The organism is Aquimarina muelleri DSM 19832 (assembly GCF_000430665.1).
In the GTDB taxonomy this organism is placed as follows: domain Bacteria; phylum Bacteroidota; class Bacteroidia; order Flavobacteriales; family Flavobacteriaceae; genus Aquimarina; species Aquimarina muelleri.
The window spans coordinates 1-57,671 of the sequence record NZ_AUML01000030.1 but is presented as its reverse complement, the minus strand read 5'-3'; the positions used below and the strand labels follow the sequence as shown (position 1 = coordinate 57,671).

Annotated in this window: 34 protein-coding genes and 1 tRNA gene (1 of these 35 running past the window's edge); 24 read left to right on the top strand and 11 right to left on the bottom strand. The window is 33.1% G+C overall.

Features of this window, described 5'->3' with window-relative positions:
* The 8 genes from H527_RS0112915 to H527_RS0112880 all read left to right on the top strand — a co-directional run.
* Positions 1–742, top strand: partial view of a hypothetical protein gene (locus H527_RS0112915; RefSeq protein ID WP_027413101.1) — the 3' portion only. 29 nt of this gene lie to the left of the window's left edge; 742 of the gene's 771 nt are visible here — the last part of the coding sequence; its start codon lies beyond the left edge, outside the window; its stop codon occupies positions 740–742.
* Between the two features lie 107 nt (positions 743–849).
* Entirely contained in the window at positions 850–3,351 is a 2,502-nt protein-coding gene (topA, locus tag H527_RS0112910; protein ID WP_027413100.1) for a type I DNA topoisomerase, read from the top strand.
* Between the two features lie 2 nt (positions 3,352–3,353).
* Entirely contained in the window at positions 3,354–4,517 is a 1,164-nt protein-coding gene (locus H527_RS0112905; protein WP_027413099.1) for a formimidoylglutamase, read from the top strand.
* 110 nt (positions 4,518–4,627) lie between these two features.
* Positions 4,628–6,001, top strand: a complete 1,374-nt coding sequence (gene porK / locus H527_RS0112900; RefSeq protein ID WP_027413098.1) for a T9SS ring complex lipoprotein PorK/GldK — start codon at positions 4,628–4,630, stop codon at positions 5,999–6,001.
* A gap of 81 nt (positions 6,002–6,082) precedes the next feature.
* Positions 6,083–6,712: a type IX secretion system motor protein PorL/GldL gene (porL, locus tag H527_RS0112895; RefSeq protein ID WP_027413097.1), complete on the top strand. Its 630-nt coding sequence runs from the start codon at positions 6,083–6,085 to the stop codon at positions 6,710–6,712.
* Between the two features lie 52 nt (positions 6,713–6,764).
* Positions 6,765–8,312 (top strand): type IX secretion system motor protein PorM/GldM, encoded by a 1,548-nt coding sequence (gene porM / locus H527_RS0112890; protein WP_027413096.1) that lies wholly within the window; start codon positions 6,765–6,767, stop codon positions 8,310–8,312.
* An 18-nt stretch (positions 8,313–8,330) separates the two neighbouring features.
* A complete protein-coding gene (porN, locus tag H527_RS0112885) occupies positions 8,331–9,221 on the top strand; it encodes a type IX secretion system ring subunit PorN/GldN (RefSeq protein WP_027413095.1) in 891 nt (296 codons plus the stop codon).
* 90 nt (positions 9,222–9,311) lie between these two features.
* Complete coding sequence (locus H527_RS0112880) at positions 9,312–10,361, top strand: NAD(P)/FAD-dependent oxidoreductase (RefSeq protein ID WP_027413094.1); 1,050 nt, start codon at positions 9,312–9,314, stop codon at positions 10,359–10,361.
* Here H527_RS0112880 and H527_RS0112875 read toward each other — a convergent pair.
* Positions 10,353–10,739, bottom strand: coding sequence for a DUF983 domain-containing protein (locus tag H527_RS0112875; protein WP_027413093.1), 387 nt, complete (start codon positions 10,737–10,739; stop codon positions 10,353–10,355). The two genes, H527_RS0112880 and H527_RS0112875, sit on opposite strands and share 9 nt — an antisense overlap.
* A 57-nt stretch (positions 10,740–10,796) precedes the next feature.
* On the opposite strand from H527_RS0112875, the gene H527_RS0112870 reads away from it, so the two are divergent.
* The 6 genes from H527_RS0112870 (at position 10,797) to H527_RS0112840 (ending at position 19,602) form a co-directional block, all read left to right on the top strand.
* Positions 10,797–12,722: an ABC-F family ATP-binding cassette domain-containing protein gene (locus H527_RS0112870; RefSeq protein WP_027413092.1), complete on the top strand. Its 1,926-nt coding sequence runs from the start codon at positions 10,797–10,799 to the stop codon at positions 12,720–12,722.
* A 645-nt stretch (positions 12,723–13,367) separates the two neighbouring features.
* Positions 13,368–14,537 (top strand): efflux RND transporter periplasmic adaptor subunit, encoded by a 1,170-nt coding sequence (locus tag H527_RS0112860; protein WP_027413091.1) that lies wholly within the window; start codon positions 13,368–13,370, stop codon positions 14,535–14,537.
* A gap of 2 nt (positions 14,538–14,539) precedes the next feature.
* Entirely contained in the window at positions 14,540–17,767 is a 3,228-nt protein-coding gene (locus H527_RS22090) for an efflux RND transporter permease subunit (protein WP_035088128.1), read from the top strand.
* Positions 17,739–19,109, top strand: a complete 1,371-nt coding sequence (locus H527_RS0112850; RefSeq protein WP_229809281.1) for a TolC family protein — start codon at positions 17,739–17,741, stop codon at positions 19,107–19,109. The genes H527_RS22090 and H527_RS0112850 overlap by 29 nt, the downstream gene beginning before the upstream one ends.
* Before the next feature lie 52 nt (positions 19,110–19,161).
* The gene (locus H527_RS0112845; RefSeq protein WP_027413089.1) at positions 19,162–19,344 is read left to right on the top strand and encodes a CPXCG motif-containing cysteine-rich protein; all 183 of its coding nucleotides are present in this window, start codon (positions 19,162–19,164) and stop codon (positions 19,342–19,344) included.
* A gap of 185 nt (positions 19,345–19,529) precedes the next feature.
* Positions 19,530–19,602, top strand: a tRNA-Met gene (locus tag H527_RS0112840).
* Between the two features lie 140 nt (positions 19,603–19,742).
* On the opposite strand, the gene H527_RS24815 is transcribed toward H527_RS0112840, so the two are convergent.
* From H527_RS24815 to H527_RS0112785, 10 genes are all read right to left on the bottom strand, one after another.
* Entirely contained in the window at positions 19,743–20,189 is a 447-nt protein-coding gene (locus H527_RS24815) for a type II toxin-antitoxin system HipA family toxin (protein ID WP_323670655.1), read from the bottom strand.
* 187 nt (positions 20,190–20,376) lie between these two features.
* Positions 20,377–20,643, bottom strand: a complete 267-nt coding sequence (locus tag H527_RS24810) for a hypothetical protein (protein ID WP_308427908.1) — start codon at positions 20,641–20,643, stop codon at positions 20,377–20,379.
* A 394-nt stretch (positions 20,644–21,037) separates the two neighbouring features.
* The gene (locus tag H527_RS0112825; RefSeq protein ID WP_027413088.1) at positions 21,038–21,670 is read right to left on the bottom strand and encodes a class I SAM-dependent methyltransferase; all 633 of its coding nucleotides are present in this window, start codon (positions 21,668–21,670) and stop codon (positions 21,038–21,040) included.
* Positions 21,671–21,942: 272 nt separating this feature from the next.
* Complete coding sequence (locus H527_RS0112815) at positions 21,943–22,848, bottom strand: NAD(P)/FAD-dependent oxidoreductase (protein ID WP_027413086.1); 906 nt, start codon at positions 22,846–22,848, stop codon at positions 21,943–21,945.
* A 51-nt stretch (positions 22,849–22,899) separates the two neighbouring features.
* Complete coding sequence (locus tag H527_RS0112810; protein ID WP_027413085.1) at positions 22,900–23,454, bottom strand: TetR/AcrR family transcriptional regulator; 555 nt, start codon at positions 23,452–23,454, stop codon at positions 22,900–22,902.
* A 328-nt stretch (positions 23,455–23,782) separates the two neighbouring features.
* Positions 23,783–24,520, bottom strand: a complete 738-nt coding sequence (locus H527_RS24615) for a VOC family protein (RefSeq protein ID WP_229809282.1) — start codon at positions 24,518–24,520, stop codon at positions 23,783–23,785.
* 7 nt (positions 24,521–24,527) lie between these two features.
* Complete coding sequence (locus tag H527_RS0112800) at positions 24,528–25,163, bottom strand: DUF998 domain-containing protein (protein ID WP_027413083.1); 636 nt, start codon at positions 25,161–25,163, stop codon at positions 24,528–24,530.
* Positions 25,164–25,202: 39 nt separating this feature from the next.
* Entirely contained in the window at positions 25,203–25,787 is a 585-nt protein-coding gene (locus tag H527_RS24610; protein WP_081414607.1) for a DUF4287 domain-containing protein, read from the bottom strand.
* A 5-nt stretch (positions 25,788–25,792) separates the two neighbouring features.
* Positions 25,793–26,758: an SRPBCC domain-containing protein gene (locus H527_RS24775; protein ID WP_027413082.1), complete on the bottom strand. Its 966-nt coding sequence runs from the start codon at positions 26,756–26,758 to the stop codon at positions 25,793–25,795.
* The gene (locus tag H527_RS0112785) at positions 26,755–27,081 is read right to left on the bottom strand and encodes a metalloregulator ArsR/SmtB family transcription factor (RefSeq protein ID WP_027413081.1); all 327 of its coding nucleotides are present in this window, start codon (positions 27,079–27,081) and stop codon (positions 26,755–26,757) included. The genes H527_RS24775 and H527_RS0112785 overlap by 4 nt, the downstream gene beginning before the upstream one ends.
* Positions 27,082–28,307: 1,226 nt before the next feature.
* On the opposite strand from H527_RS0112785, the gene H527_RS22070 reads away from it, so the two are divergent.
* The 10 genes from H527_RS22070 to H527_RS23170 all read left to right on the top strand — a co-directional run.
* Positions 28,308–28,883 (top strand): UpxY family transcription antiterminator, encoded by a 576-nt coding sequence (locus H527_RS22070; protein ID WP_081414606.1) that lies wholly within the window; start codon positions 28,308–28,310, stop codon positions 28,881–28,883.
* A 257-nt stretch (positions 28,884–29,140) separates the two neighbouring features.
* Positions 29,141–39,649, top strand: coding sequence for an SDR family NAD(P)-dependent oxidoreductase (locus tag H527_RS0112775; protein ID WP_162143820.1), 10,509 nt, complete (start codon positions 29,141–29,143; stop codon positions 39,647–39,649).
* Between the two features lie 9 nt (positions 39,650–39,658).
* Positions 39,659–41,422, top strand: a complete 1,764-nt coding sequence (locus tag H527_RS22065) for an aminotransferase class III-fold pyridoxal phosphate-dependent enzyme (RefSeq protein WP_051316753.1) — start codon at positions 39,659–39,661, stop codon at positions 41,420–41,422.
* Positions 41,419–45,213: a beta-ketoacyl synthase N-terminal-like domain-containing protein gene (locus H527_RS0112765; RefSeq protein WP_027413079.1), complete on the top strand. Its 3,795-nt coding sequence runs from the start codon at positions 41,419–41,421 to the stop codon at positions 45,211–45,213. Before H527_RS22065 ends, H527_RS0112765 begins: the two co-directional genes overlap by 4 nt.
* A gap of 83 nt (positions 45,214–45,296) precedes the next feature.
* The gene (locus H527_RS0112760) at positions 45,297–47,858 is read left to right on the top strand and encodes an efflux RND transporter permease subunit (protein WP_027413078.1); all 2,562 of its coding nucleotides are present in this window, start codon (positions 45,297–45,299) and stop codon (positions 47,856–47,858) included.
* A 126-nt stretch (positions 47,859–47,984) separates the two neighbouring features.
* Positions 47,985–48,713: a DUF4386 domain-containing protein gene (locus H527_RS0112755; RefSeq protein ID WP_027413077.1), complete on the top strand. Its 729-nt coding sequence runs from the start codon at positions 47,985–47,987 to the stop codon at positions 48,711–48,713.
* An 89-nt stretch (positions 48,714–48,802) separates the two neighbouring features.
* Complete coding sequence (locus H527_RS22060; protein ID WP_035088126.1) at positions 48,803–49,690, top strand: outer membrane lipoprotein-sorting protein; 888 nt, start codon at positions 48,803–48,805, stop codon at positions 49,688–49,690.
* A 56-nt stretch (positions 49,691–49,746) separates the two neighbouring features.
* Complete coding sequence (locus H527_RS0112745) at positions 49,747–51,015, top strand: GMC family oxidoreductase N-terminal domain-containing protein (RefSeq protein WP_027413076.1); 1,269 nt, start codon at positions 49,747–49,749, stop codon at positions 51,013–51,015.
* Between the two features lie 87 nt (positions 51,016–51,102).
* On the top strand, positions 51,103–51,933 hold the full coding sequence (locus H527_RS0112740) for an SRPBCC family protein (RefSeq protein ID WP_027413075.1): 831 nt from the start codon (positions 51,103–51,105) through the stop codon (positions 51,931–51,933).
* Between the two features lie 121 nt (positions 51,934–52,054).
* Positions 52,055–57,671 (top strand): beta-ketoacyl synthase N-terminal-like domain-containing protein (locus H527_RS23170; RefSeq protein ID WP_211235734.1); only part of this gene is annotated, 5,617 nt, incomplete at its 3' end.

Below are 57,671 nucleotides of genomic sequence, written 5' to 3'. Positions count from 1 at the left end.
AGAGAATTGTAATTCTTTGGATTTTGGAGGTATTTTTAATAAAAGTATAGAGCTTTTTAAAAAAGTATGGCTTCAAGGATTTGTGCATTTATTGATTTCTTTTTTGGTGATGCTTCCATTAATTTTTGTAATGTATATACCCATTATTGCTTTAGCAGGGGTTTCTTCAGGATATGGGCATGGGTATCCTAGTGAAGAGGTGTCTATAGGTCTTATGATTTTATTTGTGATATTGGTTTTTATAGTATCTATTGTAGCATCAGCATTTCAATTTGGGATAACAGCACATTTCTATAAGGTTTGTAAAGAGGTGGATTTAGGTCTTCCAGAAACGTCCTCGTATTTTGTTTTTCTTAAAGGTAGAAATTTAAGAAAAGTTCTTCTTCTTTCTTTAGTAACTTTTGGGATAGCACTTTTGGCTATAGCATTATGTTATTTCCCTCTTTTTTATGTAATTGTACCATTGCAGCTTCTAGGAGTTTTATTTGCTTTTAATCCAGAGATAGAAGTCTCAGATTTAATAAAAGCAAGTTTTAAACTAGGAAATAAAAAGTGGCTACTTGTTTTTGGATTAGTTTGGGTATCTTCTATGTTAGCGACGATGGTTGGTTTTATTATGTGCTTTGTTGGAGTGTTTTTTACCTCCTCTTTTGCATTGCTACCAGTCTATTTTGTGTATAAGGATGCAATAGGTTTTGAAGAAGAGGAATTGGAAAATGAAAACACATTTTTAATAAAATAAAAAGTAAAAAACCTGCTGATTGGCAGGTTTTTTTTAAACTAATTTTTTGATAAAGAATCTTGATATCAAAAAATTCATATACTTTTGTCGTCAGAAATTAAAGGATTATGGCTAAGAATTTAGTGATTGTGGAGTCGCCTGCTAAGGCAAAAACTATAGAGAAATTTCTTGGGAAAGAATTTACGGTAGCATCCAGTTTTGGACATATTGCTGATTTGCCTTCCAAAGAATTAGGAGTAGATGTTGAAGGTGATTTTGAGCCTAAATATATTGTTTCTAAAGACAAGAAAGATGTTGTTAAAAAACTAAAAGACCTTTCTAAGAAGGCAGATATGGTTTGGTTAGCAAGTGATGAGGATCGAGAGGGGGAGGCAATTGCATGGCATCTTGCAGAAACCTTAAAATTAGATAAGAACAAAACGAAACGTATTGTTTTTCATGAGATTACAAAAAATGCAATTTTAAAAGCAATAGAAAACCCTCGTAGTATAGATTATAATCTGGTAAATGCGCAGCAAGCCAGAAGAGTTTTAGATCGTTTAGTGGGGTATGAGCTATCCCCGATTTTATGGCGAAAAGTTAAAGGAGGATTATCGGCTGGTAGAGTGCAATCTGTATCTGTGCGATTAATAGTAGAAAGAGAGCGGGAGATACTGGGTTTTAGTGCAGAAGCCTCATATCGAATTGATGCAGAGTTTACTAATAAAGAAGGTAGGTCTGTTAAAGCCAAGTTGCCTAAGAATTTTAAAACAAAACAAGAGGCTCAAGCTTTTTTGCAGAAAAATCTTGGGGCGTCCTTTAAGGTAGCAGATCTTTCTACAAAACCAGCAAAGAAATCACCAGCACCTCCATTTACAACATCTACTTTACAGCAGGAAGCTTCAAGAAAATTGTATTTTTCTGTTAGTAAAACAATGACTATGGCACAACGGTTGTACGAAGCAGGGTTAATTACTTATATGAGAACAGATAGTGTGAATCTGTCTGTAGAGGCTCAGAATGGTGCAAAAGCAGAAATTGACTCAGCGTATGGAGAAGAGTATAGTAAGCCAAGGCAATACAAAGGTAAATCAAAAGGAGCTCAAGAAGCTCACGAAGCAATACGACCTACAGATTTTTCCATGCATAGTGTAAATGTTGATTATGACCAACAACGATTATACGAATTGATTTGGAAACGTGCTATTGCCTCACAAATGAGCGATGCTAGATTAGAAAGAACTAATGTAAAAATAGAAGCCAACACTCATAAAGAACATTTTACAGCCAATGGAGAGGTAATAAAATTTGAAGGATTTTTAAAAGTATATCTGGAAGGAAACGATGACGAGGATGAAGAGCAAGAAGGTATCCTTCCTGCAATGAAAGTGCAAGAAGACTTGTTTAATAGTTATGTTTCTGCTACAGAAAGATTCACTAGGCCTCCAAGCAGGTATACAGAAGCTGCATTAGTCAAAAAGTTAGAAGAATTAGGGATTGGAAGACCATCAACGTATGCGCCTACAATTTCTACAATTCAAAACAGAAATTATGTAGAAAAAGGTTCTAAAGAAGGAGAAGAGCGTAATTATATACAGATGATTCTTTCAGGAGATTCTGTAAAAGAGAAAAAATTATCCGAAAAAGTTGGCAGTGATAAAGGGAAATTGATTCCAACAGATGTAGGAATGGTAGTAAATGATTTTTTGGTAAATCATTTTGCTGGAATTTTAGATTACAATTTTACAGCAAAAGTAGAGCAGGATTTTGATGAAATAGCAGAAGGGCAAGAAGATTGGACTCAGGTAATGAGAGCGTTTTATCAAGAATTTCATCCACGGGTTGAAGATGTTTCTCAAAATGCAGAAAGAGAAGTTGGGGAGAGAATTTTAGGCGAAGATCCGTCTACTGGAAAAGTAGTAAGTGTGCGATTAGGTAAATTTGGACCTATGGTTCAAATCGGTAGTGTAGAGGATGAGGATAAGCCAAGGTTTGCAAGTTTATCTCCTGGTCAGACATTAAGTGGAATTACTTTTGAAGAAGCAATGGATCTTTTTCAGTTGCCAAAAGAACTTGGAGAATATAAAGGAGAAACCATTGTGGTTAATAATGGGAGATTTGGGCCTTACGTGAAATTCGGAGAGAAATTTGTTTCGCTAGAAAAAGGAGAAGATCCCTTAAATACTAATTTGGATAGAGCTATCGAGTTAATAGATGCTAAAGAAAAAGCAGATGCTCCTATATATACCTACGAAAATCTACCGGTTCAAAAAGGTACAGGGCGATTTGGTCCTTTTATTAAATGGAATAGTATGTTTATTAACGTGAACAAAAAGTATGATTTTGATAACCTTTCTGATCAAGACATAATTAACCTTATTGAAGATAAGAAACAGAAGGAAATAGATAAAGTTATACATAATTGGGAAGATGAAGGGATTCGAGTGGAAAAAGCAAGATGGGGTCGTAGTAATGTTATAAAAGGTAAGATTAAAATCGAGTTGCCAAAAACTGTAGATGCAACAAAATTGACTTTGGATAAAGTAAAAGATCTTATAGAGAAAAATGCTCCAAAGAAAAAAACTACAGCAAAAAAGAAAACAACAACAAAGACTGCTAAAAAGAAATAAATATGTCTTTTGAATTTCTTGTACCCGTTAGTGAATTAGTAGTAGCGCATACCGAAACACTTTCAGAACATACATTAGGAAAACAAATTAAAATTCATACAATAGAGAATGGATTTCCGGATCTGGAAAAAATTGATATTGCTGTTCTAGGGGTTTGTGAAAACAGAAATGGTGTTGATTTTCTAGGAGAAGAATTAAATTTTGATAATATTCGTAAATCTTTGTACGAACTTTATCCAGGTAACTGGAGTACAAGTATTGTCGATCTGGGGGATATTGTTCCTGGTAACGAAGTTAGTGATACTTATTATTTAGTTCAGGAGGTACTGTCTGATTTATTGAAGAAAGATATTGTTCCTATTATTTTAGGAGGAAGTCAGGATTTAGTATATGCTCAATATAGATCATTTGATGTTTTAGAGCGTATGGTTAATTTGGTAAATGTGGATAGTAAGTTTGATTTAGGTAATTCTTCTCAATCCATAACAAATACATCTTTTGTGAGTAAAATTATAATAGAGCAGCCGTATAACTTATTTAATTACAGCAATATAGGTTATCAGACATATTTTAATGCACAAGAAGAGATTGATCTTATAGAAAAATTGTATTTTGATGCATATCGATTAGGAGAAGTTGTTTCGGATGTGACTATAGTGGAGCCTATAATGAGAGATGCAGATCTTGTTTCTATAGATTTAGGGGTTATAAACTCTTTAAGTTTAAACGGGCTTACATCTTCTCCTAATGGCTTTGATGGTCGAGAAATATGTGCTATTTCAAGGTATGCAGGTATTAGCGATAAAATTAAAAGTCTTGGTATTTATGAGTTTAAAAATTTCAAAAATGAGGAAACAACAGCACTTTTGATAGCGCAAATCATTTGGTATTTTGTAGAAGGAGTTAACTATAGGTCTAATGAATTTAATATAAGAGGATCAAAAAATACGCTGCATTATAATGTTCCAGTTGAAGATGAAATATTGTCTTTTTATAAAAGTGCGATGACTGGAAGATGGTGGATAGAAATACCATTTATTTCATCTGGTAATAATAAATTACAAAGACATACGTTATTACCATGCACATACAATGATTATGAGCGTGCTTGTAATCAAGAAATACCTGAAAGATGGTATAAAGCAAAACGAAAAAACGAAGTTTAACATTTTTATTAGGCAGATTTAAGGTTTTTTTTGGAAAAAAATTGTTTTTCTGGAAATAAATAAATAGGTTTACGTCCTTAAATCTAGAAGATCTTAACCTAAAACACGTTATGAAGAAATTTGTATCACTATTTGCTATTTTAGCTATGCTCTACAGTTGTGGCGGAGGAAACCGAGGAGAACTGGTTGGAGCACAAGGAAAAAAATGGCACCCCGAAAAACCATATGGTATGGCTCTCATCCCCGGAGGATCGTTCATTATGGGTAAGTCGGATGATGACAAAGCGGCTATCGCAAACGCTCCCACGAGGATGGTTACTGTTCGTTCGTTTTATATGGATGAAACCGAAATCACAAACAGTGAGTATCGACAATTTGTAAGTTGGGTTCGCGATTCTGTAGTTAGAATGAGACTTGCGATAATGGCAGATGATCTAGGTAAAACCCCAGGTGATGACGGTATCGGAGAATTTGCATTTTTAGATGCAGATACTGAGAACATGTCTGTCTATGAAAAATACATGTACGATAACTATAGTGGTACAGGAGAGACTGGCTATGAAGGTAGAAGACTTAATAAGGATATAGATATCGAATGGGATATTGAAGATTATCCAGATGAGTTTTATGCAGAGGTTATGGATACTATGTATATTCCATTGGAAGAATCGTATAATGGAAGAAGAACTCTAGACGTAAGTAAATTTCAATTTAGATTTACTTGGATGGATATTCAGGCAGCAGCCAGAGCTAAAAAAGGTGGAAGAAAAGATTTTGTCAAAGAAGAAGTTATTGAAGTATATCCTGATACAACGGTATGGATTAAGGATTTTAATTACTCCTATAATGAGCCTATGCATAATGACTATTTTTGGCATAGTGCATATGATGATTATCCAGTAGTAGGGGTTTCTTGGGAGCAAGCTAAAGCCTTCTGTCGTTGGAGAACTATAGAGAAAAATACCTATCAAAAACAGAGAGGGAAAGAATTTGTAAATTATTTCAGACTGCCTACAGAAGCAGAATGGGAATATGCCGCTAGAGGAGGCCTCGAGTCAGCAACGTATCCTTGGGGTGGTCCATATGCGTTAAATGATAGAGGATGCTTTTTAGCAAACTTTAAGCCTCTTAGAGGAAACTACGCAGCAGATAATTTTTTATATACTGTAGAAGCCAAGACATTTGACCCAAATGATTATAACTTATATAACATGGCGGGTAATGTTTCTGAGTGGGTACAGTCATCTTATGATCCAGCAGCATACGAATATGTGTCATCAATGAACCCAAATGTCAATGATGATGAAAACAAACGTAAAGTTGTACGTGGTGGATCTTGGAAAGATGTAGCTTATTTCCTACAAGTAAGCACCAGAGATTATGAATACGCTGATTCTGCGAGGAGTTATATCGGATTTAGAACCGTTCAGGACTATATGGGTACTGACGTGACTGGAGAAGCTAATACTCAGAATCAAAAATAAGTCCCAAAATTTTCTATCAAACTTAATTACTAACCTTTTTTAAAACTAAATTAGATTTAAAAAAAACAAAACAAATTTATTATGGCAAATTCAAAAGCAAGCAAAAAATTAATGAATATGGTATACGGTCTGGGAGCAGCCGTTGTAATATTAGGTGCACTTTTTAAAATCATGCACTGGCCATTTGGTAATGAAATGCTTATCCTTGGTCTGGTTACAGAAGCATTAGTATTTACAGTATCTGCATTTGAACCAGTAGATAACGAATTAGATTGGTCTCTTGTTTATCCTGAATTAGCAGGAGGAAATAGAAAAGACAAAAAAGAAAAAGAAACTACTCCAGAGGGATTGTTGTCTAAAAAATTAGATGATATGCTAAAAGAAGCTAGAGTAGATTCAAGCCTTATGAGTAGTCTTGGTGAAAGCATCCGTAATTTTGAAGGTGCAGCAAAAGGTATTTCTCCAACAGTAGACTCTATTCAAGGGCAGAAAAAATATAGTGAAGAAATCACACAAGCAGCTGCTCAAATGGAGTCTCTGAATAGCCTATATAAAGTGCAATTAGAGTCTTCTGCACGTCAGGCTGAAGCTAATCAAGCAATAGCAGATAATGCAGCTAAGCTTAAAGATCAAATGGAAAGTCTTGCTAGTAACCTTTCTTCTCTTAATGGAGTATATGGTGGTATGTTAACTGCAATGAACAGAAGTTAACATTTTTATTAATTAATTATTTTATAATAACTACCAAAAATCTAAGAAGAATATGGCAGGAGGAAAATTATCCCCAAGGCAGAAGATGATTAACCTGATGTATCTGGTTTTCATCGCAATGATGGCACTAAACATGTCAAAAGAAGTATTGTCAGCTTTCGGTTTGATGAACGAAAAATTAACCGAGTCTAATACCCTATCTACACAACGTAATAGTGCGTTTATGGCAGGTTTAGCTGAAAAAGTTTCCGAACAACCAGAAAAATACACCCCGTTAAAAGAAAAAGCGGATCAAATTAGTGCTTTATCAAATGAGTTTAACGATTATTTAGATAAAATTAAAGCTGAATTATTAGAAGGAAGAGACGATCCAACTGATTATGAAGCAATGGATAAAGGAGATGAGTTAGATGCTAAATTTTTTGAAGGTGGAGTTATTACTGCATCTGCACAAGAATTTTTAGATAATGTAACTAAGTATAGAGATGGTGTATCCTCGGCTATACGTTCTGTTAAAGAAGTAGAGCCTACAGTGGCAGATGATGTAGATAAAACTTTTAAAACAGATGACGTTAAAGATGGTGACGGAGTTACTAAAAATTGGTTGAAATATAATTTTGAAGGATTTCCATTAGTTGCTTCATTAACTAAGCTTACACAGATGCAAGCAGATGTTAAAACTACAGAGAGTAAAGTTCTTTCTGCATTATTAGCAGGTCAACAAGCTTCTGAACTTTCTTTTAGCAATTACGAAGCAATAGTAGTTCCAGATAAAACTGCTTTTTTTAGTGGAGAAAGCTTTAAAGGAAGAATCGTTTTAGGACGTTTTGATGCTACGCTTAAGCCAACCAAAGTTATGGTAAATGGTAAAGAGCAAACAGAGGTTACGAATGGGCAAATTATGTTAGATTTTCCTGCAGGTAATGTGGGAGAAAGAGAAGTAGCTGGTGAACTTCAATTTAAAGAAGGAGATTCTATTGTAACTATTCCTATTAAGAGTTCTTATGCAGTTATTCCTAAACCAAATTCGGCAGTTATCTCAGCAGATAAGATGAATGTGGTATATCGAGGAGTAAATAATCCAATGACTATTTCTATTCCTGGTGTACCTTCAGTTAATGCATCTGCTCCTGGGTTGAAAAAACTTGGTGGAGCTGGTAAGTACATGATGAATGTAACTACAGTAAGAGCTAGAGAGGTAAGTATCAAAGTTAGTGGTAAATTGCCAAACGGTGCAACAGTAAGCGATAGTAAGAAATTTAGAATTAAAGATATTCCAAGACCAGTGGGTACAGTGCGTGGTGAGGATGGATCTATTAAAATGGCTAGAAATGCAGTTGAAATTTCTTCTATAGGTGCTATTTTACCTGATTTTGATTTTGATATCAAGTTAAAAGTAACTGGATTTAAATTTAAAGTTGAAGGACAACCAACAGTAAGTGTTAATGGAGGAAGACTTAATGCTAAGGCCAAATCTGCATTACGAAAAGCTAAAAGAGGCTCTTCTGTTCAGATTATTGACATAAAAGCACAGTTAACTACTAATGCTGGATATAAATTAAAGAAAATATCTCCAGTCATTGTAGAGTTAACAAATTAAAAAAATAAACTACGAGTTATGAATTTGAGAAATTTTATATTAACCGTTTTTGGATTATTAGTTTCTTATACTTCTTTTGGACAAGCAAACGTTTTGAACGCTAGTAACCCAGATGAGATAGGTAAGAAAACACAAGAACAGATCTTATACGATAATGACCGTCCTTTAGAATATGGTTATGTCGATAAGCGTGATGTATTGTGGGCAAAGACCACATGGGAGACTATAGATTTAGATGAGAGAATAAATTTCCCTTTGTATTACCCTATAGATACATTTAATATTGGAGCTAATCGTCGTTCTCTCTATGATGTCTTAATAAGTAATATCAAAAATGGTAAAATAAAGAATATATATTCAGATTCATACTTTACCGAAACCCGTACTTTTGAAGATCTTCAATCTACAATGTCTAAAATAGATACTACAGATTTAGGATATGAGCAGTATAATGCAGGAGAGGAAGTAGATCCTCAATATGTAAATAGAAGGGATATTACTTCGGCTGACATTGCAGAGTACAAGATAAGAGGATACTGGTATTTTGATAAACGTCAAGGAGAATTAAGATACAGATTGCTAGGACTAGCACCTGTTGCTCCAGATGTTAACTTTATCGATGATGATGAACCAGATATGGTTGCTTTATTTTGGATATGGTATCCTGATGCTAGAGAAATATTTCATAATGCTATGGCGTTTAATAGAAAAAATACTTCTATGCCTTTTACTTATGATCATATTCTTAATGCAAGAAGATTTAATTCTGTAATTTATAAAGAAGATAACATTCAGGGGGATAGAGAGATTAAAGATTATGTGATAGATAACTCTCTAATGCAACTTCTTGAAAGCGAAAGAATTAAAGAAAGTATTCGTAATTTCGAAATGGATATGTGGAGTTATTAAAAATTTCCGTATTTATTTAATGATACTATGTAAAACGCCTAACTTATAGTTAGGCGTTTTTATTATTTTTACTCAAATTCAAAAAATTAAATGAATGTAGATTATATTATTGTAGGATTTGGTTTATCTGGATTGTCTTTTGTAGAACAATTAGAGAAAAATGGGAAATCATTCATGGTATATGAAGATTCATCTCAAACATCATCAAGAGTAGCTGGCGGGATTTATAATCCAGTGGTTTTAAAGCGTTTTACTTTAGCTTGGCAAGCATCAGAACAGCTTAGAGTCGCAGTTTCTTTTTATAAAGATGTCGAGGATAAACTTTGTAAAAAATTAGTAGAAGACCTTCCTGTATTGCGCAGATTTAATAGTGTAGAAGAGCAAAATAACTGGTTTGAAAGCTGTGGTAATTTAGGGTTAAATGAATTTTTGTCATCAGAATTAGTTAGGAGTAAAAATACAGCAATAGATGCTCCGTTTCATTATGGAAAAGTAAAGCATACTGGAAAAATTGATATAAACAATATGCTGTTTTTTTATTCAGAATACCTTCATAAAAATAATAAAATTATAAAGGATTCCTTTGATTATGATAAGATAGAAGTCAAAGAAGGTTTGGTTTGTTATAAGAATATTGTTAGTAAACATATTGTATTTACTGAAGGGTTTGGTATGAAAAACAACCCTTTTTTTAATCACCTTCCTTTACAAGGTAATAAGGGGGAATATATTATTATTAAATCAGAAGCTTTACAGTTAAAAGAAGCTATAAAATCTTCCGTATTTATTATTCCATTAGGGCAAGATATGTACAAGGTAGGTGCAACATATAATAATGAAGATAAAACATCAGGAAAGACACTACACGCTAAAGAAGAATTGCAAAAAAAATTAGAACGGTTTTTAAAAGTGCCTTATAGTGTTGTAGATCAGGTTGCAGGAATAAGACCTACAGTTAAAGACCGTAAACCATTGATAGGCACCCATACAGATTATCAAAACATTCATATTCTAAATGGCTTAGGCAGTAGAGGGATATTAATAGGCCCTACAGTTGCAAAAAAATTATATGACCATATAGAAAATGGAGTTCTACTAGATAAAGATATTGATATTAAGCGATTTAATATATTAGGATGAATGTTTTTTCTTTTTATAACTCATAAAAAAGTTGATCCATATATTTCGGGATAACCTTAAAATTATGGGTAAAAAAACGATCATTGTTCCTGCTATAGCTAAAAAAGAAATAACTAAGTTTAGTTTAAAGACCCAATGACTAATTACAAAAGCTGCTACGGCAAAAGCAATACCTACAGGATAACTAACATACATAGCTCCATAAAAAAAAGATGGTTCTATTTTGTATTTAGTGTTGCAATGACTACAACGTTCATGCATTTCTAACGTATTGCTTAATTTATACGGATTAGATTCTTTATACATGCTCTCTTCATGACAAACAGGGCAACACCCCGTAAGCATGCTATAAATTTTAGTTCCTTTTAAGAAATTCATAAGTGTTTTTATTCTAGCGCAAAATTAGTCATCTTTGCACAAAATATTCAAAAGCTGATGTTAAACATACATAATTTATCAATTTCGTTTGGAGGAGAGTATCTTTTTGAAGAAATAAGTTTCAGATTGAGCGCAGGAGATCGAGTAGGATTGATTGGTAAGAATGGTGCAGGAAAATCTACCATGCTTAAAATTTTATCTAAAGAACAAGAACCAGACTCTGGTCAAATAGCAATGGATAAAGAGGTCAGGATTGGTTTTCTAAAGCAGGACATAGATTTTGTGTTTGGACGTACGGTATTAGAAGAGGCGTATGAAGCTTTTGTAGAAATTAAAAAAACAGAACGCGATATTGATAAAATTAATACGCAATTAGCAGAACGTACAGATTATGAAAGTGAAAATTATAATCAGCTTATCACAGATCTAAGTGATCTCACACATCATTACGAAATATTAGGAGGATATAATTATCAAGGAGAGACAGAACGAGTATTACAAGGACTTGGTTTTATGCGAGAGGATTTCGAGAAATTAACAGATACTTTTTCTGGAGGATGGCGAATGCGAATTGAATTAGCTAAGCTCTTGTTGCAAAACAATGATATTTTGCTGCTTGATGAGCCTACAAACCATCTGGATATCGAATCTATTATATGGTTAGAAAATTTCTTGAAAAACTATATTGGAGTTGTCGTTATAGTATCTCATGATAAAATGTTTTTAGATAATGTAACTAATAGAACTATAGAGATTTCTTTAGGGCGTATCTATGATTATAACAAGCCATATTCTAAATATTTAGTGCTTAGAGAAGAAATACGAGAACAACAACTAGCTACACAAAAAAATCAATCAAAACAGATAGAGCAAACAGAAAAGTTAATAGAAAAATTTAGAGCAAAAGCCTCTAAGGCTTCTATGGCGCAATCTTTAATCAAAAAATTAGATAAAATAGAGCGTATTGAAGTAGATGAAGATGATAATGCAGTAATGAATGTTAGTTTTCCTATTAGTAAACAACCCGGTAAGGTCGTAATCGAAGCAGATGGAATAGGGAAATCATATGGTGAAAAGCAAATACTAAGTGGTATTGAATTGTTGGTGGAAAGAGGAGCTAAAATAGCTTTTGTTGGGCAAAACGGACAAGGTAAAACAACATTTGCAAAAATTATTGTTGATGAAATCTCTTATGATGGAGAACTAAAATTAGGGCATAATGTAGAAATAGGATATTTTGCTCAAAATCAATCTGAGTATTTAGATGGGGAAATAACAGTTCATGAGACAATGATAAATGCTGCTAACGAAAAAAATCGAATTAAAGTTAGAGATATGTTAGGGTCTTTTTTGTTTAGAGGGGATGAGGTGGATAAAAAAGTAAAAGTATTATCTGGAGGTGAGCGTAACCGTTTAGCGTTATGTAAACTTCTTTTAGAGCCATTTAATGTCTTAGTAATGGATGAGCCAACAAACCATTTAGACATAAAGTCAAAAAATGTGCTAAAAGAAGCATTACAACGTTTTGAAGGTACTTTGATTCTGGTATCTCATGATAGAGATTTCTTGCAAGGAATGACCAATTCGGTATATGAATTTAAGAATAAGAAAATTAAAGAATATTTAGGAGATATCAACTTTTATTTAGAAGAGAGAAGAGTAGATGATCTTCGTGAGATCGAAAAAAAGGATAAGCAAACACAATCTGTTTCTGCTTCCAAAAAAGAAACATCTAAGCAGTCTTATCAGGATCAAAAAAAACTAAAATCGCTTAACAATAAACTAAGTAATATAGAATCTAAGATTAATAAACTCGAAAGAGAAATTAAAGAAATCGATGTAGAATTAGCGATTAATTACGATCAAACTATTGCACAACCCGATTTTTTTGATAAGTATCAGTCAAAAAAGAAATTTTTAGCATCTTTAATGAAAGATTGGGAGATTTTGCAAGAAGAAATGGATGCAATAGATAACAATTGAGATGTGCGAAAAATTAAATATTTAATCCACATTGTGGAGTTTAATTCTTCGAGGCTTGCCTCGAAAACAAAATATATTTTCGGAAGCATACATCGTGAGTTTGCTTTGAGGTTATTGATTATAAACAGAGTTAATAAATTATAATTTTTGAGAAGAAAATATAGCTTTCTTAGGATGTTATAAATATCTTTTATTACCTTAAAGTTATACTAAAAAGCATAGGTTGTGTAGGGGCAAAAGCTATTGGTTTAAATGCACTTGCATTACAATTTTGGGTTTCTAGCACAAAAAATATTTAGAGAAAATAAGTTGAATTTATCCAAAAGAGCAATAGCATTTTTTGATGGACAGTATCAATATTTAGTAGCTTGTAAAATGATTTAAAAAAGTAAAGTTTATTATGTTTGATCTTATCCCTAAAGAGGGAGAAAATATAAATAAAAAATGGAGATCTAATTACAATATTAAAGAAGATAATATCAAAAAAAAATAACAAAAGATAATCCCGCAAGCGCATACCTTCTTAAATTATAAAGACACTTTTATTGGTGTCTTTTTTTTTATGAATTCTTTAACTGCTTCGCATAGTTGTGGTTAATAGATTTGTGAGCTACCTTACATTAAGTGTAGTTACTAAAACATACTATGAGAAAAATTATACTTTTAATTATTGGAGTACTTTTAATTTTAGCGTCCATATTTGCAGCTAGAAAAATAATTGATAATAAAAAAAGATCCAGACCAAAACCAGAAAAAGTTGTAAAAACAGTTTTTGTAGATACAGTACAGAATAAAACGATTCCTATTCAAATTTCTGCTAATGGAAGTTTAAAAGCAAAAAAAAGGCTCGAGTTATATGCAGAGGTTCAAGGTATTTTTAAAGGGGGAGCTAAGTTATTTAAAACAGGAGAAAAATATCAAAAAGGGCAAACTTTGATTCGGATTGATGCATCAGAATATTATGCAAGTGTACAGTCAGCAAAAAGTAATTTATATAATTTAGTAACTTCTATCATGCCAGACTTAAGGTTGGATTATCCAGATATTTTTAATAAATGGCAAAGTTATCTTAATTCTTTTGATATTAATAAAACAACACCAAAATTACCAGAAACTACCTCAGAAAAAGAAAAATATTTTATAACGGGAAGAAATATATACACAACCTATTATAATGTAAAAAATCTGGAACAACGTCTAGCAAAATATACTATTTCTGCTCCTTTTAGCGGGGTGTTAACAGAAGCTTTAGTGACAGAAGGAACTTTAATAAGACAAGGGCAAAAATTAGGAGAATATATTGATACAAATATTTATGAAATGCAAGTTGCGATTGGTAAAGAATATGGAGATTTACTTCAAGTAGGCGAATCTGTAGAACTTTCTGATCTTAATAAAGCAAAAAAATATAAAGGCACAGTAGCTAGAATTAATAGCAGTATAGATCAGTCTACACAAACTATAACTGCTTTTATAGAGATAAAAGAAGCTTCTTTAAGAGAAGGAATGTATTTGGAAGCAAAGCTAGATGCTAAAAAAGAAGAAAATGCTATAGAAATTGATAGAGGACTTCTTCAGGAAGGAGATAAAGTATTTATTGTGAGGGATAGTGTTTTAGATGTAATAGATGTAACCCCTGTTTATTTTTCAGATAAAAAAGTAGTGCTAAAAGGAATTCCTGACAAAACCGTTATTTTATCTAAAAGTGTCCCTGGGGCATATGCTGGAATGCTGATTAAGGTGTTTCAGGAAAAAAAAATAGAAAGTAATAATGTTCCTAGTAATATATCTACTAGTGCGACTAAAAAACAATAGTCATGCGTAAAATTATTACTTTCTTTATAAAATATCATGTAGCTGTAAATGTGATATTATTAGCTATTCTTGTATTTGGTGTAATAGGAGTTTTTTCTTTAAAATCTTCATTTTTTCCATTAATTGATTCTAAAAACATCAATATAACTATAACGTATCCAGGAGCATCTCCACAAGAGATAGAAGAAGGGATTGTACTTAAAATTGAAGACAACTTAAAAGGGTTGGATGGAGTAGACCGTGTTACTTCTACTTCAAGAGAAAATAGTGGTGTTATAAATGTAGAAATCGAGAAAGGAAAAAATATCGATTTTATGTTACTCGAGATAAAAAATGCTGTAGACCGAGTACCATCTTTTCCTACAGGAATGGAGCCTTTAATAGTAGCAAAGCAAGAAGCAATTCGACCTACTATTAATTTTGCTATAAGTGGCAATGGTATACCTCTTGCAACACTTAAACAAATAGCCCGACAGGTAGAAAATGATCTGCGAGGTATAGACGGTATTTCTCAAATAACAATAAGTGGTTTTCCTGCTGAAGAAATAGAGATTGCAGTAGACGAAAATAATTTATTAGCATTTGATCTTAGCTTTAATGAGGTTGCACAAGCAGTAAGTCGCGCTAATATTTTAACTACAGGGGGAACTATTAAAACCAATACCGAAGAGTATCTTATACGTGCCAATAATCGTTCTTATTATGGTAAAGAGCTCTCTAATCTTATCGTGCGCGCAGATGCTACAGGTCGTATTATACGCCTAAAAGATATTGCAGTAATACGGGATCGTTTTTCAGAAACTCCTAATGCTACTTATTTTAATGGAAATTTAGCAGTAACTGTTGAAATAACCAGTACAAATACAGAAGATCTGATATCTTCAGCAGAAAAAACAAAAAAATATATAGAGGATTTCAATCAAAAATATAATAATGTACAATTAAATGTTATTAGTGATCGATCCATAACACTAGTACAACGTACTCAGCTTCTTACAGAAAATGCTGTAATAGGGATGTTGTTGGTTCTAGTTTTTTTATCCTTATTTTTGAATACCAGACTAGCATTTTGGGTTGCATTTGGACTACCTGTGGCATTTTTAGGGATGTTTATTTTTGCAGGATCTTTTGGAGTGACAATTAATGTACTTTCTCTTTTTGGGATGATTATAGTAATTGGTATTCTTGTAGATGATGGTATAGTAATTGCTGAAAATATCTACCAGCATTCAGAGTTAGGAAAATCTCCTGCTCAAGCAGCGATAGATGGTACTATGGAGGTAATACCTGCCATTATTTCGGCGATTATTACTACAATATTAGCTTTTGGAATCTTTTTATTTTTAGATGGTCGTATAGGAGAGTTTTTTGGAGAAGTCTCTGTAATTGTAATTCTTACTTTGGCGGTGTCTTTGGTAGAGGCTCTGATTATTTTACCAGCACATTTAGCGCATTCTAAAGCGTTACGACGGCAAGAGGATAAACCAAAGACAAGTATAGGGAAACTCTTTGCAAAATTACGGTACATCAATACTTTTGGAGATAATATCATGAGTTGGTTAAGGGATAAAGTGTATAGTCCCGTATTACATTTTTCATTACAAAATAAGTTGTTTACATTTTCAATTTTTGCAGTTTTACTTATTTTAACTATTGGTACAGTGGGAGGAGGTATTGTTAGAACAGCTTTTTTTCCGCAGGTGGCAAGTGATAGAATAGCTATAGATCTTTCTATGCCTAATGGTACAAATGAAAAAGTAACTGATAGTATTATTTCATTGATAGAAGAAAAAGCATGGGAGGTAAATAAGGAATTAACAAAACAATATTTACAAGACCCACTATACCAAGGAAAAAAACTATTTGAAAATGTAATTACAAATTTAGGTCCGGGATCAGCTTCAGCTTCTGTAGTCATTAATTTATTACCAGGAGAAGAGCGTCCGGATAACATATCTTCTGCCTTAGTAACAGATCTTATCAGTGATAAAATGGGAAGAGTTACAGGAGTAGAAAGTTTGGTTTATGGTAGCGGAGGAAACTTTGGAGGAAGACCAGTTTCTGTTTCTTTGTTAGGAAATAATATTGAAGAACTTAAAGCAGCAAAAGTAGAATTAAAAGAATCTTTGATTAATAATGCATTATTAAAAGATGTAACCGATAATGATCCTGCAGGAATTAAAGAAATCCGTATAGAGTTAAAGGAAAATGCATACTTACTTGGCTTAAACTTGCGAGATATAATGGTACAAGTAAGAGCAGGTTTTTTTGGAGTACAGGCACAACGTTTTCAGCGTGGGCAAGATGAAATTAGAGTTTGGGTACGTTATAATCGGGATAATCGTTCTTCTATTTCTAATTTAGATGATATGCGTATAACTACAGGTACAGGACAACGTATACCGCTTAACGAAATAGCAAATTATACTATCGAGAGAGGAGATGTAGCAGTTAATCACTTAGATGGTCGTCGTGAAATACAAATTTCGGCAGATTTAAAAAACGTAGAAACCACTAGTGCAACAGATATATTACAGGAGATTCGAACAGTAATTATGCCAGAGATTTTATCCAAATACCCTACAGTAAGACCTTCATACGAGGGGCAAAATCGCGAAGCCGGTAAGCTTTTAGGGTCTTTGGGACCTGTTGGCCTTACGGTGTTGGCATTGATATATATAACGATTGCATTTACTTTCAGAAGTTATAGTCAGCCACTGCTTTTACTTCTATTAATACCGCTAAGTTTGCCAGCAGTCGCTCTTGGACATTGGATACACGATTTCCCTATTAATATATTATCGATGCTAGGTATTATAGCACTCATAGGTATTATGGTTAATGATGGTTTAGTGTTAATAGGTAAATTTAATAGCAATCTTAGAGAAGGAATGACATTTGATAATGCTTTATATGAAGCAGGTCGTTCCCGTTTTAGAGCAATATTTTTAACTTCACTTACTACAATTGCAGGATTAGCACCATTAATTTTTGAAGAAAGTCGTCAAGCCCAATTTCTTATTCCAATGGCAATATCGATAGCATATGGTATTGGTTTTGCAACTGTGTTAACTTTATTGATGCTACCATTATTCTTGTCATTTAGTAATACAGTAAAAGTACATTCTAAATGGCTAATTACCGGAAACAAAATTACTAAAGAAGAAGTAGAACGTGCTATTAAAGAACAAAAAGAAGAAGATGAAGAACATCATGAATTACAAGTATAATTTTATATTAAAGTTAGGTTTCTTCCTGTTTTTTATTTCGTATAATGTAGCTGCTCAGCAATTAACAAAGCAAGAAGCAATAAGACTTACATTAGAAAATAATTTCGGGATATTAATTGCGACTAATACAATTGAAATTGCTAAAAATAATAAAGGAATTCTTAATTCTGGATATTTACCCACCTTAACAGGTAATGCAAGTGCAAATTATCAATCAGGGACTACTAATACCTCGTTTCAAGGAGCAATAGACCCAAATACAGGGCAACCACGAAACAGTGTCGAGATTAAAGATGCAGAAACACAGCGATTTAATGCAGGGTTAAATCTTAATTACACCCTCTTTGATGGATTAGGTCGTTTTTATAATTTTAAACGCCTTAAAGAGCAATATAATCTTACTGAATTGCAAGCAAGAGAAACTATAGAAAATACGATTTTGCAATTGTTTTCTGTATATTATGAAGTAGCCAGATTATCCGAAAATTTAGAAATTTTAGAAGAAACTCTTCGTATATCGAGAGAACGGGTTTCCAGATCTAATTACCAGTTTGAGTACGGTCAAAACACAAAACTTAATGTATTAAATGCCCAAGTTGATGTTGCTAATGATAGTATCAATTTATTAAATACTCGACAGCAATTGGTAAATACAAAACGAGATTTAAATATAATTTTAAATGAAAATATAGAAAATAATTTTGAAGTAGATACTGTCCTTAAATTTATTCCAAAGATTCAGTTAGAGGAGTATTTAACAAAGTCAACCAAGAATAATGTAACGCTTTTACAAAATGAAAGCGCTTTACAAGTTAGTGATTATGATATTAAAGTAAGCAAATCAGGATATTTACCCTCAGTTGGTTTAACAGGTTCTTATGGTTGGAATGAAAACCGAAACCCAGCTTCTGCATTTTTTCCGGGCAATGTTTCTGATACATATACTTTGTCAGCAGGAATAAATCTTACTTGGAATCTTTTTGATGGAGGGAGTACTATTACCCGAGTTAAGAATGCAAAAATAGCATTGGATAATCAGGAAATTATAAAGAATCAGGTTACTAAAGAAGTAGAAAGAGATATAGCTAATGCATTGGGAGACTATAGAAATAGATTAAATATATATGAAATTCAACAGCAAAATGTAATTACAAGTCAAAACAATTTTGAACGCTCCCAAGAACGTTTTAAACTTGGGCAAATTGCATCTATAGAATTTAGGCAAGCGCAAATTAATTTAATCTTAGCAGAAACAAATAAGAATTCTGCAAAATACGATGCGAAGATTGCAGAATTACAGCTTTTGCAACTCACTGGTCAATTATTAAATATAGAGTTTTAATGCAGCAGATATCACCAAATTATTTTTGTTATTAACTAATAAAGATATAACTATGTTTGAACACTATTTTCAATGCCCATATTGTTGGGAAGAGATATCTATGTTGCTAGATCCTTCTGTAAAATATCAGGCATATGTAGAGGATTGTGAAGTTTGCTGTAATCCTATCGAGCTTCATCCTAGGTTTGAAGAATTAGAGCTACTATCTTTTGAAGCGTCGAGTATCGAACAATGATTATAGAGTGCATACAATCAGTAAATTGTAATAATTTTATTTTTTTTATCTAAAAAAGTATTGTTTTAATTAAAAAGGGTTGTATATTTGCACTCCGATTAGGAAATGAGATATGAAAAAGAAATAATCGGAAGTTCATAAAAATAACATTTACAAATCAGTTTACTGATTTATATAATATACATCGCGGGATAGAGCAGTAGGCAGCTCGTCGGGCTCATAACCCGAAGGTCACTGGTTCGAGTCCAGTTCCCGCTACTAGTAAAGAGAAGGCTTTCGAGAAATCGAGAGCCTTTTTTTATTTTACATAGTACAGAATCGTAGTATTTTCGGTTTGACATTTCTCTTGATTGCAAATGCTATTATTTTGTAGTAAGAAATAGTATTGATGAAATATATTAATGCTTAAACGCATTTTTCATTAATTCCATTTCATTTCTTGGAATACCTAAATCGATTGCCAGTTGTTGCCATTGACCAACATTCTGCTGAATTGTATTGGCTTCTTTTTCTTTTAACCGAAAATAAGGCGCGACTTCTCGTACCAGATCTAAATCCAAAGCATTGTCATTTTCTGAAATATTAAGTTTTAAACCAGTACCGTTCGGGGTTGGATTGATATCATAAGCCGGCGAAAGTATCCAACCTGAATCCATTAACAGAAATCCGTGATTACGAAGGTGGTCATCCGTATTGGAAATACATACATTAAACACAATACGTATCCATAACTTCTTGAGATCATTATCAACATCAGCCCCATTCTGCATTAAAAATTCCACGAGCTCTAAATAACTGACCCCATCTTGATAGTCCGTTCTGTCAGTATATCCCAATAAGGTCATTGCAGAGGCAAAATGGATACGAGTACCATTGCTTCATTATCATCTAAAAAAGCACCATCCTTTGCTGTTTTAAAACGAAGTCCTCCCATTCAGTTATTGTCGTAAACCCCAAGTAGATAATCCGACTCCATTAAAGTTTTGGGGCGTCGATCTTCTTTTCTGGACTTGGTAGCCTCTTTGCGCATCATTAGTACTCGTCCCCATCGATCAGGTGAGGAATCCAGAAAAATACCGAAATTGGATTTCTCATCATTGAGTACTGAGCTCCTTTGAATAATTGTAGGTCTGGATCTATGATCTGGGCATAATCCGATTGTAACCATCCTTTATCATATTCAAAGGAAAATATTTCTTTCCCTCTAGATGGCGTAGCATATAAACTCCCTATTAAGAATGGAGCTTCAATTCCACCCCAATGCGCATATACAAATATTTCTTTTCGTTCCAGTGCCATTATTTCTTGGTGTTTTTTGGGCCGCGTTCCTTTACGGTTAGATCGGCATCTTGTATTTTTCTGCCCAATACATCATCGTCGGCCAAAAGTAATATATCCTTCTCTAACCCTAATACTAACAAAACTTTGAGAATAATACCTAAAGAAATTGAAGGGCTTTCTTTTTCTAGGGAAGAAGTGTGGGACGAGAAATCCCTGCTCGTTCTGAAACCTGATCCATCGTCAGTTTCCTACGTAAGCGTGCTAGCTTAATATTTTCTCCCACTGCTTGTAAAAGCTTCTTATTTTTAGGTAGTAATATAATACTGTTTCTGGACATAACGTTAAATATATTTTACAAAAAAAAACAAAAAAGTAAATAGTATTTTACGTTATATTAAAAAGAAATTATTTTTTATTCATCTTTTTTGCAAATAATTTTCCAAAATTTCTGTGAAGGTTTGTCGCTTATAATTTTTACGGGTTCGTTTATTTCTTCAGCTTCAACCAACCCGCATGCTCTAAATTCCCTTTCCAATGTATCTGAATCATAAAAGAATAGTTCAATATCGTGTTTAGTGAGGTATGTATTGTTGCTTATTTTTTCACCTTTTCCGAATCGGGAATCATTAGTTGAAAGTGATATAAAAATCATAATACCATTTTTTTCAAGTTGATCATAGCAATCCTGAATTAGTTTTTTACGCTCATTTTTATTCAATAAATGAATTAAAGCATAGCAAAAAATCCCGTTATAGTTTTCCTTATCAAAAGGCATATCGGCTATAGATCCGTGATACAGCTTATAGTTGCCTTTCAAATGTTCTTTAGCTAAGTCAATGGCGGTTTTTGAAATCTCTATGCCTGTTACATCAAATCCGCTATCGATAAAAGTTTTTGCATTTCTACCGTATCCAAAACCAGGAATTAGAATTTTATTAATGTTGTTTTTCTGAAATAACGCTTTTACTTCCAAAGTAGCATCTGCAGGTTGCGCCCCCCACATTGTCTGTTTATTTTGAAAATTGGATTCCCAAAATTCTTTCATAATTTTCTGTTGTTTAGTTACATATTTTGTCTTCTAGAATATGGCACTCATATCCATTTTTGTTTATATGGGAAATTAAATTCTGTACATTAATTGTATCCCCCTCAACACGCAAAATGCTATGATCACAAGGATAGTTTACTATGGGTGCCTCTATATCAAAGTCAATCTTTAAATCTGAGAAAGACGCTTTAAGGCTTTTTTTTATCCGATTTCCCAATGTTTTATTTGGAATACTAGTGGTAAATATTTCAATCATTATCTAAATTTTATTAAAAATGTTCTTTGGTCAATTCGGCATTAACCATTGCGCCGGCGAGGTTTCCATTGGCAACAGCACCAGCCACAGAACGCATCATTGTCGAATTGTCCCCACAGGCATAGATACCCTCAATAGTTGTCTGCTGAAATTCATTGACCTTTATATGTCCGTGCTCCGTCAATTCACAGCCTAAAGAAACCGGAATGTCGGAATGTTGGGTAAAGGGAAATCCTGTATACATCGCATCGAAGGCTATTTTTTCTCCATTACTTAGGATCACCTTTTGGAGATGGCCATCCTGATGTTCAATTGCTGAAATTTCAGTTTCGATGATAGCTATTTGATGTAATTCCAGTTTTGCCATTTGATCGGATGTGAAATCAACTCTGCCAGTCGTAAGTATAGTTAAATTATCCGTAAGATTGTTCACTAGTGTAGCTAAGTGAAATGCGCGCTCACCATTCGCCATAATACCTGTTTTCTTATTTTGAACTTCGTAGCCGTGACAATAAGGACAATGGATCATCGAAATTCCCCAACATTCTGCAAAACCGTCGATTTTGGGAATGATATCTTTTACCCCGGTAGCAATAATAAGTTTCTCAGCAGTAACTACATCACCTGATTGCGTGGTAATAGAGAATCCTTTTTTATTTTTTTTCGCTCTCACTGCAAAATCATTAACAAAATCTATTGTCGTGTATTTTAGAACTTGTTCTTTGGCTATTTCCGTTATTTCTAAGGGAGGGACACCATCCTGCGTAATAAAATTATGCGAATGCGGGGTCTGCTGATTACAGGGTTGACCACTATCAATAATCAACACTTTTCGAAGGGAACGTCCTAATGCCATTGCTGCAGAAAGACCAGCATAACTTCCACCAACGATAATTACTTCAAAATTTTTAGTTTTCATTTTTTTAAATTTAAATTGTCTCAAAAGTGAGACATGTTAATGTAAATTTTTTTAAGGTGTTATTGCTTTTATATAGGAAGTCCAGGCGAGCTCTTTGATTTCCTCAAAACTTTTAGTTGTGGTCTCTCTTGCGTTGACCGTACTTTCAATAATTCCGGAATGTAAAACCTGTATCCATTCTGGGGACATTACTGGATTTACCTTACCCTCTTTCTGTAATTCGATGATAATATGTTGGAATTGGTTATAGATATGATCGTAATCCGCACAATTCTTATTTTGATGGGTATGTTTATGATCTTTATTTTGGTGCAGTTTATAAAAAACGGAATATTTTGCTCCGCAATCAATTCCAGCGTAGAGCATCCGTTCTAATTGGATGAGGGCATCATCGCTGCTTTGAATAGCCGATATCATTGCTTTCTTGCAGCTTGATTCTATAGTTTGTTTACAGACCGCTACAAGTTCATTACGATCTTTAAAGTAACGATGTAATGTTCTTCTGGTCACTGCTGCATTATCTGCAACTTTTTGTAATGGGGCCGATAGGTCTTCATTGAAGATATTGATCGCAGATTCTATAATTCGTTTTTTTGTATCGGTCATAAGATAAGGCAAAGATATAAAGATTTCTCAAATTTGTGACATTTGAATTTGTTACAAATATTTTTCAATAAAATATAATTAGCCCAAAAGGCATTATTTTTTTATGAGATTCACTCAGTACATTCCCATCCATTCCGATAAAAGCTGCATTGCGAGCAATGAACTTTCTTGAAAAAGTCTTGGATAACCAAAAATTATTGAATTTAGAGTTGTTCTAAAAAAGGGAAGCCTACACTAGCTTGTTTCTTTTTTAAGATTATATACAACAAAGAAAACTAGAAACTGTGACAATCCTTTGATAGTCTTTTTTTATTCTTTTAAATAAAAACTACATACAATGTGATAATAAATTGATTGTAGCTCCGTTCGGCTCTTTGATAAAAAACCGTTTTACACCCCAAGGTTCAGTCGTTATTGGGTAAACTATTTCAATATTTTGTGCTTTTGCTCGTTCATACCATTGGTCAATATCCGATACTTCCATAGATAAGAAAATCGCTTTATTATCCAGAGGCTTATTTTTATCATTTTGAAAAATTGAGATTTGAGCTTTTGGGTTTTCTTTGGATGCAAAAGTTAAAAGCCATTCCATATCCATCACCAATTTCATATCTAAAAATTTAGTATAAAACTTTTTGCTTACTTCCATATTATTGGAATAAACATTAGGAACAATTCTTAGAATGGATGTTTTCATTTTAGTTTTTTTACTATCTAATTCAATCGCTTGTATAATATAATATTCAAGTATTTCATCTTTATAATCTTTGCTATCACTTATTCTTAAATTTAAAGATTTATTCCCTACACCTTCTAAGAGCTTATATTTGTCTTTAAATTTTTTTCCATCAGTAAATGAAAATGTAATCCCTTTTAGAGTAGGGCTTACCGAAATGATTATTCTATTGTACCTATATACAGGAATTCCATAATACTTCTCAGTTCCTCCTCTCATTTCTTCCTTTAGAAGTGAAAATTTAGCGTTAATCAAGTCCCTAAATTGAGTGAAAATTGGGTGATATTCTTCTTTGATTTTATCTGCTATGAATTGATTGATTGTTTTCATAAGAATGCTAGTTTTTTAAATTAGATTTTTGAAGATAATTAGCAGAAAACCAAATCCATATTGCACAAAATACTATAACAATTCTACCAAGCCAGCCAATAGGGGTTTCAGGTGTAATCATACCATTCGTTTCACTCAAATAAATACCCATTACAGCTATTAAAATAATCTCTAAACCCCATAGAATTGAAGTTAACAGAGTGATGCTTTTTTTATACGTTTTAAGCTTTTCCTGTTTTCTGAATTGAAAAGTAATAAACAATGTCGCCAAAATCATAAAAGCTAATAATCCTGCTGCAGCGTTATGAATTTGGCCATTTATTGTCATGTTTTCAGGTAAATTGCTTACTGGGTCAGTATTAAAAATACCTGCTAAAAAGTTTCCAATAGATGCTATTATTAATAAGACACCTCCAATTTTTGAACCGGTATTTGGCAATTTTTTAATTAGGTATAAACCCAATGATAGAAAACTTATGCCTAATAAAATAAAAGCTATTTTCATTAACCAACCTGCAGTTCCTAATGCATATTCGCTAATGGGTTGCCATATTGGATTTACAGAAGTATTAATGAAATGTAATAGCACTAATAGGACAAAAAATCCAATGGCACCTATTTTTGAAATAGTTAATTTGTTCATTTAATTATTGTTTTGATATTTTGCATAAAGAATAATCTTTTATTCCCTTTTCCCTTTGATATATGCGTACATAGCCATTGCGTGACCATGACCTAACTCAAATTCTTCTTTTAGCCAATTGGTTATTTCGGTAGCCTTAACAGCTAATTCTCCATTCTTGGTAAACCCTTTTTGTTCAGCTAGCGTTTGAAAGTCTTCAGCAATTTTACCTGTTTTATCTTCTATGTTTTTGATGTACGTTTTAAATGACATTTGATTGTTTTTTGAATTTAGTTTATGATAATAAATGTAAGAGACTGCTAATATTCCTAATACAATTAATGGGAAAAATGATTGTGCATTCAAACCCTCTATAGTGAGATGACTTATGGTTGCAAATAAAAAGTTAAACGTAAAACCTGCATACGCCCATTCTTTTATTCGATTTGGTACTTGTGGAATTATGAGTGCTAAAACTCCTAAAACTTTAAAAACAACCAATGCATTTCCAAAATACTCGGGATAACCCAAATGCTTAATTCCTTCTTTCGCTAATTCTGTTTGTGAGGTCAATAAAGGCATTACACCTTCAAATAGAGCTATAATTACTGTCGCTGACCAAAATATAATTTTCTCTTTTTTCATGAGTTCTATTTTATCTGAAAATTTATCATCCAATTGACACCAAATTTATCTGAAAACTCTCCAAAATAAGCTCCAAAAAACATATCTGCCATAGGCATTGTAACGATACCTCCAGATGAAAGTTCATTAAATAAGCGATCTGCTTCTTCTCTTGTTTCAGGTTCAAGGCAAATATGCATGTTGTTGCCTTGAGTTAACGTAAATCCCATTTCTTTTGGAGCATCAGTTCCCATTAAAACATGGCCTCCCAAAGTAGGTAATTCCACATGAAGAATCATTTTTTTGATTTCTTCAGCTATAGGAGGCTGACCTTCTTCGGCAGGAATATCGTCAAATTTTTGAATTCCTTTTCCACTAAATTCAGTTTTAAAAACTGATTTATAAAAATGGAATGCTTCTTCTGTATTACCAGGGAAATTTAAATATGTTGATACTCTTGCCATATTATTAGTTTTATTTTGTTTACGTAATAAAAATTGTGATGCTATGTATTGATCTAAATTTTCAAGTCCTGCTGTAAATCCCTCTTTAAAGCCCATTTTTATAATGGATTCCAAATCTTCAAGAGTTTTAAATTGAAGTTGAATATTTACAATTGTTTCGTTTTCGTTAGGGACAAATTTATTATGCCAATTAACTCTAGGTTTTATATTGTTTATCACGGCATTTTCATCACAAAAGGCATCAATACCCGAAAAACTCTTTAAAGGTTCAATGCTTTCAAAATCGAATAAACACCAATGTTTTTCTCCTTGTGGACTGGTCATACAATAATGCCATTGTCCGCTTTCGGAAAAATCCATTGATTTAGTTTCGTTTTTATAAGGTTTTGGAGCCCACCATTGATCCAGAATTTCAGGAGTAGTCCAAGCTGTCCAAACCAAATCTTTAGGAGCGTTGAATGATCGTTCTATGTTTATTTGCTTGTTGTTTTTGTCAACGGTAAAGTTGAATAGAATTGCCTTGTTCATACTTTTTTGTTTTTAAGGTGATTTAATACATTGTCTAAATTATCGAAACGATTTTCCCAAATTTTTCTGAATTGCTCCAGCCAATTGTCTATTTCTTTCATTTTATCAATTTTAAGTTGATAGTAAATCTCTCGTCCTTGCTGATTCGATTCGACAAGTTCGCACTCGTTTAGTATTTGAATATGTTTTGAAATAGTCGGTCTTGCTGCATCAAAATTAGATGCAATGGTGCCTGCGGTCATCGATTGGGAGGTAAGTAGTACTAAAATTGCCCGTCTTGTTGGATCGGAAATAGCTTGAAAAATATCTCGTCTTAATTTCATTATGAAGTTATTTGACTACAAATATATATGAAGTTATTTAGCTACGCTAATTTTGACGAATAAAATTTCCGGATATTACACATGGATCACTTGAATTTTATCTAATCTGTTTGATATTAATTGAAAGTATTTTGATAAATACTGAAAAGACAATTACTAACCTAAATGAATTGTAGTGCAACGGAAAGGCGTGAAGGATTTCTCTTGCTGTGCGTTACAGGAAGCGGGTGGAGTTAAGTGTCCTAAAGCAGAATGTATTCTACAGGTCGTATTTTCACTCAAAATCCATAAAACTATTCTCTATCGGTTACATCTAAAAATAGTAGTAAGATAAGATGACTCCATTGATGCCCTATTTAATGTAAGTGATATCAAATACCTGTTTTTCTACTGGAATATTATTAGATTTTTTGTTAAGTATATTTGAGTCACTGAATACGGATGATTTGAGTTTGCAATTACTATTCTTTTCTCTTTAAACACATCTTTCTCGTCAGTTTTCTGATATAAGATACTGGTGTTTTTAAGCCTTTTTTCTCTTTAGTTTTTTTGAACTCTAGTATTTTCGTAAATTTTAGTACTAGATATAGATATAAAATTTATACACTGTTTTAAATTCAAAATCTATAAATCATAAAATTTTCTTAAAGCTAAACTTATGTATTAATCTTAAAAACAGCTAGATAGTTTTTTTATATGCTTTTAGAAAAGAAAAATTATTTCATTTGTAATTATATAATGTTAGTAGAAAATATTGTTTATCTAAAGATTCAGCATAAAATTAAGATAAAATTAAGATAAAATTTAGGATTGGTATAGGTAATTATTTTATTTTTGGTAGCATAAATATTCCTTGTGAGGGGAAAAAAGTGAAGTTTTTTTAGTTAATTTTTTCACTTTTTTGAAATTAAAGATTCGGTCTTACCTCACAAGTAAAAACCAGGTCAAGAGCAAATTTTGCTAACTGACCAACCTACGGTATATTTGAACTCTTAAAACCTCAATAATACCTCTTTTATTATATTACCCCCTTTTTTCGTGAGAATTCATTAGAATCAGTTAATTAGAAAAATGCTAATTGACCAGCCTTTGGTGTGTCTAATTATTAAAAGATATACCTATTCTCACAACCTTATTTATCTAAGGTATAACAAAGTTCAAGTTTTTTGCGATTGATCCTTTAATATAAGGATACTTGTCAACAATAAATTGATTTATCCAAAATAATGAATAAACCTATATCCAATCAAGTCGAACTCTCATACCCAGAAGCAGTACTGGAGAGGAAAAGAAAAAATAATGAAAAAAACTGGTATATTTTTTATACATCACCTCGTGCCGAGAAAGTAGTGTATAATGATCTTTTGGCAAAAGAATATGATGCGTTTCTTCCTTTAATGAAAACAATGAAAGTGTGGAAAAATAGACAAAAAAAAATAATCGAAACCCCTATTTTTCCTGGTTATATATTTGTAAATACTATCATAAACGAGATTTATGAGATTTCGAGATTTCCTAAAATAGCGACATGTATTAAATGTGGGGAAAGACCTTCAGTCGTTTCACCGAATGATATCGATTCTATAAAAAAAATGCTTTCACTTGAAAATGAGGTTTCTGTTGAAACAAATTATTATGAAGGGGAGAGTGTAAGAATTATTCATGGACCATTAACTGGACATGAAGGCATTTTGGTAAAACAAAAAGGGAAAGCAAGGTTTGGGATTCAACTTAAAGAAATCCATCAAACAATGTTTATAGATGTTTGTACGACTATTTTACAGAAAATAAATATAGATTAAGTATAGAAAAAATTCTACAAAAAAACTTCCACATTTTCAATAATATCGACTTTGATGTTCAATTTTATTCTTGGCTTTTATCTCTAAAAATATTTTTAGAGATAAAAAGTTAAAAAATTCTATGACTGAGAGTGAACTAATATTGATAGATGTTTACAAAGTACGTGGATTAATAATCCGTAACAGATTGTGTTAAAAAAAATCTTAATAAAATATTTAACCACTTAGGTTACCTATCTATGGTTGTGACTGAGAAAATGACAGATAAAGAAAAAATATTAGAATCAACAGAGTATTATCTTCAATCTCTGATATCTGAGGTTGCTCAAATATCAATTGAAGATAATAATATATCAACTCCATTTCAAGAACTTGGGATTGATTCATTTCGGGTATTACAAGTTATCAAGAAATTAGAAGAAGAATTTGGGACTTTGCCAAAGACCTTACTTTTTGAGAACTTCAATATTGGTGATTTAAGTAATTACTTTGTTAATAAGCATGAACAGGTGCTTATTGATAAATTCGCGAAAGTAGAACAAGCAGTGTCTACAGTAGTTAATTCTGTTAAGGAAGATCTCATAAACTTGAAGGAAGAAGTACTGGAAATAGTTAAGAGCGAGAAGCAAAGTATTTTAAAAGAGACCCCTATTCTTATATTAGAACAAGAAGCTAATAAAGACTCTGAACTACAGGTTCTTATAAAAAAAATCTTCAATCAATATAAAAACGAAGGATCTTCTTCGAGAGGAACAAGAAACATAGCTCCAAATCTTTTTATTGGTAGTAAAAAACAAGGGTATTTTAATTACAGTCGAAGTAAAAATATCATATTAGTATATAGCTATACTGGTCCCAAAGATTACCTGCCAGTAATTTCAGAAGAAATGTATCATTACTGTGTGAGTAACAATTTTGAGCTAAATTTCTTCACATCAGAAGAGTTTGGGTCTATAGCAGGTGTTCCATTTTCAGCTACTCCTTTTGGTATTTTATCAAGGGTAGATATAAAAAACTTCACTCTTCAAGGAAGCAAGATGCGCCGTTTGCGGTATTTGGTTTCAAAGTTTGAAAGAACAGGGAAATGTAGAACCGAAGAATATCATAATGGTTCTGATAAAGAAATAGATAAAAGTATAGCTTCTATTATCGATAAATGGTGTGAGCCAAGAACAATGGTTAACCCACTTATTTATATGGTTAAAGAGGAAATTCTGACAGGTAATTTAAGCTCAGAACATCGACTTTTTTTAACATATTTGGATGATGTATTACAGAATGTAATCCTTATTTCAAAATTATCCTTAGAGGAGAATGGATATTTGATGGATTTAGAGTTCTATCCACAGGATATGCCTTTAGGGGGATTAGAATATGGAATTGTAAAAATCATCGATATTTTGGTAGCCGAGGGATATTCCATTTTAAGCTTAGGAGGTACTTATGGTTGTAAAATAGCCTCTTCCTCAAATGCAGATCCAGAATTAGAAAAAACTCTGGATTATTTACGAGAGAAGAATATCTTTAATGATGAAGGAAATTTACAGTTCAAAAATAAATTTAGGCCTGAACACAATACCGTGTTTCTTTCAAGGCCAATAGGAAGTAATTCGGATAACGTGACAGATATTATCATGATGATTGCTGATCCAGTAAAAATGCAAACATCAGATGAAGAAAATCATAATTTCAATAAATTAGAAAAGCAAGGAGATCTAACAGAAGTAAAAACTGAAATACAGGGTGTATCAAATGAAAATAAAGAGTTTAATCAGGTTCATGAAAATTTGGATGAGACAAAACATAGAATAGTAATAGAAGGAGAGGAACGATCCGCCATATTATTTGATTATGGATATAACCCTCTAAATATTCCAAATAACAAGGTTACGCTTGATCTTAAAACCGATTCTTGGGCACAGTTAGATTTACCTGCCATTCAAAACCAATTAAATTTTCTTTATACACAACTCCAGCAACCGATAAATGTCGATGAGAGTTTAAGAAGTGTTTTCCCTTTTTCTTATTTCGCATTAACCAATGCAGGTCGTACTACAGAGTATGCTTTTTGTAAATCATGGTCTAAAAAAGGAATAGTACTTCAGAATCTCCTTTTTCCCACTACAATTTTTCATCAAATTGAAAATAGTTTTACTCCAAAAGAGTTGCCTCACCCTAAAGTATTCAAGTTAGATTCAGAAGAACTATATAAAGGAAATTTAAATTGGGAAGCATTTACAACTAGAGTAAAAGAAGATCCAAAGTCGATAACTTTTGTTTTAATCGAGGTTAGTAACAATGCGGCAGGTGGAGCCCCTGTGTCTATGCAACATCTTAAAGATGTAAAAAAGTTGCTTTCAGAACATAATATCCCTCTTGTATTAGATACTACCAGAATTGTAGAAAATGCATTATTCATAGTGGAACATGATAAAGAATTTTCTAAAAAAAATGTTTGGGATGTAATAAAGGAAATAGTTTCTCATGCAGATGCAATAATCGCAAGTTTAGCCAAAGATTTTGGCGTAAACAAAGGAGGATTGATCGCAACTAATGATGTGGAGCTTTTTAATAAAATCCAGGACCTGATTTTGGAAGAAGGAATCGGACTGGATGTTATGGATAAAAAAATCATAGCACTTTCTTTCCATAATAAAAATAAGATAGAAACCTCAGTACGAAATAGAGTACAATCTGTGCATACGATTTGGAGTGCATTAAAACAACATGGTATTCCAGTTGTATATCCAGCAGTAGGGCACTGTGTATTAATTGATGTTAAACAAATTATTGAATTTAAGTCTTTTGAATATCCGGTTTCCTCTTTTGTTTCTTGGTTATATTTAAATACAGGGATTCGTGCAGGAGCCCATAATGTAGGAATGCAGAAAGGCACAGCAATCAATGACCTAGTGCGTCTTGCTATCCCTGTTGGCATAAAACAAAAACAAGTAAAGGAAATAACAGATAGATTAATCGAAGCCTTCAAGAAAAAAATAAATATACCTGAAATTTTGCTGGATAGTAATTCATCTGAAGCGTTTGGAAATATTCACTCTAATTTCAAACTTAAAAAATATCACAATATTTCAGGACAAGTAGTTTCTAAATCATTTGATTCGGATTCTTCTACAAAATCAAAGAATATTGAAAAATCTGATTTGGTTAATCCGGATAATGAAGTCAAAGAAACAACGATAAGCAATAAAGCACAAAACGATAAGCGCCACGAAACAGGAGATATTGCTATAGTGGGTATCGCTGGACGCTATCCCAAGGCGAAAAACATGAGTGAATTTTGGGATAATCTTATGCAAGGAAAGGATTGTATTGAAGATATACCAGATACCCGTTTTGACCAGCGCCTTCATAATAAATTTTCAGAAAGATATCGTGGAGGATTCATAGACGACGTAGACAAATTTGATTCCTTATTTTTTAATATCTCTCCAAGAGAGGCCGAATATCTAGATCCTCAGGAAAGGCTTTTCCTTGAAGTAGCTTGGGAAGCTATTGAAGATGCTGGATATTATCCAGAAACATTGGCAGAAGATGATGAGCCTCGAAATATAGGGGTGTATGTAGGAGCTGTATGGACACTTTATCAATTACTTGGTACAGAGGAAAAACTTAAAGGTAATTATGTAAGTCCAAGTTCTCATTTATGGGGTATTGCCAACAGAGTGTCGTATGCTTTTAACCTTTCAGGACCGAGTTTACCTATAGATACAGCCTGTTCCTCAAGCTTAAGTGCATTATATCTGGCTTGTGAGGCAATTTATAAAGGAGAATGTTCTAGTGCAATTGTAGGAGGAGTTAACCTTGATGTACATCAAAGTAAAATAGATATAAATAGAAGTGGAGGAGCACTTTCTGCAGATGGTGTGTGCCGTACTTTTGGAAAAGATGCCAATGGATATGTAGCTGGTGAAGGTGTAGGTGCGGTTTTTATTAAGCCACTCGATAAAGCAATAGAAAATGGAGATAACGTTTATGGAGTAATTAAAGGTGTTGCTATTAACCATGGTGGAAAAACCAGTGGATTTATGGTGCCTAGCCCAAAATCACAAGCAAAAGTAATAGCTTCAGCTCTTGAAAATGCTAAAGTTGATGCTCGAAGCATTGGTTATATAGAAGCACACGGAACAGGAACAGAACTAGGTGATCCTATCGAGATTTCTGGACTAACTACTGCTTTTGAAAAGTATAATGTGGATAAACAAGAATGCTCCATTGGTTCAGTAAAAACCAATATAGGGCACCTTGAAGCAGCAGCAGGGATAGTAGGACTTCATAAGGTACTTCTACAGATGAAACACAGAACACTTGTTCCATCTCTACATTCTTCAGAGTTAAATCTTTTTATTGATTTTAAAAATTCCCCTTTCTATGTAGAGCAAGCTGTTCAAGAATGGAAACCTAAGATAGTTGATGGTGTTCAATACCCACTTCGTGCTGGAATTAGTTCCTTTGGAGCGGGTGGAGCTAACGCACATGTTATTATTGAAGAATACAGAGCTCCCGTATTACAACAAAAAGAATCACCTTCGATATTTAAAGACCAAATCTTTCCTCTTTCAGCCAGAAAAGAAGACCAACTCCGAGAAACTGCAATTCGTTTGCAAGCATTTCTTCAAAAAAATGTATCCGAAAAGACACCTCTTAATATAAAAAACATTGCACATACTCTGCGAATCGGAAGGAAATCTTTTGATCATCGCTTGGTAATTTTTGCAAAAACAAAAGAAGAATTACTTCAAAAATTAACCTTATTTATTGAAGGAAAAAAAGATGATGCCTTGCTTACTGGTGAAGTAAAAAACAGTGAAGGTATTACTCGTTTGTTAAGCCGTAGGCAGAAGGAAGAGTTTATTAAAATACTCTCAAAGAGTGGTGATTTACGTAAGCTAGCTCAATTATGGAGTGATGGACTTCTTGCAGATTGGCAAGGTATACAAACCTTAGAAACAGGAGTGAAAGTTTCTTTACCTACTTATCCTTTTGCGGATAAACGCCATTGGATTTCTGAAGATTCAGAATCTATTAATGTTTCTTTACAAACCACTTCGGTACTTCACCCATTGATTGATTCCAACGAATCTACATTCGAACGGCAGGTTTTCAAGAAAACTTTTCATGATAAAGATTTCTTTATTTATGACCATTTAGTATCCGAAATTCCAACTTTACCTGGTGTTGCCTATTTAGATTTTGCACGAAAAGCAGGCGAACTTGCAGCTGGAAGAAAAGTACAAAAAATTAAAAATATTCTTTGGCTAAGTCCTTTAACGGTGGTGAATTCAGTTCCTAAAGAAGTATTTATTGAACTGAAACCTAATGGAGAATCCGTGCAATTTGAGGTTTTTAGTGAAGAAGCAAATGATACAAAACAAGTTTATTCGCAAGGAAAACTTTTTTATGCAACTGATCAAGAACTATCTCTAGAACCTGAATATATTGATTTTAAAGAAATTAAATCAAGGTGCTCAAAAATAACTGAAGGAAAAGAAGCGTATCCGTTATTTAGATCATTGGGGTTAGATTTAGGACCGAGTTTTCAGGTACTTCAAGATATTTATAAAAATGAGGATGAAATATTAGGAGAGTTACTTATTCCAGAAGCTAGAAATAATGATTTTAAGGATTACTTACTCCATCCTTCCCTTATTGATGGTTCTTTTCAAGCAGGTATGGCAGCACAATTGGGGGCGCAAACTGGTGAAATGTTTGTGCCATATTCTATTGGAGAAGTAGAAGTCTTACAACCATTAAAGCAAAAATGTTTTAGCTACGTTAAAAAGGTAAATGAACCTAATTCTAAAGTTTCTAAGGTAAATGTCTTTATTGTAGATGAGGACGGAATGATCTTAATAAAAATTAAAGAATCTATCGGGGTTCCTCTTGTTAGTGTTCATGAAAAACCAGATAAAGCGGAAGAAGAAGAATATTCAAAGCTTTATTATTCTCACGAATGGCAGGAATCTTCTTTAGAACAAAAACAAATACAGCAAGATAATCTAGGCTCTATTTTACTTTTTGGTTCTGATGACAAACTTTGTAATACTTATAAAGATCGTTTTAAAGAATCTGATACAATTATATTGGTGCAATCAGGAGATACTTATGAAGAATGCGGAAATCAGATATATAAGGTAAACCCAAAAAGCCAAGACGATTTTAAAAAGCTTTTTGAAACTCTAGATAAAGAAGTTATAAAGAAAATATGTTTTGCATGGCCAATAGATCCTTCTTTAGAAGATGGAAGTGAATATAAAGAAGATTTTTTAAATAAATCGTTAGACAAAGGAGTTTATTCTTTCCTTACTCTTTGTCAATCTTTAATAGAACAAAAGCAAGACAATATTCAGCTTTTATATTTGTATTTAGGACAAAAAGATACTAGGCAGCCACATAATGATGCTATTAATGGGTTTATAAAAACCCTTTTATTAGAGCAACCTAAATTACACTGTAAAGCGCTAGAGATTCAGCAGTCAAAAAAATCTTATGATAAGATTTTAGATATAGTTTTGGCGGAGTTTGATTCTGGTATTCAAGGGGCAACGACTATTCGTTATGAGGAGCAAGAACGTTATATCAGGAAAGTAAAAGAATTTTCTTTAAAAGAGGATAGTACTAGCTCTAATCAAGGTTTAGGATTAAAGGAAAAAGGTGTTTATATTATTACAGGAGGAGCAGGAGGATTAGGGCTTATTTTTGCAGAATATTTAGCGATTCAATGCAAAGCAAGGTTAGTACTTACAGGTCGTTCCAAACTCTCTGAGGAACGTCAAATTAAGTTAGATCAATTAAAAGAAAAAGGTGCTGAGGTAGTTTACATCTCAGCAGATGTTTCTAAATATACAGAAGTTAAGAGTCTGATTAAAAAGACTAAAACGAAATTTGGAGAGATTAATGGCATTATTCATAGTGCAGGTGTTTTAAGAGACTCATACATCAGGAACAAAACTCGTGAAGAGATGGAAGCAGTTTTTGCTCCTAAGGTATATGGAACTCATTATTTAGATGAAGCCACCAAAAATGAAAACCTTGATTTTTTTGTCATGTTTTCTTCTCTTGCAGCTGTTGGTGGAAATGCAGGTCAGTGCGATTATTCATTTGCAAACCATTTTATGGATTCATTTGCAGGCAATCGCAAATTCTTAAAACAGAAAGGAAAACGTTCTGGGGTAACATTAAGTTTAAATTGGTCCTTATGGGCTGAAGGAGGAATGAAACTAGATGAGCAAACAGAAATCTTTTTCAAAAAGAATTTAGGAATAAAGCCTTTGAGTACTGAAACTGGTTTAGAAGCATTTGAGAAAGGTCTTCATACCAGAAAAACTCAGTTTATAGTATTAGAAGGGGTACAGGATAAAATAGAAAAAACTTGGGGTATTAAGGAGAAAGAAATTCCTGAATCAGTATCCATTGTCGATTCAACGTCTTCTAACTCTGATTCACAGATTGATCAACAATCTGACAAGGAGTTGTTCACTATGGTTCGGGATGTGTTGTCGGATATTGTTATGGAACTTTTAAAAATAGATCCCGACGACATTTCATATGATAAAATATTACTAGATCTAGGATTTGATTCTATAGGTTTAACCACTTATGCCAACAGAATCAATGAACATTATAAGTTAGATGTAACTCCAGTGCTTTTCTTCGAATACCCTTCAATCAAGGAAATAGCACTATTCCTTTCTAGAGAACATAAAAATGAAGTATCAGGTATTCATAATATATCAGGAGCTTCTGTTGCATCTGATACAGTAGCAGTGGAGTCCTCACCATCTGGAAATGATGAAAAAGTTGTATTTGGCATCAATAAAGGATGGAATAGCAGTACATGGGATCAACAGTCAAAAACTCTATCTTCAGGAAAAGAGTTATCCGCAGAAAATAGGTTTATCGATCAACCAATCGCTATAGTTGGTATGAGTGGTGTTATGCCAGAATCAAAAGATCTGGAAAAATTCTGGGAGAACCTAGAAAATGAAAGAAATATGATAACGGTAATTCCTAAGGATCGATGGAATTGGGAAGATTATGATGGAGATCCTTTTAAAGAAGAGAATAAGACCAATTCTAAATGGGGAGGCTTCATGAAAGATGTGGATAAGTTTGATCCATTGTTTTTTGGGATATCTCCAAGAGAGGCAGAGATGATGGATCCGCAACAAAGGATTTTTTTAGAAACTGTGTGGAAAGCCATTGAGGATTCAGGACATAAAGTATCGGATCTGTCGGGTACAAAAACAGGATTATTTGTTGGAGTTGCAACTAGAGACTATGCAGATTCATTAGTAGATAATGAAATTCCACTTGATGGATATACAGCTTCAGGAAATTCTCACTCTGTATTAGTAAACCGCGTTTCTTTCTTACTTAACCTACGTGGACCTAGTGCACCGCTTGATACTGCTTGTTCTAGTTCTTTGATAGCGATTCATCGAGCAATAGAATCAATACATACCGGAAGTAGTGATATGGCTATAGTAGGTGGAGTACAATTAATGCTTACTCCAGCAGCTTATATATCATTTGGGATGGCAGGTATGTTAAGTGGAGATGGTAAATGTAAAACCTTTGATAAAAGTGCAAATGGATATGTAAGAGGAGAAGGTTCAGGGGCTATATTTCTTAAACCTTTGGATAAAGCAGAAGCAGACAGAGATCATATCTATGCTGTTATTAAGGCAACTACAGAAAACCATGGAGGAAAAGTAACTATGCTTACAGCTCCTAACCCTGTCGCACAAACAGATTTATTGGTTGAAGCTTATGAAAAGGCTCAGATAGATCCATCAACCGTAGGGTATATTGAATGTCATGGTACTGGTACTAGTTTAGGAGATCCAATCGAGATTCAGGCTCTTAATAAAACGTTTTCTAAATTATATAAGAGACATAATAAAATTCCTTCAGAAATTCCTCATTGTGGTTTATCTTCAGTAAAGACCAATATAGGTCACTTAGAGACAGCTGCAGGAATTGCAGGTGTTCTTAAGGTCTTATTATCCCTAAAACATAAAAAAATACCAGGGACACTTCATTTTGAAGAACTCAATCCCTATATCAATCTTAAAGGAAGTTCACTTTATATTGTAGATAAAACAAAAGAATGGGATGCCATAAAAGATGATCAGGGTAATCTTCTTCCAAGAAGAGCAGGAGTAAGTTCCTTTGGCTTTGGAGGAGCTAATTCACATATTGTTTTAGAGGAATATATCCCAAAAGAAAATCAAGTTAATGTTACATCAAAGGAGCCTCAGATAATAGTACTTTCAGCAAAAACGGAAGATAGGCTTAAAGCATATGCTCAATTATTACTAGAGCATTTAGAAAAACATGAAGACGACTTTACAGATCTTGTTTTTACTCTTCAGGTAGGAAGAGATGAGATGACTGAACGTTTAGGACTAGTTGTAAATTCGAAGGAAGAGCTGAAAGAGAAACTTTTTGTTTATCTGAATGATGAAGAAAATATAAAAATTAAAGATGTATTTTATGGAAGAGTTACACAAAAAAGTAGCTCGAATTTTATAGATTCAGAAGAAAATAATGATACTCCAGAAGTATTTGTGAAAAAATGCTTTGCCAATAAAAACTACATCAAACTAGCCGAAGCTTGGGTAAAAGGTGTTGAAATTGATTGGACTCAATTATACAAACAGATTAATCCTAGGCGTATTAGTTTGCCTACCTACCCTTTTGCGCGTGAGAGATACTGGTTTAATCTATCTGATAGCGAAAAAACAAAACATGAAGCAGAGTTTGAAAAGCTCCATCCATTGTTACACTACAATTCTTCGATATTGAGCCAACAAAGCTATACTTCAAATTTTAGCGGGAAAGAATTTTTTATCGCAGACCATAAAATACAAGGTCAAAATGTAATGTCATACTCCGCGTATTTAGAAATGGCTCGTATTGCTGTAGAAAAATCTATGCCAGATCTTAACAGATCAATGTTCATGGAATTTCATCATACTACATGGAGTAGTTTATTTACAGTTTCAGAGAACAAACAAGTTAATATAGCTCTTTTCGAAAATAATAATGAAGGAATTGATTATGAGATTTATAGTGCAGAAGAGGGAGAAGAAAGAATTCATTGTAGTGGTCGGGTAGTATATAAAGACAATTTGGCTCCTGCCAAACTAGATATAGTACAACTCAAAACCCATTTTGAAGTAGATCCGATCGATGTAGAACGTCTTTATTACACTTTAGAACAAATGGAGATCAGTTATGGTTCTTCTTTAAAAAGTATAAAGACAATTTATAAAGGAAATGATCAAATGCTGGCTCAGTTAAGCTTGTCGGAGCTTGTAGTAGACAGTTATAAAAGCTACACCCTACATCCAAGTATTATGGAGAGTACTCTACAAGTAGTAATAGGTTTGTTAACAGGTTTGGATACGCAAGTTAATAAACCTTTACGACCACTTGAAATAGGATCTTTACAATTGCTTTCTCCTTGTCATAAAGAAATGTACGTATGGGTACGCTATTCAAAAGGAAGTAAAGCGGGAGATAGGATGCTTAAAACGGATATTGATTTAACTGATGAAAAGGGTAGAGTATGTATTAAAATTAAATCTCTGACATTTGAAAACACTCTAAATAATCAGATAGTTAAAGACTTTGGAATGTTACTAAATACTATGTATGAACAAAATTCGAACAGGATAGAATATGCTGATGTAGAGAATTCCGAAGTTAGTTTTGATGAATTATTAAAAGATATATACTAAACCAAAGATATGGCAGTAATTGACGATATATTGGAAAAAATTGTTTCAAAGAAAATAGAGAAACAAGAAGCTTTAAAACTTTTTTCGGAATTACCTGATAATGATAAAGATTATATGGTTTCCAAATTAAAAAAACATTTATCTAATGGGGATAATATAATTGAAAATAATTTTTCTGGAAAAAAAAGAAATGTTTTTAAAGCATTAACAGAATTACAATTAGTCCAAGAACATAAACTGTTCATAGATAAAATGGCTAAAAAGCTAGAGAAGACTACTCCAAAATCGAAGGAAAATGCATCAAAAGATCAGGATCACCTTGTTGATCAACGAAAGACTGGAGGTTTGAAAAAAGCATTAAAACGACTGCAGTTTCATTTAACTTATGACAAAGCAGATGGAGCATACCTTTATGATATTGATGGAAATAAATATATTGATATAGCCAGCGATAATGGAGTTAATTTATTTGGACATCAACCAGAGTTTATAAAGGAGGCTGTTATAAAACGTATGGAAAAAGGTTATCCATTGGTTGGGTATACAGAAGAACTTGCTCAGGTAACTAAACTTTTTAGTGACCTTACAGGTCATGAACGTGTTCTTCTCACGCAATCAGGAACAGAAGCTGTTATGTGGGCGGTAAGAATAGCAAGAACAGCAACTCAAAAAAAGAAAATAGTAATTTTTGAAGGGGCTTTTCATGGTCTTTCGGATGCAGTACTTGCTGCAAAAGATCAGTTTGGTAATAGTATTGCAATGGGATTGGGAATGCTTCAGGAATTTGCAGATGAGATTATAGTCTTGGATTATGGTAACATGGATCACCTAAATATTATTGAAAACAGGGCAGATGAAATTGCTGGCGTTTTAGTAGAACCAGTACAATCGAGAAACCCAGATAATCAACCTATCGAATTTCTAAAAGAGGTACGTAAATTGACTCTGGAAAAAAATATTTTATTGATCATGGATGAGATGATCACCGGATTTAGAGTTTGTTGTAATGGAGTACAGGGGCTTTGGAATATTAAAGGAGATTTAGCTACTTATGGAAAAATCCCTGCGGGAGGTATGCCTTCAGGAATGATTGCAGGACTCACTAAATATATGAACTTCGTAGATGGAGGAGTTTTTAATTATGATGATAACTCTATGCCAAGTGTTAAAAAAACACTCATGGCTGGTACGCATACACGAAACCCTATTAAACTAGCAGCTACACTTGCTATACTTACCGAAATTAAAGACAGGTGTTTAGCTTTAGGAAATGAAACGTGTGGGTCAAACTCGTGCTTTTTACAAGAACTAAATGAAAAAACGAAACGAATGTGCGAAGAGCTGAATTCTTTCTTTGCTTCAAAAAAGGTACCAGTAATTATCGAATATTTCAGTTCATTATTCAGATTTAAATTTCTAGACGATCCGAATGGAGTGGTAAAGGAATTATTATTTGTTTTAATGAGAATGAACGGAGTAGAAACTAGTCCTTCCGGCAATTGTTTTTTAACCATGGCACACTCTGATAATGATATCAAATCTATTATAAAAACGGTAAAAAATAGCATAGACATATTGTTAGAGGAGAACTTCTTTTATGAGTCGGATAGTATAGAAGAAGACAGAGAAGATGACCAGACAGAAATGCCCATCAGTTCTGATATGAGAGATAACCATAAGAATCGATCTGAAAAGAATGATCAAATGGAAAAACTAAGAGATTTAATTATCTCTGATTTGAAAAAATTCCAAGAAAAAGGAGTAACGATATGACAGAAGAAACAGCACAAAATACTTTACAAGAAATAAAAAAAATCTTCGAAATAACATTGCGATTTTCCTCTGGAAAACTGGATGTTGATGCTAATTTCGAGGACTTCGGTATTGATTCCATTATTTCAATGGAATTGATTAATAAAATATCTAAGAAATTTAACATTACACTGGCTCCCTCAAAATTTGTAAATGTAAATACCATTAAAGAACTGGCTGATTTACTAGAGGAAGAAATCAAAGAGAAGAATGAGAATGTCAATAACGGATCTGATGCAAATGATTTATCAGAAATAGCAACTAAAAGTATTTCGATCAAAGAAAACATTAATCTTAATCCTACACCTGTTAAGCAGATTACCCCAAGTCGTGCTCCACAGGGTAGAAGATTGATTAAGGAGTCTTATCAAGAATTGCTATATTATATTAATCAAAAATATAATATAGACTTGTCTGGTCGTTCATTTAGATCAATTGATGATATTGTAGATACGTTATTGACTCACCATACAGATAATTTAATAAACTATTATAATACCGCTCATAAAAATAATGAGGATAGTCTTAATAGCAAGAAAAAATTAAATACAACAATAAAAGAACCAGATCACTCTTATGATGTAGCGATTGTTGGCCTTAGTTGTAATTTTCCGGACGCACCTAATACAGAATCCTTTTGGGATAATCTGATGGATAAGAAAAATAGTATTCAGGAAATTTCAAAGTCAAGATGGAATTGGGAGGATTATTATGAAAAAACTATCTCTCCAGGTAAGACTGTCTCCAAATGGGGAGCATTGATTGATGATGTTGATCGCTTTGATCCTGATTTTTTTAACCTTGATCCAGAAGAAGCTTTACTAATAGACCCTCAAGAAAGGTTACTAATGCAAGAGGTTTATAAAGCCTTTCAGGATGCTGGGATAGCACCTAAAAAATTAGCAGGAACAGATGCAGCGGTATATGTTGCTTATGAATATGCAGAATATGAAAATTACCTAAGAAAAAATATAGATAAAATTCCTGTTGGGAAATATGGACCTGTTTTTACTTCCTCAAGTCCTACTTACTATTTAGCTAACAGACTTTCATTTTTATTTGATTTTTATGGACCTAGTGAGTCTATAAATGCTAATTGCGCGGGCTCTGCGGTAGCAATAAATAGAGCATATTACTCGCTAATTAATAATGAAAGTAGTGTAGCGGTAGTAGGAGGAGCATCTTTAAACTTATTTGCAGATGATTATATATCATTATCTCAATATGGCATGCTATCTCCTACAGGAACATGTGGAGTTTTTGATGATGACGCCAATGGGTTTACTAGAGGAGAAGGAGTAGCAGCTGTTGTTTTGAAAAGGCTAGAGGATGCGGAAAGAGATAATAATAGGATTTATGGTGTTATTAAAACTAGTCATCAAAGTAATAGAGGAAATGCTAGGTTTTTATCAGAAGTTAAACATGACGCAATTACTAATGTTATTACCAAATGTTATAATAAATCCTCAATAAATCCAGAATCAATAAAATATATTGAGGTTGATGGATATGCGACAAAGTGGGGAGATTCATTTGAATATGAAGGCATTAAAAATGTATTTAAAGAGCACGAATCAAAAGAAAAAAATTGTGCATTAGGAAGCGTAAAAGGAAATATAGGGAATTTGGAAGCTGTTAGTGGTTTGGCTAGTTTTATTAAGCTAGCACTTTCACTTTATCATAAAAAGTTTCCAATGACCATATCAGGAGAGAAAACAAACACTTTTTTGGATATTGATAACCCTTCTCACCCTTTGTATATAGCAAAAAAAGAACTGACATTTGATACCCTACGGAAGAATAATGGTCCAATAAGAGCAGGACTTAATTCTTTTGCAGATAGCGGAGTAAATTTGCATATCGTTTTAGAGGAATATCCTGTTGACGAATCTGTGATTTATCCAGAAAAAGTAAAAACACCTCAGTTATTTGTGCTTTCTGCAAAAGATGAAGAACGTTTAAATGAATATATTAATATTTATATAGACTATTTATCCAAAATTAAGGAAGATATATCTTTTGAAGAAATGATTTATACTCTTCAGGTTGGTCGTGATGCAATGGATGAAAGATTAGCTATTGTAGCCTCTTCTTCTATTGAGTTGCTTGAAAAACTAACAATATTCAAACATTCTAGTAAAGAAGAATCGTTGGAGAAAAAAGAGATCTTTTGTGGAAATATTAATCTTAATAAAGAAAATCATATTATCAATATCTTAACAAAAGATATGGTCAAAATGATGATCAAACAGAGTTTAGAAACAGTACAATGGCAACAACTTGCCCAACTCTGGATTAGTGGTCTTACTATAGATTGGAAAGTGGTTTGGAAAAATAAAAAGACACGCCCTGTATCTCTACCCACTTATCCTTTTGCTAAAGAAAAATATTGGATAGATATCGATAGTGTAGAAAAACCAATTATTAAAACAAAACAGTCAGCAGTAAATATTAAAAAAGAAACAATAACTAAAGAAGCATATCAGCCCGTAATGAAAGCTAAATGGTTCTTTTTTACATCTAATAAAGAGGATAAGGAAAATAATTCTCTTAAGCCTGATGAAAAAATAGAAATGTTTCTTAAACATGAGATAGCACTACAGCTCAATAAAAATTTGGATAAAATCCCTGTTGATATTAACTTTTTAGATCTGGGAATGAATTCCATTGGCTTGATTACTTTGATAGCTCAAATCAATGATTTGTTACAAATCAATATATCCCCTGCTATTTTATTTAATTGTCCAGAAATAAAAACACTTACTAAATATTTAACCAAGAATTATTCAGAGAAGGTTAAAAACATAAGTATAACAAATGATAAGGAGTATGCAGATGCAATCAATAGTCAAACAAAAGTGAATCCAGGTCAGGTAGGTAAAATAGATCCTCAGGTTACCCGTAAAATACTAGTGCCTATGCAGATAAAAGGCAAGAAACGCCCTATTTTTGCAGTTCCAGGTGCCGATGGTAATGTGATAACATTACAACACCTTATCTCTGCTTTGGGTATGAGGCAGCCATTTTATGGTTTAGAGACAGTAGGGATCACAGGAGAAAACAGCTCGCTTGATAGTATCGAATCCATTGCAAAAGCTAATATTGAAGCAGTCAAAGAAATCCAAGCTACAGGTCCATATCGTCTGTTGGGATTCTCAAATGGAGGTACAATTGCATACGAAATGGCAAGAATTTTACTGAGCCAAAAGGAAAAGGTAGAGTCATTAATACTTATTGACTGTATATCTCCTACACTACCAGGGGGAGATATGATTGATGATCTCGTAGAAGGTATTAAATCTATTTTTATAAACTCATCTGGTCACAATATAACTTTAGATGTAGAAAAAATAAAAGAACTTCCTGAAAATGAAATTTTTAGTTATATATATGACAACATCAAGGATTTAGGATTTAATTTCCCGAAAGATCAATTAGCCATAAGTATTGATACAACCATAGCTAATGATAAGTTTTGTCGTGCTTATAAACCTTCGAAATTATCAGATGAGGTTAAAGTAATCCTCTTTAAGGCTACGCAAGGTTATATTGATACATATAAAAATGCATCTGAAGATTATGGTTGGAACGGATTGCTAAATAAGCCAGTTGATATCTATCCTATTCAATCAAACCATTTTTCGATTATTGATAAGGACAATAGTAAAAAAATAGCTAAAAAGATAAATGCTTTATTCAATAAAACTTCCAAAGAGGAAAAAAACATTCCGAAAGCATCATTAGTTGATTAAAAATATTAACTATCAAATCATTGCCCTAAGAGATTAAAGATCTATTGGGTTATCACTTTTTTAAAACCGTAATAAATCTAGTTATGAATAAGAATTCGAAACCCAAAGCACAGTTTCTTGAAAATGTTACTGGAATGGTTCGGAAAAGAAGACTAATTATCTGGTTAGTTTTTATAGCTATTACAGTATTTACATTTTTTGGATTACCAAAAACAAAATTTGACATGACCATCGAGGGATGGTTTCCAGATGATGATCCAGTTTTAGTTGCTATGGATGAGTTCAAAGCTCAATTTGGAAGCAACGAAGGCGTATATATTGCTTATAAACCAGTAGATGGTGATGTGTTTTCTACTAAATCTCTAGAGGTTATAAAGAAAATACATGATGATATTATTAGTGCAAAGTATAGTGATGATTCAACAGCATTAAAACATATTGTTAAAGTAAATACGATCGTTAACGCGTCGCTCTTAATAGCAGATGGAGATTTATTAGTTTCCAGAAAATTAGTAGGAGATAAAATTCCGACGACAAATGAGGGTGTTGAAGAAATCCGTAAGCTAGCGCAATCTGAAAAGTCTTTCCCATTGCTTTTCTTTTCAAAAGATATGAAATACGGAGGAATGCTTATAGAAACCGATTTTGGTACCGAGCGTATAAATGAGGAATCAACTACCACTACCGCAGAAGGATCATTTGATGAACCACTGAATATGGATGAGATGGAAGTTGCAGATTTTAGTGAGGTAAAAGAAGTAGAAGAAAGAGTTCGTTTTAAACATGCAGATTTAAGTGAGCTTGTTCCTTTAATGAAGGAGCTTAATGCAATTTTAGATAAACCAGAATACAAAGAGCATTTAAAATATTATTCTGTAGGGAATGCTCCATTGGCTTATGAGCAGGAAACTATTGTTAGTAAAGAAGCTGGCCCGATTTATTTAGGACTTTTACTTATAATATCGATCCTTTTATGGTTTTTCGTCCGTTCATTTAGTGCAGTACTTTGGTCCCTTTTAATTGTTATTATAAGTGCTGTTTGGACAGTTGGCTTAGCAGGTTGGTTAGAGGTAGAGGTTACGGTTTTTTTAATGCTAACGATCATGTTGATACTAACTGTTGGTGTGTGTGATGCCTCCCATATATTTTCTGGGTATACATTTTTTCGAAATCAAGGTTATGATCGTAAAGTATCCGTACAAAAAGTATTTCAATCCACAAACAAAGCTATCGTATTAACTGCAATTACGAATATAATAGGTATGTTGGCTTGTTTTCTTATTCCAATTCCACGTATTCAGGTATTCGGAATGATGTCTGCTGCCGGTGTGGCTTTCGCATGTATCTTAACTATTTTTCTATTACCCCTTATGTTTGATGTATGGGCACCTGGCTTGGGTGAGGGAGAACAGAAAAGAAAGTTCAGGTTCTCATCCGATAAGTATATTCCTAATTTTTCTCTTTTTTTACAAAAAAGATTAGATAATATATTATCTCTTGTACAAAAAAGCCCAATTGGTATTATTTCTTTATTCCTACTAGTATTAGGAATAAATATCTATGGTGTAACCATGCTTAAGGTTGATACTAATATTGCTAATCAATTTGTTGAAGGTAATCCTTACAGAGAATCTGCAAATATTATAGATGAAAAAATGATGGGAAGTCTTAATATGGAGATATATTTAGATTTATCCAAAGCAAACGCATTTGAAAACCCATTCGTACTAAATACAATCGATAAGCTACAACGAAAACTTGAAAGTAAATACAGTGATGTAGTTGTGAGAACATCGTCCTTGGTAGAAGTTGTAAAAAAAGCAAATAAAACATTGAATGAAGATAGGGAGGAGATGTATAGTATACCTGAAAATGCAAATGCTTTATCTCAAACTCTTTTCCTGTTTAATTTGGCTAACCCAGAAGACCGAAGAAAACAAGTTTCGGATAATTACAGTAAATCTCACATTTCAATGCAACTATATAATGTTGGTTCTTATAAATACATGAACATATATAAGGACATGCAAAAAGATATTGACGAGTCTGTAGAAGTTCTAAAGAAACAATACCCAGATACTAAAGTATCGATAACGGGAGCCCTTCCTATGAATATGAAATTTGTACAGGTAATAGCGGATAATGGATTACAAGATATTATTATGGTGCTGATAGCAGTAACCATTGTTCTTATTTTTGTTTTTGGATCGGTCCAAGGAGGCTTAATTGCTATCATACCTAACCTGATTCCGTCCTTGTTAACTCTAGGCTTATTAGGACTAACAGGACGGTCTGTAGATGTGGATATTTTATTGTTACTTCCAGTAGTAGTGGGTATTTCTGTAGATGATACCGTGCATTTTATTAGCCATTACAGGGATAAGCTTATAGTTGATGGAGATATTAAAAATGCTTTATATCATACTATAAAAGAAGCTGGTCAAGCAGCTACCTTCACAAGTTTAATTTTGGGGCTAGGATTCGGAATATTATCCTTTTCGACTATGGAGGGAACAGCTAATGTAGGAAAATTTGGTTCTATCGCAATCTTTTCAGCTTTGATGTGTGATTTATTTTTATTACCAGCTTTAATACTTGTTTTTAAGCCAAAATTTCAAAAAAAAAGTAAACTAAAATCTCAATAGAAAAAGAAACCAAAAGTTTGATCATTATAAAAGAACAATGATTAGGAGTATCAAAAAAATATTCAAAAAAAACTTTGACAGTCAACTTAAATAATTTGTAATAGCATTGATTTGAAAGAGAAATAAATGGAGAGTCATTTCGATCAGTTAGCTACTAGAAGCACAACTAGAGCAGTGGGTATATTATATATATTTATTGTTCTTTGTTCTGTTTTCAGTATATTATACGTTCCTTCCAAACTTTTTGTTCATGAAGATATAGCAACAACAGTAAGCAATATTAGAACGTTTAATTCCTTATTCCGACTTAGTTTACTTTGTGATATTATCGTCTTTTTATGCGAAATAATCCTTGCAGTACTTTTATATCAATTACTAAAGCATGTAAGTAGTAAACTTTCAATGATAGCAGTTCTTTATCGACTTGCTATGGCATTTGTTATGAGCATCAACTTATTGAATTACTTTTTTGTTTTAATTCTTTTGAGTGGAGCATCTTATCTGGTCGTATTCGAAACAAACCAGCTATATGCTTTGGTTATGCTTTTTATCAAAGCACATGAGTATGGAGAATATATATGGAGTATATTTTTTGCCTTTCATTTAATGGTGTTTGGATATTTGATTTTTAAATCTAGGTTTTTTCCAAAGGCTCCAGGCATATTAATGATGATTGGTTGTTTAGGTCATTTATTAGAGAGTTTCAAAAACTTTCTAATACCAGATAACGAAACACTTACTATAATTATATCAGTATTTCTGCTGTTTTCATTTGTAGGGGAAATGTCTTTTGTTTTTTGGCTTTTGTTTAAAAAGAGAAAAAACCAAGATCTTACCATTGTCAATGTAGATTAACTGCTTGTTCTTAAGTTGTTTGTTTGTGTATAGTCAAAAGTTGCATACGTTATATTATTAAAAATTCTTTTAACCTAATTGAGTAAATAATGAAAAAAAAACAAATTTTTTTATGGATTGTTCTGGCTGTTTTTATACCGTCATTATCAATTAATACACTTTCAGCCCAGTCACCAAAAGATATTATGATAAAGGTGAAAAAGGTTACTAAAGAATCCTTTAATACATCAATCCAGAGAATAAAACTATCTACCTGTAAATATACAGTATCAGATAAAAGGATAGTATGTACAGAAGAACCTAGAAATAAATTACTGGAAAGTGTTGCAAAAAATTATGGAGATAATAAGCAAGACAGCCGATCTGTTTCTATCATAATCGAACCTAAAAAGGAGAAAGGAGTAGGAATGTTAACCTATGAGTATGGAGAGCTAGGTAAGGATAACGACAGCTGGATTTATTTACCTGAATTAAGCAAAGTAAAACGCTTAGCATCAAGTGCAGACAGTAATGATAGTAGTGGAAGTTTTTTTGGTTCAGAGTTTTCTCTTGAGGATATGGAAGATTTGAAAATTAATGAATATACCTTCAAGATCTTAAGTGAAGAAAAGTATAAAGGACGCGAAGCTTGGGTTATTGAATATACCCCTAATGCAGAAAGAGCAAAAAAATCAAAATATAATAAAACTATATCCTGGATAGATAAAGAAAGATATATAAGCTTAAAGAAAAACATATATGTACATGGAGAGCCCTATAAACAATTGACTATGTCAGATATTGAAAAAATAGATGGTGTATGGATAGCAAAAAAGCTAACTATGAATAATCTTTCCACTCGTACATTGAGTATTATGAATATGGTTTCGGTAGCGTTCGATCAAGAGATTTCTGATGAGTTTTTAACCACAAGAACCTTAGAGGATTTTACTTTTAGAGAACGAAATTTGAGCAAGTTTCGCGATAATTTAAAGTAAGTAAAATAATAAGCTAATTTTTTTCATAAAGAGAAATCATATAAGGAATAGTATTCATGAAATATTCAAACATAGAGGAGCATTTTGATGCTATTATCGTAGGCTCGGGAACTTGCGGGGCTACAATTGCTAAAGAATTGAGCAAGCAAAATAAAAAAGTCTTAATTCTCGAAAGAGGGGATAATTCACCACTTAAAGAATCCCTTTTGGGATATGCCAAAATTTCTAACGAAGTACGGGTTACAGATAAGTTGAAAGATTTAAGAGCTTTTACAACAGGAGGAACTACAGCTATGTACCTTGCGGTTGCAGACCTTCCTCCAATAGAAACTTTTAAGAATTTAGGAATTGATCTTACCGAAGATCTAGAACAAGTGCGTAAAGAATTACCAATTGCAGAAATATCTGACGGATTAATTGGTGCTCAGGCAAAAAAATTAAGCGAAAGTGCCATTCAGTTAGGCTATGATTGGAAGAAGAAGTTAATGTTGGTAGACCAATCTAAATTTAATCATAATAATTATTATGAAGTAAAATGGAAAGCCAAAACTTATGTAGAAGAAGCACTCAGTAATGGACTAAAACTCGTTAACCAAGCAACTGTCTCGAAAGTTATTCATGAAAATAAAAAAGCTATTGGGATTGAATATTCTATAGGTAAAAAAAAGAATACGTTTAAAGCATACGGAGAAAAAATAATTCTTGCAGCAGGCTCTTTGGCTACTCCCATAATTTTAAGAAATAGCGGAATCAAAAATGTAGTAAATCATGGGTTTTACATTAACCCAAGTATTGGTCTTATAGGTTCAGTTCCAGGCCTCTCATCAGCAGAAAATTTCTGTGGTTGTATGGGAGCAAAGTTAGACGATGATATCGAATTGATAGACGCTAATTTTCACCGTTTTTTATTTAATGTTGGGATGCTTTTTTCTGGTAAACCCTTACGTATCGCATCATACCCAAAGCATATTGCAATTACAGTTAAAGTAAAAGAACCAGTAGGAGGAGAATTAACTGAAAAAGGTAAGTATCATAAGGAATTGACAGAGGATGATCACCAAAAATTAAAAAGAGGACTGGATGTGGCAGATAAAATATTAAAAAATGCTGGAGCCAAAAAAATATTTAAAACTGGCCTTATATCTGGAGGAGCATTAGGAACAATCAAAATTAAGGAACATGTAAACACCAATCTTCAGACCGAATATGACAACTTATTTGTATGTGATGGCTCTATACTTCCTGATAACGAAAGAATTACACCAACTCTTACTCTTGTGTGTTTAGCCAAATATTTATCTAGACATTTAATTGCTTCTTTTTAAAAAACAATTAATTAACCAAATCAAATAAAACCAAAACCGTTATAAATCAACAGTTTTGATTAACTACACTAAAAAATTAGAAACTAAATGAAACATTCAGAAAAAAATAAGACCAATGCTTTTTTGGTAGCATTGATACTATTAAGTATTGCTGTTGCTGTTGTAGCACCTTTTGTATGGAATAGATTTATAGAAGGACAATTAGGAGTAATTACATTAATTTTAATGGAAGTATTACTACTTGTCTTTATCATTACCTCGACCCATTCTATTTGGAAAAAATCAGGTTCAGGAGAGTGGAAATTGAAATCAGATAAGAAAGGAATGAAGCTTTATACATTAAAAGTTCCTGGAGAAACATGGCTGAAGATTAGGATAATAGGAAGACTTAATGCCAAATTAAAAAGTATTTTAACACTTATGCGAAATCCCGATGCCGCTAAAGACGTTGGTATGTTTGATTCATACTATATAGATGGATGGGATCCAAAACTAGACGGAGTAGATCCAAAGTTGGTGTATTATACTTTTAAACAAAAACTTTTTCCTCCTTTCAAACATCGAGAGTTTGTGGTAAAATCTGAATTCTCACAGGATCCTATCACTAAAGAAATGAAATTTAATTTTGTAGCAGCTCCGGATAAACTACCCGTTAATAAGCGTTACCATCGTGTAACAAAAATGCATAATAAATGGAGATACACACCTTTAGAGAATGGTGAGGTAGAATATGAATTTATATATGACGCTGTTGATCCAGGAGGATACTTTCCTTATGCCTTGGCTAATTGGCTTATTCCAAATATGCTACCCTTTGCATTTTCAAAAATGTCAAAAATACTAGATAAAGAAAAATATCGTAATGCTGAGGTAGATTATGTTCAAGAAGTTGATGAGCCGGTAGAGATGATGATGTAAAAATAAAAAAGTTAATTTATAAGTTGCTGTCCTGTTGGTTTTTATATGATCAGGATTTGTGCAAATTATATTTAATCAAAAATTGAATATTCCTTTTAATTCTTTCTGAATAATTAATTAGATGCTAAAATTATTGAAGTTTTGCTGTCATGGCTATGTGGCCGTACCTATTATTGAATCGTGCCACAAACAGGGGTTGTTTACATTACTTGAGGGAAGTAAATTTCATAAACGAACATGGTTAACAAAACAACTTAATGCAAACGAAGGTTACTTTTCGATTGCACTCCAATCGTTGGAGTCGTTAGGTTGGCTTGAAAAAAATAACAAAGATGCATATCGCTTAACCAAACAAGCCGATAAAAATCTCTTTGACCTTAATCTTACCTCTTTATACGCCGTTGAACCAGAAAATCTGATACAAAAAGTAACCTATGCCAGAGAGCTAAGTAAAAAAATTGATAAAATACTTTTAAAGGATGTGGTAAAGAATACCCTGACTAAACAACTGATTAATGGAGCCATCTTATTACCATTAGTTACAGGTATAAAGTATCTTGATATTTTATTTTCAGAAAAAGATAGAGATAATTTTTGCGAAGTACTAGAGCAAGTCGATAAGAAACTTGCTCAGTCTATTGAAAAATTATTTGTTCAAGAAAATTGGTTATCTGCCGAGACAAGATATTTAACGGCTCAAGGCAGGAACTTATTACAAGCAGAGGTATTGGATGATATAGTATCTTATAGATCAATGCTTCATACTATAAATGATCTGTTGTTTAGTGAAAAAAAATATGTTTTTGACAGTACAAAAGAAGTTTATGTAAATAAAATAGAGCAAGAAAATTATTTTGATGATATTCAACAAGAGGTAATTGACATCTTCAATCAGTTTCCTATAAATGAACAGCCATCTACTCTTGTAGATGTTGGTTGTGATGATGGAGGATTACTAAAAAAGATTTATCTGACTGTGCGGGACCACACACAACGTGGTCAATACTTAGAACAAAATCCATTATTACTTGTTGGTGTTGGTAATAACCAGAAAGCACTAGAAAAAATAACCGATACATTAAAGTCGATAGAAACTGAACATGAGGTAATATTAAGTGATAGCAATAATCCTGATAATCTCAATATAGCAATAAAAAACTTAGGAGTATCTTCTGAAAACAAAGTGTTATATATACACCCCTTCTTTAATCAAGCTTTAACGATTGATAAGGCAAAATCCGTTAATAACTCTCTTTTTCCACTTGTAGCCAGTCAATTGCAGTATTACCTTAATAACGAAGGTCAATTGCTCGATACCTTAACTGTTTTAAGCCATTGGCAACTACATTTAAAGGCTTGGTCAAATAGTATAGGTAAATCTGGTTTACTAGTGCACCAAGCTCATACACTATCTACTCAGAAAACTTTTGAATACCTAGACAGATCTGAAAATTTTTATTTCGATACGATTCATAGTCTAACTCATCAATATCTAATCAGCGCAGAAACCTTTTTGATTCTGGCAGCAAATACAGGTTTATTTAATAAATATCAAGTAAAGCATTACCCTGAATTATCTAGTTTTTGTCGAGCAAGTTTTCATCACTTAACTAAACGAGATTATAGTATTCGCTTTGCAACAGAAAATGATCTTGAAAAGCTTCTTCAACTTGAAGAAATGTGTTGGAAGGAACAATTAAGAACTCCAAAAGAACAAATCCTTACTCGTATACAAAAATATCCACAAGGACAATTTGTATTAGAAAAAGAAGGGGAGGTACTTGGTGTAATATATAGCCAGTGTATTGTAAACGATTCAGAATTAGAAAAATATAATTCAGATAACGTTCATGAATTACACGATCAGAAAGGTTCTATTATCCAGCTAATAGCCGTAAATATAAATCCCAAATCACAAAGTTTTGGTTATGGAGATCAATTACTGGAGTTTATGCTTCAAAGATGTAGTCTTATTGCAGGAGTACTTAGAGTTGTAGCTGTAAGTCTTTGTAAAAATTATAATGCAAATGATGAGTTATCCATGGAGCGCTATATTCAGCAAAAAGGAAGCAAACAGGATCCTATCCTTGCTTTTCATGATGCCCATGGAGCTAGAATTGTAAAACCTATATCAAATTATCGTTCAAAGGATTATGACAATCAAGGGTATGGTGTATTAATAGAGTATGATATACTAAACAGGATAGGACAAAGTAATAAGAACCGATCAATAGTTAAGGATCAATCAATTTCTTTTCAGAAAAAACAAAGCCTAAGCCAATCTGAGATAAGTCAGTTTTTGGAAAAAGAAATAGCCCAATTATTAGATGTAAATATAAGTTTTATTGATTTTGAGCGTCCTGTGATGGAAATAGGGTTAAGCTCAGTAGACTTAATGGCATTGCAAAAACAGATTGAAGAAAAATATAATCAAGTGTTGCAACCAGGCTTTTTCTTTGAATACAATAATCTAAATAAAGTAGTTCAATATCTTTTATTACAATCCAAAACCTTTACTAAATCAGATGTTTGGAGTAAACTAAACAAAGAAAATCTAATTGATAAAAAAGAAATTAATCAATTTTTGAAAGAAAAAATTGTTCAGTTGCTGGATATCGATATAACTCCAGCTGCTTTTGATTATCCTGTAATGGAAATGGGATTAAATTCTGCGGATTTATTACTTCTTCAAAAACAGATTGAAGAAAAATTTAATTTAGAATTACAAGCAGGTTTTTTCTTTGAGTACAATACAATTAATAAAGTCATTGATTATTTGTCAACTCATTTAGAAGTTCTCCCTGAGTCTAATCCTCTATATGTTACAAAACATAAGGAAGAAAAAAGCACTAAAAAAATTGAAGAAGAATTAGATACAGACATAGCTATTGTGGGTATGTCTTGTAAACTTCCTGGGGGTATTGAGTCTGCTGATGAACTTTGGGAGGTACTTGCTTCAGCAAAAAGTATGATTAGCCCATTTCCAAAAGAGAGAGGTAAATGGCCAACAGGAACAGATAAACCAGGGATAGATAAAGGAGGATTTCTTTCTGATGGCGACACTTTTGATGCAGCTTTCTTTCGCATGTCGCCTAAAGAAGCCACAGCTACGGATCCGCAACAACGAATATTACTTCAGCTTGTATGGGCCTGTCTGGAAGATGCTTCAATAGTACCTGATACATTAAAAGGAACCGATACAGGAGTGTTTATTGGCGCTAGCAATTGTGATTATTATCGTTTAATGCAAGCATCTAACTTGGAAACCCAAGCACATCATGCTATAGGTAGTTCACTGGCAGTATTATCCAATCGAATTTCTTATTTTTATGATTTTAATGGACCAAGCCTTACTATCGATACGGCTTGTTCAGCCTCATTAGTAGCTTTACATACAGCTATTAAATCTTTGCGATCATCAGAGTGTTCTACAGCATTAGTGGGTGGAGTTAATTTTATTTGTCATCCAGATTTATCAATAGCTTACCAAAGTGCAGGTATGCTCTCTCCAGATTCTCGTTGTAAGGTATTTGATGCTAAAGCCAATGGTTATGTTCGTTCAGAAGGGGCGGTAATGCTTCTTCTTAAGCCTTTACATAAGGCAATTGAAGATAAAGACCAAATACATGGTGTAATTAAAGGGAGTGCTGTTAATCACGGTGGTCTTGGAGGAGGTTTGACAGTTCCTAATCCACAAAAACAAAGTGAATTATATGTAGCTGCTTGGAAAAACGCACAAATATCACCAAAAGACCTTAGCTATCTTGAAGCACATGGCACAGGAACTTCATTAGGCGATCCGATTGAAATACAAGGTATCAAAACAGCTTACTCTAAATTAGTACCAACTGAACAAGCTAAAAATTGTACCATTGGATCTGTTAAAAGTAACCTTGGACATCTGGAATCTGCAGCAGGAATTACAGGTTTATTGAAGGTTATCTTATCTATGCAGCATCGCCAATTACCAGCATCGATTAATTATGAAGAACTTAATCCGAAAATCCATTTTCAAGGTACTTCTTTCCGTATTCAAGATAAGCTTGAGAATTGGAAGACTAAGATTCCACGTCTTGCAGGGGTAAGTAGTTTTGGATCAGGAGGCGCTAATGCGCATGTTGTAGTACAGGAATATATAGCAGATTCAAAAAAGAGCATCGCTATAGATCATAATCTATTTGTTTTATCAGCAGTCAATAAAGATAGACTTAGAGATTATGTTGAAAAAATTATTAATTGGTCAAAAAATACAGCCGATATAACCAATTTTACCGATGCAATCTATAGCTGGCAGGTTGGACGCAAAGCTATGAAGTATCGTCTTGCGATCAATGTTACAAGCTGGAAGGATTTACAGGATAAACTTCAGCAATGGTTGATTGGGGATATTAATACAAATTGTACATGGACAGGTCAGGTAAATAGCATAACTACTAATCAGCAGATAAAAGAAAAACAATTTTCTGAAGAAAACTTGAGAAAACTTGCAGAAAAATGGGTAGCAGGACAGGATTTGGATTGGAAGGAATTATACAAAGGTCAGCACCCTAAACTTATTAGTCTGCCTGGTTATCCCTTTGCCAAAGAGCGGTATTGGATCGCTGTTTCAGAGAAAACCAATACGGTATCCAATTCAGGATCCGGATCTGTTTTACATCCGTTGTTACATAAGAACGCATCAGACTTCCAAGAGCAACGCTATAGTTCGACCTTTAGCGGAAGGGAGTTTTTTATATCGGATTATAAATTAGGGTCCGATCCGGACTCGAAACCAAAAGTACTTCCAGTAGTTGGGTATTTAGAGATGGCTTATGCTGCAATTAGGGAAGCCTTAGCATCGCAGGAGGAACCTTATATTTTGGAGTTGCAGGATATTGTTTGGGCAGATCCAGTACAGATTACAGAAACCAGTTCGGTGCATATAGCTCTTTTAGCACAGACCAAACAAGAATTTGCTTTTGAGGTGTATAGTACAGATACAGATAAAGAGCTAGTACATTGTCAGGGATATGTTACTGTTAAGGCATCCTCTTTAAAAAGAGTTCTTGATCTCACAGATCTAAAGAGACAAACAAGAGTAGGAGAGGAAAACTCTGCTACTGTATATAATTTTTTCACCAGAATGGGACGCTCTTATGGTGCTTCCTATCAAGGAATAACGACGATTCATTTGGGAGATAGGCAACTATTGGCAGAGTTAGAAGTACCAGAAGTTGTTGTATCAAGTTTACAAGACTATGTCTTGCACCCCAGTATAGTAGAGAGTGGTCTTCAAGCAGGTATCGTTTTACTGGGAGGAGATATCCACCAAGCTTCGGTTCGATCGATGGTATTGGATGGATTGGATAGCGTACAGGTTTTAGGAGCATGCACTCAGAAAATGTTTGCCTGGGTTCGTTATAGTGCAGATACGGATTTAGATACCAAACTGGATATAGACCTTTGTGATTCCAAGGGGGATATATGTGTGGAGCTACGCGGTGTTTATTACAAGGAAGAAACTTTTATCCCTGTAGGACAAGAAAGCTATGCGCAGGTAGCAGTACCAAAGCAACTAGAGGCAAAAGAAAAAGAAGAACCGAAAGAATCCTCCAAAGAAATCTATATACCATTAACAAATAGTAACAAAGCAGATACCTTTCATACAGGAGAAAAAGGAGAAAAAGCAGTTTTTACAGAGATTCCTTTACAAAAGCCCTCTGGTATTTTACTGGTTTCCCCGGAAGAGTTACAAGCAG

Bases quoted from the DNA above. Each gene is read 5' to 3' on its own strand.
- topA (WP_027413100.1), top strand. From the start codon at position 850: ATGGCTAAGAATTTAGTGATTGTGGAGTCGCCTGCTAAGGCAAAAACT.
- H527_RS0112905 (WP_027413099.1), top strand. From the start codon at position 3,354: ATGTCTTTTGAATTTCTTGTACCCGTTAGTGAATTAGTAGTAGCGCAT.
- porK (WP_027413098.1), top strand. From the start codon at position 4,628: ATGAAGAAATTTGTATCACTATTTGCTATTTTAGCTATGCTCTACAGT.
- porL (WP_027413097.1), top strand. From the start codon at position 6,083: ATGGCAAATTCAAAAGCAAGCAAAAAATTAATGAATATGGTATACGGT.
- porM (WP_027413096.1), top strand. From the start codon at position 6,765: ATGGCAGGAGGAAAATTATCCCCAAGGCAGAAGATGATTAACCTGATG.
- porN (WP_027413095.1), top strand. From the start codon at position 8,331: ATGAATTTGAGAAATTTTATATTAACCGTTTTTGGATTATTAGTTTCT.
- H527_RS0112880 (WP_027413094.1), top strand. From the start codon at position 9,312: ATGAATGTAGATTATATTATTGTAGGATTTGGTTTATCTGGATTGTCT.
- H527_RS0112875 (WP_027413093.1), bottom strand. From the start codon at position 10,739: ATGAATTTCTTAAAAGGAACTAAAATTTATAGCATGCTTACGGGGTGT.
- H527_RS0112870 (WP_027413092.1), top strand. From the start codon at position 10,797: ATGTTAAACATACATAATTTATCAATTTCGTTTGGAGGAGAGTATCTT.
- H527_RS0112860 (WP_027413091.1), top strand. From the start codon at position 13,368: ATGAGAAAAATTATACTTTTAATTATTGGAGTACTTTTAATTTTAGCG.
- H527_RS22090 (WP_035088128.1), top strand. From the start codon at position 14,540: ATGCGTAAAATTATTACTTTCTTTATAAAATATCATGTAGCTGTAAAT.
- H527_RS0112850 (WP_229809281.1), top strand. From the start codon at position 17,739: ATGAAGAACATCATGAATTACAAGTATAATTTTATATTAAAGTTAGGT.
- H527_RS0112845 (WP_027413089.1), top strand. From the start codon at position 19,162: ATGTTTGAACACTATTTTCAATGCCCATATTGTTGGGAAGAGATATCT.
- H527_RS24815 (WP_323670655.1), bottom strand. From the start codon at position 20,189: ATGACCTTATTGGGATATACTGACAGAACGGACTATCAAGATGGGGTC.
- H527_RS24810 (WP_308427908.1), bottom strand. From the start codon at position 20,643: ATGGCACTGGAACGAAAAGAAATATTTGTATATGCGCATTGGGGTGGA.
- H527_RS0112825 (WP_027413088.1), bottom strand. From the start codon at position 21,670: ATGAAAGAATTTTGGGAATCCAATTTTCAAAATAAACAGACAATGTGG.
- H527_RS0112815 (WP_027413086.1), bottom strand. From the start codon at position 22,848: ATGAAAACTAAAAATTTTGAAGTAATTATCGTTGGTGGAAGTTATGCT.
- H527_RS0112810 (WP_027413085.1), bottom strand. From the start codon at position 23,454: ATGACCGATACAAAAAAACGAATTATAGAATCTGCGATCAATATCTTC.
- H527_RS24615 (WP_229809282.1), bottom strand. From the start codon at position 24,520: ATGAAAACAATCAATCAATTCATAGCAGATAAAATCAAAGAAGAATAT.
- H527_RS0112800 (WP_027413083.1), bottom strand. From the start codon at position 25,163: ATGAACAAATTAACTATTTCAAAAATAGGTGCCATTGGATTTTTTGTC.
- H527_RS24610 (WP_081414607.1), bottom strand. From the start codon at position 25,787: ATGAAAAAAGAGAAAATTATATTTTGGTCAGCGACAGTAATTATAGCT.
- H527_RS24775 (WP_027413082.1), bottom strand. From the start codon at position 26,758: ATGAACAAGGCAATTCTATTCAACTTTACCGTTGACAAAAACAACAAG.
- H527_RS0112785 (WP_027413081.1), bottom strand. From the start codon at position 27,081: ATGAAATTAAGACGAGATATTTTTCAAGCTATTTCCGATCCAACAAGA.
- H527_RS22070 (WP_081414606.1), top strand. From the start codon at position 28,308: ATGAATAAACCTATATCCAATCAAGTCGAACTCTCATACCCAGAAGCA.
- H527_RS0112775 (WP_162143820.1), top strand. From the start codon at position 29,141: ATGACAGATAAAGAAAAAATATTAGAATCAACAGAGTATTATCTTCAA.
- H527_RS22065 (WP_051316753.1), top strand. From the start codon at position 39,659: ATGGCAGTAATTGACGATATATTGGAAAAAATTGTTTCAAAGAAAATA.
- H527_RS0112765 (WP_027413079.1), top strand. From the start codon at position 41,419: ATGACAGAAGAAACAGCACAAAATACTTTACAAGAAATAAAAAAAATC.
- H527_RS0112760 (WP_027413078.1), top strand. From the start codon at position 45,297: ATGAATAAGAATTCGAAACCCAAAGCACAGTTTCTTGAAAATGTTACT.
- H527_RS0112755 (WP_027413077.1), top strand. From the start codon at position 47,985: ATGGAGAGTCATTTCGATCAGTTAGCTACTAGAAGCACAACTAGAGCA.
- H527_RS22060 (WP_035088126.1), top strand. From the start codon at position 48,803: ATGAAAAAAAAACAAATTTTTTTATGGATTGTTCTGGCTGTTTTTATA.
- H527_RS0112745 (WP_027413076.1), top strand. From the start codon at position 49,747: ATGAAATATTCAAACATAGAGGAGCATTTTGATGCTATTATCGTAGGC.
- H527_RS0112740 (WP_027413075.1), top strand. From the start codon at position 51,103: ATGAAACATTCAGAAAAAAATAAGACCAATGCTTTTTTGGTAGCATTG.